Raw genomic sequence first — 55,199 nt, forward strand, 5'->3', positions numbered from 1 at the left:
GCTACCGCTCGCAGACGGCGATGGACCCGTAGCCCGGGCAAGGCGCTTGCGCCGCCCCCGGGAAAAGCGCGCAGAGGGCTATTTGCGCAGCAGCCGCTGCAGGCGCGCCTGACGCCAGCGATTGATCCATTCGCCAAAAACAAACAGGCGCAACCCTTTAACCGCCAGCAGCGCTCCCCAGACGATCGCCACCCATGCGGACCAGTAGCTCTCTGCGCCGCTCAGCCAGTTCAGCAGCGCCAGCAGAACGCAAACGACGACGGCCACCGTCAATGAACGGTAAAAACGGCTCTCGCGTTCGACGCGCGCTTTGGCTTCCTCAATACGTAAATCCAGCGACGCTTCGTGGCCCGCCGGCGATTCGCCGCTAATCTCGGCGACGTTAACTTCAAATACCGCCGCAAGCGCGCTGAGCGTCTCGAGGCCGGGACGGTCGCCGTTCTCGATGCGCTGAATGGTGCGCACGCTGACGCCGGCCAGTTCGGCAAGCTGCTCCTGCGACCAGGCGCGCTGCAAACGTAATTGTTTAACCTGATGACTACTGTTCATTGTTTCTATCTCCGGGTGAAAACCTGAGATGGAGTATCATCGAGCGGGCTGTCGGGCACCACGATCGAAACCCGACAGGGACGCGACAGCAACCTGACAGCCGCACGGCGCCCGGCATCAGGCGCGGGCGACCGCGCTACCGTTCCACGGACGAACGTTCATGCCGCGGAAAATCATCAGCCATGCGGCGATAATCGCCAGCATCAATATCACAAACAGCGACCAGTGCGGCAGATGGGTCAGAATCGTTCCGGTCAGCATCGGGTTAAACGCCGCCCCCAGCCAGCCCAGCGACTGGGCGGAAAAGTAGCTGGCTTTCATGCCCGGCGGCGCAATGTTATCGATCAGCATATATTCCCCCGGCGCGTAGATAACCTCTCCGAGCGTAAAAATGGCGGCGGAGACGCCCCACAGCAGCAGGCTGTTATCGGAAATAACAAAACCGCCCAGCCCGAGCACAAAACAGACCGTTCCAAAGGTCATCAGCGGGCGAATATTGCGGGCGGTAAGGCGACGACCAACCGCATACTGCAGCGCCACCACCACGGCCGCGTTAACCGGCAGTACCACCGCAACCACTTTTTCGGCAAAATCGCTGTCCGCTACCACCAGCACATACTGGGAAATGCAGGAAGCGAAAGAGCCGCCGACAAAGGAGGCCAGCAGGCCGGAAAGGGTAAACCACAGCAGAGCGCGATCGCGCAGCAGCACCGACGGCGACCACTGGACCGCGTTATCCTGAGCAATCGCGGCGCTGGTGCGCTGCACAAACAGCTGAATAAATACCAGCGGAAGGGCGGCGCAGCCGGCCGCCAGCCAGAACGGCAGGTTAATACTGTGCATGACCAGCAGAGTGCCGATAGGCGGCCCAACGGTCCAGCCAATATTGAGAAAGATGTAATTAAGGGAAAAAATCTGCGCCTTCTTTTCCGGCGACAGCACGTCGGCAAACCACGCTTTCAGCACGGTAGAGAAGACGGAGTAAGCGCAGTTAATCAGCGCGAAGAAAAACACCACCAGCGCGACGCTATTGACCAGAGGAATAGCGATAAAGCCGCCAATAAACGCCAGCACGGCGAGCGTCATATAGCGCTTTTTGTCGAACTTATCGGCGAGAATGCCAAAACCCATGCTGAACAGCACCCCGACGATCAGCGCGCTCGACAGCGCGTAGCCGATTTTATCCACCTCCAGCTGGTACTGGCGGGTGAGGTAGATCGTCATAAAAGGTAACGTTGCGCCGCGGCCAATGGTTAACAGCAACGACGAAGCCAGCAGCGCTGCGGTTGAGCGCCTGAGAGTCGGTATCATTTTTTCCTTGCCTGATGTGATGTTATTTTTGTTGTCACGATCACAAATAGCACGCTAACCGGGGCTTGTATAGTTCCCGGGGGGGATGAAAAGCACGCCAGCGCCCTACCGAAAATAATGATCTATGCGGCGGACGAATTATTCGGTAGTTTGATTTTGTTCGCAAAAATTCCAATAACAACCGAGGCGGGTATGACGCGTAAAGACGGGCTGCTGGCATTGCTGGTGGTGGTGGTATGGGGGCTGAATTTCGTGGTGATCAAGGTGGGGCTGCATAATATGCCGCCGCTGATGCTCGCCGGACTGCGCTTTTTGCTGGTGGCTTTCCCGGCGCTGCTCTTCGTCGCGCGGCCAAAAATTCCGCTGAGCCTGCTGCTGGGCTACGGCCTGACGATTAGCTTCGGTCAGTTTGCGTTTTTGTTCTGCGCGATTAGCCTCGGCATGCCTGCCGGACTGGCATCGCTGGTGCTGCAGGCGCAGGCCTTTTTCACCATCATTCTCGGGGCGTTTATTTTCGGCGAACGTTTACAGGGGAAACAGCTGGCGGGGATCGCGCTGGCGATTTTCGGCGTACTGGTGCTGGTCGAAGCCAGCCTCGGCGGCCAGCATGTCCCGCTGGTGGGCTTTATGCTGACGCTGGCCGCGGCGCTGAGCTGGGCCTGCGGTAATATCTTCAACAAGAAAATTATGTCGCATTCGAGCCGGCCGCCGATTATGTCTTTGGTGGTGTGGAGCGCGCTGATCCCGGTGCTGCCGTTTATGCTGGCGTCGTGGATCCTCGACGGCCCGCAGGTCATGGCGGAAAGCCTGCTGCATATCGACCTGCTGACGATCCTGTCGCTGCTCTATCTGGCGTTTATTGCCACTATCGTCGGCTATGGTATTTGGGGGGCGCTGCTCGGCCGCTATGAAACCTGGCGCGTGGCGCCGCTGTCGCTGCTGGTGCCGGTGGTCGGGATGGCCAGCGCGGCCTTATTGCTCGGCGAGACGCTGAATAGCCTGCAGCTGCTGGGCGCGGTACTGATTATGGCCGGGCTGTATATCAACGTATTTGGCCTGCGGATCGTGCGTCCGGGCATGGCGCGGGGGTAAAAAAAAGCCCCGGTCACGGGGCTAAAGGGATTTTACAGGCTTTGCTGGTTGTAATAGGGCACGCCAAGTTCATCTGATTTATCACTGCCAGAGGCCATGTGATTGAAATCAAAAGGCGAATCATTATGTTCGGAAGGAATAATCATCGCATCCCGGTTGTTGTGGCGAACCGGGGTGCTGGTTTGCTCCGCATAACTTTGGCTCGAGACCAGCGCCAATAGCACGATGGCGGCGGAAGCGAATAGTTTCATGATTTCCTCAATACGTCTTTTTGCAGGCGGTTAACAACAGTTATTTAATGGGAGCAGGTAGCGCGACTCGCCCGGCACGTTGGTAATACGATACTGGTGCGGCGGAACATCGAAATAGTTCTTAAAAGTTCGCGTCAGCGTTTGCTGCGATTCAAAACCATAGCGTTCGGCCAGGTATAAGATAGGCTCGTTGCTCTGCTTCAGCTTCTGCGCGATCTCGGTCAGCTTACGGCTGCGGATATACTGTCCCAGCGAGTGACCGGTCTCTTTCTTGAACATTCTTTGCAGGTGCCACTTGGAGTAACCTGAGCGCTCTGAAACCTTCTCCAGCGACAGGGGCGATTCCAGGTTATCCTCGATCCACGACAAAATACTATGGATAGTGATGGCGTCGTTATTGCGTCTGGACATCATCTTACCTCTTCTTATTACGACAGAACTTTTTTGAGTAAACACTCAAGAGTGGCCACTTCATCCGTCGACAGATTTTTTGTTAGTTCCTGGTGCAATTTCTGACCCACAACCTGATGACATTGCTCACAAAGGGCTGCGCCGTCTGGCGTTAACTGTACCAGCACGCCACGCTTGTCAGTCGGGTTGGGTAACCGTTCAATCCAGCCTTTACAGACCAGGCGGTCGAGCATGCGCGTCATTGCGCCTGGGTCGACCGAAAGCACGGTTTTCAGCTCAACGGGGGTAATACACACTTCGCAACGAATGGAACAGAGCACCCGGAACTGGGTGGAAGTAATATCCATCGGCGAGAGATAGTCGTTGAGCAGGCGATCTTTTTTCTGGTTAACCATCTGGATCAAGCGGCCAAGAGGGATCATTTCGTTAAACAGGTCGCTTGTACTTTTCACAATGGTTGCCCAGGCAATGACTTAGTTGCGGGAGATATTATTGCCTAGGCAAATATAAGTCAACCTGATGAATTACCCGATGCCACGATTTGCTAAAACGAATTGTTGTGAGGCAGGTCACTCTATTTCACGTTGTTATCTTATGATTTGAAGGAAGGGTGAATGCATCCTGAGGAGAACGGGTACAATCTGGCAACAGACGATATACTCAGCACGCGTCATTTTTTTGATAATCCAATATTGACAGGACCTTAATTCACTATGATGGATCTTTTTAAAGCGATAGGCCTGGGACTGGTAGTGATTCTACCGCTGGCGAACCCGCTGACTACCGTGGCGCTGTTCCTTGGCCTGGCCGGGAATATGAACAACGCCGAGCGTAACCGTCAGTCGCTGATGGCCTCGGTTTATGTGTTCGCCATCCTGATGGTCGCCTGGTATGCCGGCCAGGTGGTGATGAACACCTTCGGAATATCGATTCCCGGTCTGCGTATTGCCGGCGGCCTGATCGTCGCCTTTATCGGCTTCCGCATGCTCTTTCCCCAGCAAAAAGCCCATGACTCGATGGAAGCTAAGCTGAAATCGGAAGAGCTCGAGGATGAACCGACGGCGAATATCGCCTTCGTTCCGCTGGCGATGCCAAGCACCGCAGGGCCGGGGACAATCGCGATGATTATCAGCTCAGCGTCTACGGTAAAGCACGGGGCGAGCTTCCCGGACTGGGTTGTTCTGGTCGCGCCGCCGATTATTTTTGCCCTGGTCGGGATTATCCTGTGGGGCTGTCTCCGCAGCTCCGGGGCAATCATGCGTCTGGTCGGGAAGGGCGGCATTGAGGCGATTTCCCGCCTGATGGGCTTCCTGCTGGTCTGTATGGGCGTGCAGTTTATTATTAACGGCGTGCTGGAGATTATTTCCACTTATCACGCCTGACGGTCATCGCCGTCCTGATACCAGACGTAAAAAAACCTGCCGATCTCACGACCGGCAGGTTTTTTTAGCAGCACGATCAGGAGTGATGCGGCTGCTGATCTTCCAGCGACACCGGCCAGCGGCGGAAAATCATCACCGCCCACACTAACGCGACGACCGCAGGGATCGCCCCGACATAGCCAATGGACGCCATTGACAGATGGGTACTGACCTGGCTGCCCACCAGCGCGCCCGCGCCGATGCCGATATTAAAGATCCCCGAAAATAACGACATCGCCACGTCGGTCGCGTCCGGCGCCAGCGCCAGCACTTTGACCTGCATACCGAGACCGATAATCATGATCGCCACGCCCCAGAAGACGCTCAGCAGCATCAGGTGGTTGGCGTTGTGCGAGGCGGGCAGCAGCAGCAGCAGGCACGCCAGCAGCAGGCCAATCGCCGCGTTAATTAACCCGGACGCATGCAGGTTGCCGAGCTTACCAAAGAGGATGCTGCCGACGATGCCCGCGCCGCCCAGGGTCAACAGCAGCACGGTAGCGAAGTTGCCGCTCAGGCCGGCGACCGTCTGAACGAACGGTTCAATGTAGCTGTAGGCGGTATAGTGCGCGGTCACCACAATCACCGTCAGCAAATAGATGCTCAGCAGCGCAGGGCGACGGAACAGCACCGGCAGGCTTTTCAGCGACCCTGAGTGCTCGCTCGGCAGCTTAGGCAGCAGCTTGATCAGGCAAACCATGGTAATCAGCGCGCCGAGGCCGATGACCAGGAACGTGGTGCGCCAGCCAAAGTATTGCCCGACGATACGGCCAATCGGGATACCGAAGACCATTGCCAGCGCGGTACCGGTGGCAATCAGGCTCAGCGCCTGCGCGCGTTTACCCGCAGGCGCCATTCGTATAGCCAGCGCCGAGGTGATTGACCAGAACACCGCGTGGGCAAAGGCGATACCGATACGGCTGATCACCAGCACGTTGAAGTTCCAGGCCAGGAATGACAGCACGTGGCTGGCGATAAACAGGATAAACAGGCCAACCAGCAGGCGACGGCGCTCCATCTTGCTGGTCAGCAGCATAAAGGGCAGCGACATCAGGGCGACAACCCAGGCGTAGATCGTCAGCATAATCCCAACCTGCGCCGTTTCCATGCCAAAGCTGTCGGCGATATCCGACAGCAGGCCCACGGGCGCAAATTCGGTGGTATTAAAGATAAATGCCGCAATCGCAAGCGTGACTACGCGCAGCCACGCGACCTTGCGTGAAACCGTATTTGTCATCATAAGTTCAGGGCTGGTTACAAAGAGGAAAGAAGTGGGACGATCTTAAAACGATTGCTGCTGAAAATACAACCATTTTGTGATCTACATCTCATTTTCGCTTCAGCCAGATTTTCGGCACTAACGGATTAATTTTTCTATTAAACGTGTGGATTTCTCACGTTTATGTCATGTTATCGATAAGTAAAAAAAATAGAGGGACAGAACAATGCAGGAAATTAGCTTTTATCTGGTGGATGCCTTCAGCGATCGGAGCTTTGGCGGCAACGCGGCGGCCGTTTGCCCGCTGACCGAATGGCTGCCGGACGAAACGCTGTTGAAAATGGCGCAGCAGCACAATCAGTCGGAGACCGCGTTTTTTGTGCGTACGGATGAGGGGTATGAGCTGCGTTGGTTTACCACGCTGGATGAGATCAACCTCTGCGGCCACGCGACCCTGGCGGCCTCGCACGTCATTTTTGAATATTTTGACCACCCCTCATCGACAATCGTATTTAGTACCCGCTTTGTCGGCGAGCTTCGCGTCACGCGCAGCGGCGACTGGCTGACCCTGGATTTCCCGGCCTGGGCGACGACCGCCGTTGAGCAGCCGCCTGCGGAGCTGCTGGCCGGGCTGGGGCTGAGCGACGCGGTGGAAGTCCGCGTGGCGCGTGATTACCTGGTGGTTTTAGCCGACCGCCAGCAGGTGGAGGCGGTGCGTCCGGATATGCAGCTGCTTGAGCGCCTCGGCAAAATGATCTGTATCAGCGCCCCGGACGAAGAGTATGACTTTGTCAGCCGTTTCTTCTGTCCGGGCGAGGCGGTGGCGGAAGACCCGGTCACCGGCTCGGCGCACAGTATGCTGATTCCCTACTGGGGCGAGAAGCTCGGTAAAACGGACATGCAGGCGCGGCAGGTGTCGGCCCGCGGCGGCGACCTGCGCTGCCAGTGGCGGGGCGACCGGGTTCTGATCGGCGGTCAGGCGACCACCTACTTAATCGGCACGATTACGCTTCGTTAAGGAGGGACGGTGACGGAAATTCCTTTTTATCTGGTGGCGGCGTTCAGCGACCAGCCTTTCGCCGGCAACCCGGCTGCGGTATGCCTGCTTAAAAAGTGGCTGCCGGATGAGCTGCTGCACAAAATGGCGCAGCAGCACAACCAGTCGGAAACCGCGTTTGTGGTACCTGAGAGCGATGGTTTTGCGCTGCGCTGGTTTACCACCCGCAATGAGGTCAATCTCTGCGGCCACGCCACGCTTGCCAGCGCGCACGTGATATTTCATCACCTGGATTATCCTGACGCGGTCATTCACTTCGCGACCGCTTCCGGTCGGCTGACCGTGAGCCGCGAGGGCGACTGGCTGACCCTGGACTTCCCGGCGGGAGAAACGGAAGAGCGCGAGCCGCCCGCGGAGATGCTCTCCGCGCTGGGGATTGAGCGCTACCTGCATGCCCGCAAGGGGCGCGCATGGCTTATCGAACTGGCCTCCCGTGAGCAGGTCGAAGCCCTGCGGCCGAATATTGCTGCGATGACGCCCGGCGAACATAAAGTGACCGTGACCGCCGCGGGCAGCGGGGAATATGACTTCGTTAGCCGCTTTTTCTCACCCGGTGAAGCGGTGTGGGAAGATCCGGTAACCGGTTCGGCGCATACTATGCTGATCCCCTACTGGAGCGCAAAGCGGGGTAAAACTCAGCTGCTGGCGCGTCAGGTTTCCGCGCGCGGCGGCGATATGCGCTGCGAGCTGAAAGGAAAACGCGTATTGATGAGCGGCCAGGCGGTGACCTATTTAAATGGCGTAATAACGCTACGTGAAATAACGTCAGACGAGTAAGCAAAATAAAAAGGGATCGGCAATAAACCCGCCGATCCATTAACCATCCCCGCGTTTTGGGCAAAAGTCGCCTGCGTACTCGACCAAAAGCCAGAGCCACTATCGGGTCACACCAGAACGGACTGAAGAGAGAATTACATCGGGAAGATCGCAATCGCGCCGACGCACAATGCCAGAATACGAATTAAGTACATCGGCACCGAGAATATCCAGAATTCCGGTAATTTATATTTTCCCATTCCCAGAATCATCGCCGGCATACCGTCAATCGGCATATAGCCGCCGTTCCAGCCTGAAATGACTACCGCAATCGCGGCTGCGGTAGGGTTGAGGCCGAGGCTGGTACAGGCGGCGATCGCGATCGGTGCGAAGATATACACCGAGCCCATGTTCGACCCGGTAAAGGTTGAGCAGGTACTGGTCAGTAGCGCAAAGATAAAAATAAACACGAACGGCGATACGTTTGCGCCGAGCACGCCCGCTACCGCATCGCCGACCATTGCCGTGAAGCCCGTGCCTGCCAGCGCATCGGCGACGCCGATAACTCCTGCCATCATCAGGATAACCGGCGCGCCCATATGATCGCGCACCTCTTTGAAGTCGACGACGTTAATCATCATCACGAAGGCGGCGGCGAGACCCGGTACGACATAGGCGATATTGCCTAACTGGTTCATCAGCATCATCCCCACGACGCTGAACGCAAAGGCTCCGACGGTGCAGTACTCTTTCCAGGCGGGCAGCGCAACGGCTTCCTCTTCGCGTACCGCTATCGCCTCCTCGGAGGCATCGGCAATCGGGTGATCGGGTAAAAAACGATACGCAACCAGGCACCAGGCCAAAAAGGCCAGCGACATCACCAGATTGACCAGAGCAAATTTCACCATCGAAATCTCCTCGTTGAAACCGGCGGTTTGCAGCACTGTGGCGGTGACGCCAAACAGCAGCGCCACGTTAACCGGGAATAGCGGGTGGTTGGTGGCGAATCCCAGCGGCATCATCAGCTTTGAGGTCGGCAGCTTCTTGCTGTAGGGGATGGTCGAAACCAGCGACAGAATCAATACGTAGTAGCCGGTTGAACCGGTACCCGCCAGGCTGGCACCAATCATGACAATCACCAGCAGCAGCGCGTAGCTTTTATAGCTGCCTTTATTTACCAGGTTTACCATCGCCGATTTTACGTTGCCTATCAGCCGCGTCTTTTGCAGCGCCGCCATCACCACCATAAACCCGGCGATCATAATGACGCTTGAGTTAACAAACCCGGCAAAGGCCTGCTGAACGTTGGAGAGCCCTGTCACAACCAATAGCAGACAGGCGAGCAGCGGCGGTGCGCCAAACGCCATTTTGTCTGACATAATAAGAACTATCATTAGCACCAGAATGCCCAGCGCCAGAATCATTTCCATTGTCATTGTTATTTCTCCTTCTTATTTACCCTTTCAGCATGTCGCTCGGTACTTTAAAAACGGCTTTGCGTACCATTGCCGGTACGTCTACCGCGCACAGCGCCTGATGGGGTTCGCCGGGCAGAAATATCGCGAAATCACCGGCATGCAGGGTGATGGATACCGGCAGCGGGCAATCGCGGGCGATAAACAGATCCGGTTTGCGCTCTTCATCACCATCCTGCGCGACGCAGAGCATTCCGGCGTTAATCACCTCGCAGCCCGCCAGCATCACCTGAATATCGGCCCACTGATGGTGATATTCGGTGTGCCGCCGGGCGGTCGGCTGGGTATGCGCTTCGCCGATAGTGCAATACCAGCGACAGTTTTCCGGCTGCCAGCGACCGTCCTGCCTGCCGCTCAGCGCCGCTAGCGTGGCTTGCGGAAGGGAGAGGATCTGCCGCAGCGCCGGGGGAAGCCCTGCCAGCGGCAGGGCGTTAAGGTTGCCGACGATCATCGTGCGGACTCCTTCACCCACTCGGGCGAAACGTGCACGTATTTAATCGCCTGGCGGAACCAGGTGTAGGCAATGTGCAGCGTGCCGTCAGCCCCTTGTTTAATGCTCGGGTAGGAGAACTCACGATTGCGCTTATCCAGCGAGTTGTTGGTCATGCAGTAGCCGTCGCCCTCATCAAGATTGCGCTGCCATGGCCAAGTTTTACCGCCGTCGGCGGAGATGGCCACGGTCATCGGCGCGCGCGGCGCTCCCCAGAAGGCCGAACGCCCGCTGATCACTTCCGGCTCTTTACGGCTGTTATCGCCATCGTCGATTTCGTCGTAAAGCGATGCCCGGCGTTCCAGCGCGCCGGCGGCGCTCATGTGGTTAAAGACCAGAGCCAGTTCGCCGCTGGTGAGGGTGGTCACCTGAATAGATGAGTTGTTATTGGGCAGTTCAGTTGGTTCCGGCACTGACCAGCTTTCGCCGTTATCCACGGACTGGCTGTAGTAGATATTGTCGGCCCAACGGCTGCGGAACAGCGCAACCAGCGTGCCGTTCGATAGCGCGGTGATGTTCATATGCACGCAGCCCAGGCTTTGCGGGACTTCGACGTCGCGCCAGGTTTTGCCGCAATCGGAGGAGATTTTGACGGCGCTGATATCGTCGTTACCAACCCATTTTTCACCCGGCTGAGTGCGGCAGTAGAAGACCGGTAGCAGCCAGTTGCCGTTGTTGAGGACGGTGATCGGCTGGCGAATAAAGGTGCCGGGCTTATCGAGCAGGGTGGCAATTGCGCCCCAGGTTTGACCCAGATCTGTTGACTGGCGATAGCGCACGATGGCGGTATCCTGGTTACCGGAGACCTGTGCGGTCCACAGTAGCCACAGTACATTATCCGGCGCCAGAAACAGCACCGGATTTTGCTCGGAGCGGCTGGCGTCATCAGACAATTTGACCGCTTCGCTCCACTGGCGACTCCCGGGCAGCAGACGCGATCCCCAAACGGAGATATCGGCAACGCCTTCCTGGGTGCCGCCGAACCAGACGCACATCAGGGAGCCGTCCGGCAGTGGCAGCAGGTTTGCTGCATGGTTTTGCGGGCAGGATGACGGTAGCATCGCGGTTTCGACACCCGCGTCTTGTTCATGCTGTTTAATGATTCCATCACGAATTGCGGTTACAGACATATTTATACTCCGTTATTTTGAGTAGGGTTTTATTTATTTAGCGGTAATGAGTCGTAAGCTTCTTCTGAATCCGAAGCTTTAATGATTTTTTTATTACGAATAATATTGAGCGTTTCCACTGCTAGCGAAAAGAAAATGGCAAAATAGAGGTAACCTTTTGCAATGTGTATCTCCAGACTATCAGCGACCAGTAATATCCCCACCAGCAACAGAAAGGTTAAAGCGAGCATCTTCATCGTCGGCGTGTTATTGACAAAATCGCCGATGGTTTTTGCCGCGAACATCATAATGCCAACAGCAATAATGACAGCCGTAATCATAATGAAGATATGTTGTGACAAACCGACTGCAGTAATAACTGAATCCAGACTAAAGACAATATCCAGTAGCATGATCTGGACGACCGCGCCTGCCAGTGAAAGCTGACGCTGGCCGCCGCTGTGCAACTCTTCTTCCAGCTGGAGTTCACCGCGTATCTCCTGCAGTGATTTGTAAATAAGGAAACAACCACCGACAAATAAAATAATGGTGCGTACCGATATAACAAAATGCGCAATAGTAAACAGCGGCACCGTTATATGCGCCAGCCAGGCAATAGATACCAGCAATAGCACGCGCATAATCATTGCGCCGCTTAATCCCAACTTACGCGCAACATTTTGCTGATGCGGTGGAAGCTTGGCCACCACCAGCGAGAGAAAGATAATATTATCGACCCCGAGAATAATCTCCAGAAAGGTGAGCGTTACCAGCGTCAACCATATTTCAGGGTCAAGCATCCATATGAACATTGAAACATCCCTTACGCTACGTAAGACGTTATATAAAGAATATTAAATATTGCCGGCACTGTTTTTTGTGTAAACCAGTACCGGAAATTTAATTAAATATTTACGCTATCCTCAGGAAATATATTTGGCAATAATGTGATTAATTTCTTCACACTGCGCCGAGGTGAAGCTCACCGCATAGCGGCTGTCGCCAACATCGTGGCCCATCAGCTGCAGCGCCTTTTTTACCGCCGCCGGCGAGAACGCAACTTTATAAAGATCGGTGCGCAGACCGGTGACGCTCTCCTGAGCCTGGCGGGAGCCATCAATATTGCCCGCTTTAAAATTTGCCCAGATGGCGTTGATCTCTTTCGGTGCAACGTTTGCCAGCCCGGAAATGCAGGCGGAGCAGCCATCAACAAAACCCTGGTGTATCAGCGAATCCGGGCCGTTCAGCACGTTAAAATCGGCGATATCCCGTACCGCATCAAGGAAACCCTTCAGGCTTTCGTAGCTGCCGGCGCTGTCTTTAACGCCGATAATGTTCGGATGCTGCGCCAGCGCGCGCGCGGTTTGCGGTTCAATGGTGTTGCCAGTGCGCGCCGGGATGTTGTAGAGAAATACCGGTACGCTGAGGGCGTCAGCAATGGTGGTATAGTGGGCGATCAGCTCATCCTGTTTTAGCGGTACAAACCAGGGGGTAATCACGGAGACCGCGTCAACGCCCAGTTGTTCGATCTGTTTACCCAGGCGGATCGTTTCGCGAGTCGACACTTCGCCGATATGCGCCACCACCGGCGCCCGACCGGCAACTTCTTCTACGCAAGCTTTAGCGACGGCGACTTTTTCCGCTTCATTCAGCACAAAGAATTCGCCGTTGGTACCGCCGCAAAAAATGCCGTTACCCGCGGCGAGCTGGCGCTGCACCTGCTGCTTTAGCGGCGGGATATTCACGGCTCCCTCTGCGGTAAAAGGCGTGACAATGGCGGTCAGAACGCCGGTAATTGAATTGCTCATTTCATCTCTTCCCTGGTGTTATTGTGCTGGGAACAGGGTGCGGTAAACCGCCTCAACCTGGTCCTGGTTAACGCTGCATGGCGCATTATTCAGTAAACGTTTGACGTTCAGCGCCGCTTCGCTCAGTTCGCTGATGCTCTCTGACGGTACGCCCAGCGCGGCAAGGTTATCGGGCAGCTGCAGGCGTTTCACCAGCGCGGCAAGCCAGTCGACAAGCGCATGAGATTTTTCTTCTTCGCTGAGCGTCAGATCGGCTTCAGGGAGCAGATCCCAAACCTGAGCAAATTTTGCCACCGCGTGCGGACGCACCACCTTCATACAAGGCGCCAGCAAAATGGCGTTAGCCACGCCGTGAGGCAGGTGATATTTGCCGCCTAACGGATAAGAAAGGGCATGAACAAGATGGGTGCCCGCATGGTTAATGGCCACCCCGCCATAATAAGAGGCCCACAGCATCTCCAGCTTTGCCGCCAGATTCTGCGGCTCGTTCATCGACAGCTCAATGTTGCGCACCAGCTTATGCAGGCCAATCAGCGCTGCGTTATCGCTAACCGGATTAGCAACGGTCGAGGTAAAGCACTCAATCAGATGGCACAGCGCGTCAATGCCGGTAGAGGAGGCGATATGCGCAGGCATGCTGGTGGTCAATTCCGGCAGCAGGGCAACGTAGTCCGGCAGCAGAACCGGGGAGATAATGCCCACCTTCGTATTCTGTTCCGGGATCGCCAGGATCGCGTTTGGCGTGGCTTCAGAACCGGTGCCGGCGGTGGCGGGAATTAATAACGAGGTCACTTTTTGCTGCGGCTTTTCGCCCGCCAGCAGCGCGTCCAACCCCGGCGAGCCGGGATGCAGCAGAACCGAGAGCAGCTTGGCCACATCCAGAACGCTGCCGCCGCCAATCCCGACGATAAGCGCCGGCTGGTTACCGCTGACGAGGCGCAGAATTTGCCTCATATCATGCTGGCTCGGCTCTGCGGGCACGGAATCGACGATCTGAACCTGACGCCCTTCATCTTCCAGAAGCGTACGGATCTGCCGTGCGGCATCGAGTTTGCCAACGTTGGCATCGGTGACCAGCAAAATGCGCTGTTTTCCGATCAGCAGCGGTAGTAGGGCGGTAAACGCGCCCGCGCCGCTAATCAGGGTGCTGTTAATGGTTGCCACTTCTTTTCTCCTGTCTTATTAATGATTAAACTTAATCATTTATTGTTCGGGTCACTCACATTGTGGGATGAATTTATAATTTATACTGAGATTTAATAACTTGAGGTTGCTCACATTTAATCAATCATGATTAAATATAATCATTGTCGATTTGGAATAGCTTGAAAAGGGAAAATGATGGGCAGCGGTGATAACAAAGTGCTGGTTCTGGCTGATGACTTTACCGGCGCAAATGATGCGGGAGTCAGCCTGGCGGAAACGGGGATGCGGGCGGAAGTGGCGTTTACCGCCTGCTACCAGGGGGAGGCGCAAGCGCTGATCCTCAATAGCGACAGCCGCGCGCAGCCCGCCTCAGAGGCGGCAAGTCACATCACGCATCTTTTGCAGGCGGTGTTGCCGTATTTTCATCCTCGCTGGACGGTGAAAAAAATCGACTCCACGCTGCGCGGCAATCTCGGCGCCGAGCTGGAGGCGACGATGCGCGCGCTAAATTGCGCCGTAGCGGTTCTGGCACCTGCCTTTCCAGCGGCTGGCCGCGTGACACGCAGGGGGCAGTGCTATGTACACGGTTTGCCAGTGAATGAAACCGAGTTCGCGACAGACCCGAAAACGCCGGTCGGCAGTGCGGATATCGCCACGGTGGTCGCCCAACAAAGCGATTTACTCTGCCACGGGACGACGGTCTCCGGGCTGGCGACTGAGCTGGGGAAAGCGGTTGAGACACCAAGAGTGCTGATCGTGGATGCTGAAGATAATCAGCAACTAGATACCATTATCGCCAGGGTAGCCATGTGCGAGCAGCGGGTGCTGCTGGTGGGGTCTGCAGGGCTGTGCGATGCCCTGGCGCGTCGGCTGGCTGCTATGCCGCACGGCCCGCTGCTGGCGATTGTTGGCTCAATGAGCGAAATCGCGCAACAGCAGGTTGCACGTCTTAATGAACATCCGCGCGTCCGGCGGGTAGACATTGATGTGGCTATGGCCTTTGGCGGCGATGCCGCCCTTGATGCCCGGCGTATCGTGGCGGTATTGAGCGAAAACCATCATTGCGTTGTCACCACCCGTCCCGACAGCGTGGCGCGGAAGGGGGTTGAAGCCTTGTGTCGTCGGCATGGGGTCGATCGCACCGCCCTTGGCGAGCGCATCTGCGCATACCTGGCGCGAGTCAGCGCGCTGGCCATCGCGCAGAGCCAGCCGGGAGCGCTCTATTTATCCGGCGGCGACGTGGCGATCGCCGTGGCGCAGGCGCTGGGCGCCAGCGGATTTCATATTACAGGCCGGGTGGCGCAATGCGTGCCATTCGGCAATTTTCTGGGTAGTAGCTGGCAGCGGCCGGTAATGACCAAGGCTGGCGGATTCGGAACGGAAACCACCCTGCTGGAGGTCGTGAACTTTATTGAGGAGAAAATGAGTGACTAACATCATTGCGGTAACGATGGGAGACCCGGCAGGCATTGGCCCGGAAATTATTATCAAATCGCTGGTTGAGGGGAAACTCAACGGCGCGCCGGTCGTGGTGGTGGGCTGTGCGCAGACGCTGCGGCGGATCCTGGCGATGGGGATAACCCCGCCCGCAGAACTGCGTATCATTGATAATCCGGGACAGGCGCAGTTCAGCGCGGGCACGATTAACGTTATCGACGAACCGCTGGCCGATCCGCAAGGACTACGCGCAGGGGAAGTGCAGGCGCAGGCGGGAGATTTAGCTTACCGCTGCATCAAGCGGGCGACCGCGCTGGCGATGGCGGGTGAGGTGTTTGCGATCGCTACCGCGCCGCTAAATAAAGAAGCGCTGCATCTGGCCGGGCACAACTTCCCGGGGCATACCGAAATGCTCGCCCATCTGACGCAAACCAAAGATTTTGCGATGGTGCTGTATACCGATAAGCTCAAAGTGATCCATATCTCTACCCATGTGGCGCTGCGTAAATTCCTTGATAATCTGAACCAGCCGCGAGTTGAAACAGTGATCGGTATAGCCGATAGCTTCCTGCGCCGGGTGGGGTTCAGTAACCCGCGTATTGCCGTCGCCGGAGTGAATCCTCACGCCGGAGAAAACGGTCTGTTTGGCGATGAAGAGATCCGCATCGTGGGGCCGGCCGTTGAAGCGATGAAGGCCAGAGGGCTCAACGTGACCGGGCCATGCCCGCCGGACACGGTGTTTATGCAGTGCCACGAAGGACAGTTTGATATGGTGGTCGCGATGTATCACGATCAGGGGCATATTCCGCTAAAATTGCTTGGGTTTTATGATGGGGTAAATATTACCGCCGGACTGCCGTTTATCCGCACTTCCGCAGACCATGGCACGGCGTTTGATATTGCCTGGACAGGTAAAGCTAAGTCTGACAGCATGGCTACCTCTATTGAGCTCGCCATGCAAATTGCACAGGAATAACATGAAGGGATATAACCGGTTAGAGCAGATTATGGATTTTCTAAAGGGTCATAATCTGGTGACAGTAGACCAGCTGGTGGCGGCGACTAACGCCTCGCCCGCGACGATACGCCGCGACCTTATTAAACTCGATCAGGAGGGCGTTATCAGCCGTGCGCATGGCGGTGTCACGCTCAATCGGTTTATTCCTTCACAGCCCACCACGCAGGAGAAGTCCCAGCGTAGTCTGCGTGAAAAATACGCCATCGCCAGCGCGGCGGCGGCGTTAGTCAAGGCCGGGGACGCCATCGTCCTCGATGCCGGAACGACGATGATTGAACTTGCCCGGCAGATAACCCATCTGCCGCTGCGGGTAATCACCAGCGATCTGCGTATCGCCCTGTTCCTGTCCGAGTTTAAGCAAATTGAAGTCACGATCATCGGAGGACGCATCGACGACAGCAGCCAGTCCTGTATCGGCGATCATGGACGCCGCCTGCTGCAAAATATCTGGCCCGATCTGGCCTTCGTCAGCTGTAACGGCTGGGATCTGGAAAAGGGCGTGACCTCGCCAACGGAAGAGAAAGCGGCGCTGAAGCGGGATTTAATCGCTAACGCCAGGAGGCGCATTCTGCTGGCGGACAGCTCAAAATACGGCGCCTGGTCGCTGTTTAACATCACGCATCTCGACTCACTCACCGATATCATCACTGATAACCATCTGCCGGAAGAGACGCGTGAAGTCCTGGCGCATATCCATCCCCGACTGGTCATTACCGACTAGCCGGCAAGGCGGATCACGGTAGACGGGCGATATTGGCTTTAATCACTTCGATAGAGTGGCGGAATTTCTCCGCTTCATCATCGGCCAGCTGCAGCTCAATAATCTGCTGCACGCCGCTTTGCGTCAGCACCGCGGGAACGCCAGCCGCCGCGCCGGTTACGCCATATTCCCCGTCAAGAATGCACGACACCGCCAGCGCGCGATGGCTGCCGGTGAAAATATTGCGGCAGATTTCGGCGATGGTTCCGGCGACGCCGTACTCCGTGCAGCCTTTGCCGGCGTAAATCTCAAACCCCAGCTTGCGCACCTTTTCGGCAATCAGCTCCCGGTCGAGAGCCTGGCCGGTATGTTTTTGGTAAACATCGGCGATGGCGGAGCCGTAAACCGCCGAGTGTGACCACACCGGAAACTGGGTATCGCCATGCTCGCCAAGAATAAAGGCGTCGATGCTTTGCGCGCCGATATCCAGCGCCTGGGCCAGTACCCGGCGTAAGCGCGTCGTGTCCAGCCAGACGCCGGTACCCAGCACCTGACCACGCGGCAGGCCCGAAAGCTGCCACACCTGCCAGGTGATGATGTCGCAGGGGTTGGTGGCAACCAAAAAGATGCCGTTGAAGCCGCCGCGCATCATCTGCGGGACGATGCTTTTGACGATTTTTGCCGTGTTGGTCAGTTCGTCCAGCCGGGTTTGACCCGGCTTGAGCGCGCCGCCGGAAACGGTGATGACCGCGATATCGACATCGGCGCAGTCGCTGGCTTCCCGGGTGGAAATGGTCATCATGCCCGGCATGTAGGCGGCCGCGTCGCTCAGGTCCTGAGCGTGCGCTTCGGCGCGAGAGGTATTGAGATCGACAAGGATCAGTTCCTCGCAAATATTCTGGTTTAACAGGGCGTAGGCCGCTGAGGCGCCGACGTTTCCGGCCCCGATAATCATCACCTTGCGCGCTTTGGTATTCATCGTATTTTCCTGATAAAAGACGTTATGTCGCAAAATTACTGCCTCTCAAGGGGGGAGCGCAAGTCGGGTCAGAAGCTATAAGTTAATGCTATGGCGGCTCCGCGGACGCCCCGCGCTACAGTACGCTCAAAAAAGGAGCTTCTTTATGTACACTATCGCCGCGACCCCGCTAAACCACCCGGATCTGACCGCCTTAATTGCCGAGCTGGACGCATACCAGCAGACGCTCTACCCGGCGGAAAGCAATCATCTTATCGACCTGAGCGCGCTACCGGCGGCGTCGGTCATCGCGCTCATTATCCGCGATGGGCAGCACCGGGCCGTCGGCTGTGGGGCCATCGTGCTCGGCGAAGAGGGGATTGGCGAGATGAAAAGGGTGTTTATTCACCCGGCCCATCGCGGCCAGCAGCTGGGGGAAAAACTGCTTGCGGCGCTGGAGAAAGAGGCGATAAATCGCGAATGCCATACCGTACGCCTGGAAACGGGCATCCATCAGCACGCCGCCGTCGCGTTATACATGCGCAATGGCTACCAGACCCGCAGCGCCTTTGCGCCGTATCAGCCGGATCCGTTAAGCATTTTTATGGAGAAGCTGCTGCTTGTCGATCTTCGTTCAGCAGCGCTATAAACGCCTCGAGCTGGCGAGTTTTCGCCCCGCGCCGCCAGACCAGCCAGGTCGTCAGCCAGCGCCACTCTTCGGCCAGCGGCCAGGCGGATACCTGCTGATGGCCCGGCATACTCTCCAGCATGCTACGCGGCATCAGCGCCAGTCCGGCGCCGGCAATGACGCAGGCCAGCATCCCGTGGTAGGACTCCATCTCATGGATCCGCCCCGGGGTGGCGCGATCGGCGTGGAACCAGCTCTCAAAATGACGGCGATAGGAGCAGTTGGCGCGAAACGCGTAGACGCTGGCGCCGTTCACTTCGCTGGCGCGGGCAATGGGCGGGTGGCCAAAGGGCGCGACGATCATCATCTCTTCCGGGAACACCGGTAACCCTTCCAGCCCCGGGTGCACCAGCGGACCGTCAACGAACGCCGCGCTCAGATTTCCCTCAAGTACGCCGTCGATCATGGTGCCGGAAGGACCGGTGGAGAGGGCCAGGTGAATCTTGGGATAGCGCTGATTAAAGTGCGCCAGAGTAGGGGAAATGCGCACGGCGGCGGTACTCTCCAGCGAGCCGAGCGAAAACAGCCCCTGAGGTTCATCTCCGGCGACCACCATCCTCGCTTCATCAACAAGGGCGAGGATCTGCTGGCTATAGCGTAAAAAGCTGTGCCCGGCGGGGGATAACCGCAGCCGCTGATTTTCGCGAATAAACAGTTCGACGCCGAGATCCGCCTCCAGCTGGCGGATGCGTGTGGTCAGGTTTGACGGCACGCGATGCACCTTCTGCGCGGCCTGGGTAATGCTGCCGGTGCTGGCGACGGCGTTGAACATCTCAAGCTGGGTCAGATCCATAGTGTTCTTCTTTTGTGAATGGGTTGCTTAATATTATTCATTTTTAATGAAAGGAAGGGTAAGACAGAATAAGGTCACTTCGCAATCAACACAGAGAGAAAAACGATGAATTTATCTGCTACTCATGCGATTTCCGTGAGTCCGACCACCGGTGAAACTTTGTCGTCTGTGCCCTGGGCCAGCGAACAGCAGGTCGATGCGGCCATTGCCCTTGCGGAACAGGGGTATCGTCAGTGGCGCAACGTCAGCGTGGCGGAGCGCGCTGCGACGCTGCGTAACGTCGGTAGCGCGATGCGCGCCCGTGGCGAAGCGCTGGCGCAAATGATTAGCCGCGAAATGGGTAAACCGATTGCCCAGGCGCGCGGCGAAGTGGCTAAATCCGCCAATCTTTGTGACTGGTATGCTGAACACGGCCCGGCGATGCTCAATACCGAGGCGACGCTGGTTGAAGACAATAAAGCGGTGATTGAGTACCGCCCGATGGGGGCTATCCTCGCTGTCATGCCGTGGAACTTCCCAGTGTGGCAGGTGCTGCGCGGCGCGGTGCCCATTCTGCTGGCGGGCAACAGCTATCTGCTTAAGCATGCGCCAAACGTGCTGGGCAGCGCGGCGATGATCGGCGAAATTTTTGCCGCTGCGGGCGTGCCGGACGGCGTCTTTGGCTGGGTGAACGCCACCAACGATGGCGTTTCGCAAATGATTAACGATCCGCGCATCGCCGCGGTAACCGTCACCGGCAGCGTGCGCGCCGGGAAGGCCATTGGCGCACAGGCCGGCGCGGCGTTGAAAAAATGCGTGCTGGAGCTGGGCGGCTCCGATCCCTTTATCGTGCTTAAAGATGCCGACCTTGACGAGGCGGTGAAAGCGGCGGTGATAGGTCGCTACCAGAATACCGGTCAGGTCTGCGCCGCGGCGAAGCGTTTTATCGTCGAAGCGGGCATCGCCGAGGCCTTTACGCAGAAATTTGTCGCCGCCGCTGCCGCGCTGAAAATGGGCGACCCGCGCGATGAGCAGAACTATATTGGGCCGATGGCGCGGTTCGATCTGCGCGATGAGCTGCACGAGCAGGTGCGCGCGACCTTAAAAGAGGGGGCGACCCTGCTGCTGGGGGCGGAAAAAATCGAAGGCGCCGGCAACTACTACGCGCCGACGGTGCTCGGAAACGTTACCGCGGAGATGACCGGTTTCCGCGAGGAGCTGTTTGGCCCGGTGGCGACGATTACCGAAGCCCGCGATGCCGATCACGCGCTGGCGCTGGCTAATGATAGCGAATTTGGCCTTTCAGCAACGGTTTACACCACCAGTGAAGCGCAGGCCCAGCGTTTTGCCGATGAGCTGGAGTGCGGCGGAGTGTTTATCAACGGCTACTGTGCCAGCGATGCCCGCGTGGCGTTCGGCGGCGTGAAGAAAAGCGGATTTGGCCGCGAGCTCTCCCATTTTGGTCTGCATGAATTCTGCAACGTGCAGACCGTCTGGAGAGATCGCCGCTAGCCTGCGGAAAAATCCCCGGGTTGCGGCTAACGCCTTTCCCGGGCTACCGATTCGTGCGATTTGCGGGTTTGGTAGCCCGGGCAGGCGCCCCGCTGACGAGCGAACCATCCCCCTGGCGACGCGAGGGCGAGAAAGAGGCTGTTTCTTCGCGTCCCGTGCGCCTATAATTACCGCCCGAATTTTGTTGTTGGCAAGGAGCCGCGCGTGGCGACGGTAATGAATAACGCAATGCTCGATGCCATTTTGGCTGAAGTCAGGCCGCTGATTGGTCGCGGTAAAGTGGCGGACTATATTCCGGCGCTGGCCAGCGTCAGCGGCGATAAGCTCGGCGTGGCTATCTGTACGGTCGACGGTCAGCACTACAGCGCCGGCGACGCGCACGAGCGCTTCTCTATCCAATCTATCTCGAAAGTCCTGAGCCTGGTGGTCGCGATGAACCACTATCAGGAAGAGGAGATCTGGCAGCGGGTGGGTAAAGATCCCTCAGGCCAGCCTTTCAACTCGCTGTTGCAGCTGGAAATTGAACAAGGCAAACCGCGTAACCCGTTTATTAATGCCGGGGCGCTGGTGGTCTGCGATATGCTGCAAAGTCGTCTCAGCGCGCCTCGCCAGCGGATGCTGGAAATCGTGCGTCGTCTGAGCGGTGTGGGCGATATCGCCTATGACCCGGTGGTTGCCCGCTCGGAGTTCGACCATTCGGCGCGCAATGCCGCGATAGCCTGGCTGATGAAATCGTTCGGTAATTTCCATAACGATGTCGCCACGGTGCTGCAAAACTATTTCCACTACTGTTCGCTGGAGATGAGCTGCGTAGAGCTGGCGCGCACCTTTCTGTTTCTTGCCGACCGAGGTATCGCTCCGCACCTTGAGACGCCGGTTATCGCCCCCATTCAGTCGCGGCAGGTCAACGCGCTGATGATGACCAGCGGCATGTATCAGAACGCCGGTGAGTTTGCGTGGCGCGTCGGTTTACCGGCGAAATCCGGCGTCGGCGGCGGGATTGTGGCCATCGTTCCGCAGGAGATGGCGATTGCGGTCTGGAGCCCGGAGCTCGATGACGCCGGGAACTCGCTGGCCGGGATCGCTTTACTGGAAAAACTCACTCAAAAACTGGGGAGGTCGGTATTCTGATGGTGCCCATAGAAAACCTGTTTGCCCGCCTGCAGCGCTCCACTTTTCGCTCCCGTTTTCGCCTCGGCGTGAAAGAACGGCAGTATTGTTATGATAAGGGCGCGGAGGTTATCGACCAGCACGCGGCGGACTTTATCGCCAATCGGCTGGCCCCTGCGCAAATTCCTAACGACGGTAAGCAGACCCCGATGCGCGGACATCCGGTGTTTATCGCCCAGCATGCCACCGCGACCTGCTGTCGCGGCTGTCTGGAAAAGTGGCACGCGATCCCGCGGGGGCGCGGCCTCAGCGACGAAGAGCAGCGCTACGTGGTGCAGGTGATTCACCGCTGGCTGGTGATCCAGATGAATTCGCCGGACCGCAGCAGACTGTAATTCATCGGGCGGCGGTATATGCCTGATAATTATTCTCATGATATGATGAACCGCTTACTAATTATTAACATAATAATTGCCTGAAACAATTAGACGGATAATCATGAATGTCTCCACTGTCGATTCGGTCATTCACGCTGTTTCGTGAGGAACAGCCCGTGCGTGATGCGCTGGTGTTGTTCACTTTAACGCTACTACTGCATTTCTTTGGCGCGATGCTGCGTCTGGTACAAGAATTGTCGTTCTTCTGGCCGCTGAACGCGGTAATGGCGGGGATTTTTGCGCGTTATATCTGGCTAAATCGCAGCTATTTTTACGCCGTTTGTTTTGCCGCCATGCTGGTATATGACGGTTTAACATCTCGTTGGGGAATGGGGTTCGCCTCCTTTCTGATCAACTTCTCCAATATCGTTTTTATCGTCACCCTGGCGCAGCTCATTTTGTGGGATAAGCGCCGGGCTGATTCGATGCCGGGACCGATAAATGCGCTAAGCCTGTTTTGCTACTGTCTGCTGGCGGCGCTGCTCTGCGCGGCGGTCGGGGCTCTGGGTTCGGTAGATGTGGAACGCGCCACGTTTATTCCCCAACTGGCGGACTGGTTTAGCGAACAGTTTTCGACTGCCGTGCTGATCCTGCCGTTCATTTTAACCCTCACGCTCCCTTCGGCGTTCGGGCGTTTTCGCCTGCGTCAGCTGTTACCGGCGATTGCGCTGGTGCTGTCGATTGTGCTCGGCGTGGCGGTGGGCGGGGCCGGGAGCATAACCTTCCCGTTACCGGCGCTGATTTGGTGCGCGATTCGCTATCCGCTGCCGTTAACCTGCCTGTTGACCTTTATTACCGGGATTAGCGAAATTCTGCTGGTGGCGAACTCGCTTATCCATCTCTCCCCCGATACCCGGATGCAGCCGTGGCAGCTGTTCTCAACGCGCCTGGGGATTGCTGCGATGCTGATCAGCCCCATCATCGTCGCTTCCAGCGTTGAGGCGATTAATAACCTGGTCAAACAGCTGGCCCTGCGCGCTGATTTCGACTTCCAGACCCGGGTCTATTCTCGCTCCGGGTTAAGCGAAGCGTTGAAACGTCAGCCGATCGCGGAAAACGAGCTGCTCACCGTGATGGTGCTCGACATCGACGGCTTCAAGCAGGTTAACGATCGCTGGGGCCACGAGTGCGGCGATTGTATGCTGGCCCAGTTTGCGCAGCAGGTGCGGCAGCTGGTGGGTGAAGAGGGCATGGTGGCGCGTATTGGTGGGGAAGAGTTTGCCGTCGCGGCGCTGACCTCATCCGCGCGAGACGGAGTGCTGCTGGCGGAAAAAATTCGCCAGGGCATCGAGTCGCAAACCTTCACCTGGGGGCAAAACAGGATCCAGCTGACCATCAGCATGGGGCTGGAGAGCCGGGCGCCGGGTTCAGCCAGAGTAACGGATCTGTTCAACCAGCTGCTCATGGTCGCCGATGATTCTATGATTCGGGCAAAAAAAGCCGGACGCAATCGTATTTTTACGCAAGAAATGGTCTGAATCGTACATAAGAAAATACGATGGTAATTCCGCTTGTGTTAAATATAAGTTAAAAACATAGTGATGTGGTCAATTTCAAGGAGTTACCTATGACCACATCCTTTTCTCTGCGCACGCTGTCGCGTGACGATATTCTTGAACACCTTCCTGAATTAACCGACATCCTCGTCAGCTGCGTCAACGGCGGGGCCTCGGTGAGCTTTATGCTGCCTTTTTCCCCGGAAACCGCGACGGCGTTCTGGCTGCGAATGGCGCAGAGCGTCGCCGCCGGTGAGCGCATTGTTCTCGCCGCAGCGGATGCGCAGCAGCGGCTTGTTGGTACGGTACAGCTGATTACTGACCAGCCGGAAAACCAGCCGCACCGCGCCGATGTCGCCAAACTTCTGGTTCACCAAAATGCGCGGCGTCAGGGGCTGGCGAATGCGCTCATGTCCCGGCTGGAAGCCATCGCGCGCGAGCAGGGTAAGAGCGTTCTGGTGCTGGATACGGCGACGGGCAGCGGAGCAGAAAACTTTTATGTACAGTGTGGTTGGGAAAAAGCCGGGGAAATTCCACGCTATGCGCTGATGCCCGACGGCGAGCTGACGGCAACATCGCTGTTCTATAAATTTCTGTCATAAATTTTATATTGCATACAGCTTTGATCAAAACAGGGTTTCACTTGCGTAAAAACCTGATAACTTATTGGACCAATTACTCAGGTTGTATGACTACTCTATGAGGGAACCCTTGTGAAAACACTAAACCGTCGCGATTTCCCGGGCGCGCAGTACCCTGAACGTATCATTCAGTTTGGCGAAGGTAACTTCCTGCGCGCGTTTATCGACTGGCAGATCGATCTGCTGAACGAGTATACCGACCTGAATGCCGGGGTGGTGATCGTGCGTCCGATTGAGAGCTCATTCCCGCCGTCGCTCAGCACCCAGGATGGCCTCTACACCACGATTATTCGTGGCCTGAACGAGAAAGGGGAAGCGGTCAGCGATGCGCGTCTGATTCGCTCGGTAAACCGCGAAATCAGCGCCTATGCGGATTACGATGAACTGCTGCGGCTGGCGCACAACCCGGATATGCGGTTTGTGTTTTCCAATACCACCGAAGCGGGTATTAGCTACCACGCGGGGGACCGCTTCGAGGATGCGCCTGCGGTGAGCTATCCGGCAAAACTGACCCGCCTGCTGTTTGAACGCTACAGCCATTTCTCCGGCGCGGCGGATAAAGGCTGGGTCATCGTTCCCTGCGAGCTGATTGATTATAACGGTGAAGCGCTGCGGGAACTGGTGCTGCGCTATGCGCAGGAGTGGGCGCTGCCGGAAGCGTTTGTGGCATGGCTGGATGAAGCCAACGCTTTTTGCTCCACCCTGGTAGACCGTATTGTGACCGGCTATCCGCGCGATGAAGCCGCGCAGATTGAAGAGCAGCTGGGGTATAAAGACGGTTTCCTCGATACCGCCGAACATTTCTACCTGTTTGTCATTCAGGGGCCGAAATCCCTGGCCGCCGAGCTGCGCCTCGATAAGCTACCGCTTAATGTGCTGATTGTTGACGATATTAAACCGTACAAAGAGCGTAAAGTGGCCATTCTTAACGGCGCGCACACCGCGCTGGTGCCGGTCGCCTTCCAGGCAGGCCTGGATACCGTGGGCGAAGCGATGAACGATGCGGAAATCTGCTCATTCGTCGAGAAGGCGATTTATCAGGAGATTATTCCGGTTCTCGATCTGCCGCGCGATGAGCTGGCGTCCTTCGCCAGCGCGGTAACCGGTCGTTTCCGTAACCCGTACATCAAGCATCAGCTGCTGTCTATCGCGCTGAACGGCATGACTAAATATCGTACCCGCATTCTGCCGCAGCTGCTGGCGGGCCAGAAGAAAGAGGGGGTTCTCCCGACGCGCCTGACCTTTGCGCTGGCTGCGCTGATCGCCTTTTATCGCGGCGAGCGTAACGGTGAGAACTATCCGGTTCAGGATGATGCCGAATGGATGGAGAGCTATAAGGCGCTATGGGCCCAGCATCGGGATGCGCAAATCACTACCGGCGAGCTGGTAAAAGCCGTACTGTCCGTTGAATCCCACTGGGAGCAGGACCTGACGAAAGTGCCGGGTCTGGTTGATCGGGTCACGCAGGATCTGGATGCTATTCTGCGCGACGGCATGCGCGCCGCCGTTAAGCCATTATGCTGATACTCTGAAGCCCGCTGACGGACGACCTGAATAGCGTCGATCGTGTCGGCCGGGTAAGGCGTAAGCCGCCGCCCGGCACTCATCCGGGCACATTGCTAAAGCGATGGAGCATTAATCTCAACCCGGCAGCTGCCGGGTTAGTTTGGCATTCGAATTAGTTACAACATACTTCTGTGTTTTTTTATAAACGCAGGTCTGAAAGATTGTGCCCATTTCGTCCGGCAGCGGAAACAGGGGCAATTAAGAGAAAAAGATGAATTGTGCCCCCGGCGGTTGAACTAATTATCTGACTGGAAAATAATGGCTTATCCAAACGAGGGATGAGACCCATGGTCATTGAAATTCGTGAAGTGAGCCAGCAGGACAAAGCGCAGTGGCTACAGCTATGGGAAGGCTATACCCGTTTCTACGGTAGCCCGCAGCCGTCCGACGTCACGGAATATACCTGGCAGCGGATGCTTGATTCCGCTTCTCCCATGCTGGGCCGGGTTGCCCTGGCGGATGGCAACGTCGCTGGATTTGCGATTTGTGTCCTTCACGAAGGCACCTGGGTAAAGACGCCTGTTTGCTATCTGGAAGATCTGTTCGTTGCCCCGCCGATGCGCGGAAAAGGCATCGCCAGGGCGTTGATGCAGGCGCTGCAAGCGGAAGGGAAAGAGAAAGGGTGGTCGCGGCTGTACTGGCACACTCGTACTGATAATCCGGCCCGGCGTCTGTATGATGAGTTTACGCCCGCCGATGACTATGTTCGTTACCGCGTGACGCTCTGAAAATCTGAGATTAAGAAGTTATTAAGATTTCCCCTGTAAAACAGGGGAAACGACTCAGGAGTAACAAAATGGAAAAACGCATAGAGACGGTTGTGAACCTCATCATGTTTCTTTCGCTGCTGGCCACCGCATGGGATCTCTCTCTGGTCCATCATCTGTCCTGGTAAACCTGGCCTACGGCGCCTGCTTCCTGCGCCGTAGCGTTCTCTCCCTCTTTTTACACTCCGATGGCGCTAGCGGCGCGCGACGATAAACAGGCGTGGAAATCGCAGTAGCACCTTTCCGTTACACTGTAACGGATAGTGCTGTTTCAGCCGCTCCAGATAGCGTTCGAGAAACGCCTGGCGCTGCTGTTCATCAAGCGGTTGTAAAAACGGTCGCAGGCCCGTGGACTGTAGCCATTCAATAATGGCCTGGTGCGATGCCAGCGGGTGATGGTAGGTGGTGCGCCAGATATCTACCTCGCAGCCGCTGGGGGTCAGCATATCGTAATACTCCGACACATCCGGCAGCGGCTGCCGCCCACTGGCCGGATGCCCCATCTCTTCAGCAACCTGACGCATCAGCGCGTGCGAGGGCTCTTGCCAGTTCACCGGCATTTGCACCGCCAGTACGCCGTTTTTCGCAAGATTGCTGACCAGATATGGGAAAAGGCGCTGATGATCCGTGAGCCACTGCAGCGAAGCATTGGCATAAATGACGTCCGCCGGCCGCTCGGGGCGAAACGCAGTGATATCCGCCTCGACGAACCGGCAGTCCGGTAGCTGCCGGGAGGCCTCTTCCAGCATGGCCGGAGAATTATCAACGCCGATAATCGTGGCATCTGGCCAGGCATCGCGCAGCAGAGCGGTACTGTTGCCAGGTCCGCAGCCCAGATCAACGGCCAGCGTGGCGGGATGGTGGGCGATGCGGGCGAGAAGCTCGGCGGCGGGCCGCGTACGCTCAGCGCCGAATTGCAAATAAAGTGAAGGATTCCAGTCTGCCATAGCGCGCTCCGGTTAAGAGAAACTCGTTCATCAGCATAGACGGCAATGCTTATCTGGCAACTAAACAGAATCAATATGTTACTTTATTGTGACGCCGTCACTTTTCCTTATGCAGGGTTCATCACGGCATCCCCGCCAGCGGTTGGCTACAGTAGGCGTCGTAAACCAGGGGGGATGGTCATTAAATGGCGTTAATCATTAAGGTGTTACTCGAAAACCGGCTTGGCAAGGGGCAGGACAGCCTGCTGCAGGCGAAACCCGGATTAAGCCTGCTTGTGGAGGATGAAACCAGCCGGGTGCTGTTTGATACCGGGCCAGACGGCACGTTTCTTCATAATGCGCAGCGTATGGGCGTCTCTTTATCTGACCTGACCGCCACGGTGCTCTCCCACGGACATTACGATCACTGCGGCGGGGTGCCGTGGCTGCCGGACAACAGCCGTATTATTTGTCATCCGCAGATTGGACTCACCCGCTACTCGGCGTTATCTCTCGCAGGACGCAACTGGAAAGTCAAAAAGCTGTCGCGAGATATCGACTACTCCCGCCACCGCATGGAGTACAGCCGCGAGCCGGTGGCGATCGGCGAACGACTGCTGTGGTCCGGTGAGATTACGGTCGCTCACCCGCGTGCCTATGGCCTCCTGACGGGTCAATCCCAGGGTGAGGACTATATTGTCGATGAAGGCGTCCTGATCTACCGCTCGACGCGAGGGTTAGTCATTATCTGCGGCTGCGGACATCGCGGATTGATCAATACCGTTCGCCACTGCCAGAAGATCACCGGCATCCAGCAGGTATACGCCATCATCGGCGGTCTTCATCTGCGCAGCGCGCCGCCGTGGGCAATTCGTCAGCTTAGACAATTCTTGCGCCAGCAGAAGGTCGAGGAGGTGATGGCCTGCCACTGCACCGGTTCATGGGGGCGCTGGTGGCTAGCGGAGGGTGCAGATTCACCATATTGTCGATGGCATGATGAACATGCCCGGCATGGAAAACGTCGGCCAGAAAGTTATCTGTGAGAAGCACTGCGACCCCGATACCGCGCAGCCTAACTCCTTAACCTCTCTACAGCTGAACGCGCTCCCCTCCGAAACCGCGCTACTCGTGGTTTCCCCGCAGCAGGAGACCTGCGCTGAACGTATGGACTGGCGCACGCCGCCGGTCACCGGTCCGCCGGTTGAGATACGCTTCTGCCGTTTCAGGGAATAACGCACCGTTAAAAACATCCATCAGATCTGCCCGGTCTGCGGGCGACTTTATGTTTTTTTCGGAGACTTTATTATGCGTTCGACCTCTATTTTTCTGCTTATTACCAGCGTACTGACCTTTTCCTTCAGCGCATTTACCGCCAGCGCGGAAGACGCCGCGATGCACCATCACACCATGTCCTCCATGGCGGATATGCCGGAGATGAAGAAGGCGGATGATTCCGCCACGCTTTATTCGGCCAGCGGGGTCATTAAAGCCTGGCGCGACGATGCCGTCGTGATTGCCCACTCTCCGGTTACCGAGCTGAACTGGCCGGCGATGACCATGAGCTTTGCGCTCGCTGATAACCACGATAAAAAGCTGGCGGTGGGAGAGCAGGTCGATTTCACCTTCCGCCAGACCGACTCCGGCTACGCGATCGTTTCAATTACCGCGCGATAATTCCGGAGTCATTATGCACATCTTCAATAAGGCGGCCTGCGGGCTGCCGCTTTTACTGTCGCTGATGTCCACCAACGGCTGGGCAACGACGCTTTCTGAGGCCCTGTCGGCGGCGGAAAACTACTCCGCCGAGCTCTCCGCCAACGATCATCAGGTTAACGCTTTGAAGAATATGGCGGATTCCGCGATGCAGCTCCCCGATCCGAAGCTGAAATTTGGTATTGAAAACGTCCCGCTGGGCGGCAATAACGCCGGCCGCCTCACCCGCGAGGGGATGACCATGCAAAGAGTTGGCGTGATGCAGGACTACGTCAGCAGTACCAAGCGTGAACGGAAAGCCGACTCCATTACCGCCGAGGCGCGCCAGACCGCCGCTAATGCCGATGTTATTCGTGCCCGGCTGCAGCGGGAAACCGCCCAGGCGTGGCTGGCGCTGGCGGTGGCGCAGAAGTCGCTGCGCTCGGTGCAGACGTTGATTAGCGAAACGTCCCGGCAAATCGACGTACAAAAGGCCGGCGTCAGCAGCGCCAGCGCCAGTCCCAGCAGCGTGCTGGACGTTCAGCTGGCGCTGAATGCGATGAAAAATGAGCAGGATAACGCCCGCCGCGATGTCCAGATCGCCCAGGCGCGCCTGTTGCAGCTCACCGGGAAGGAGGTCCGCGATATCTCCGGCCCGCTGCCGCGCATTGAACGTCTGCCTGCCGACGAAGCCGACCTAATGGCCGGGATTAAACTTCACCCGGAAGTGATCCAGGCCGCCAGAGAAGCCGATCTGGCGAAAGCGAAATCAGGTCAGTCGGAAGTCGCGGCGATCCCCGACGTGGGCGTTGAGGTTTATTACGCCCGACGCGGTGATGATTATGACGACATGGTGGGGGTCATGTTTACCGTCGATATGCCTATTTTTCAGGGCAAACGTCAGGACAAAGACCACGCAGCGGACGTCTCCCGTACCTATGAAGCCAACGATCGGCTGACGTTATTGATGCGCGAACATCAGGCGCAGCAGTATCAGCTGATTTCGCAATATAACGCCGCGAAAGCCATTTACGATCGCCAGCAAAGCGAGGTGATGCCGCTGCTGCGCAAGAAGGTGAGTCTCGTCAATGCCCAGTATCGGGGCGGCAGCTCCGCGCTGCCTGATCTGCTCGCCGCTCGTCGCGATCTCCTGAGCGGAGAAATTGCCAGCAACAATGCGGAGAAAGCGCTTGCCGATGCGTGGGCCGCTATTCGCTACCTTATTCCACAGGATGTTAAATAATGAAGCTTAAATCTGCTCTTACCCTTGTGGCGCTGGCCGTCGCCCTTGCCGCCGCGGGCGGCTACTGGCTGGGTTCGCGAAGCGCGCCGATGCCCGCCGCTGGCGGCGGCCAGGCGGAAACGGGCCGCAAAGTGCTGTACTGGTACGATCCAATGGCCCCCGCTACGCGCTTTGATAAACCGGGTAAATCGCCGTTTATGGATATGGATCTGGTGCCGCGTTACGCCGATGAAGGCGCGGGAGAAGACGCCGGGGGCGTGCAGATTAGCGCCCGCCAGCAGCAAAACCTTGGCGTCCGTACGGCGAACGTCTCCCGCCAGACGCTGGCGATGAAGCTCAATGCTTTTGCTACCGTGGCCATTGATGAGCGGGGCGTTGAAACGGTACCGGCGCTGGCCAGCGGTCTGATTGAGAAACTTTACGTCAACGCCTCCCAGCAGTTTGTGAAAAAGAACGAGCCGCTGGCGGAGCTGTGGATCCCGCAGTGGGCGGCGGCGCAGCAGGAGTATCTGGCGGTGAGGCGGCTGGGCGATAGCGGGCTGACCGCCGCGGCCCGCGACCGCCTGCGGCTGCAGTTTATGCCGGAAGCGGTTATCCGTAGCGTTGAGCGCAGCGGTCAACCGCAAACCCGCATGACGGTGCGCGCGCCGCACGATGGCTACGTCAGCAAGCTGGATGTGCGCACCGGCGCGCAGGTCACGACAGCCCAACCGCTGTTCGAGCTGGCCAGCCTCGATCCGGTCTGGATCGTGATTGATTACCCGCAAAGCCAGGCCAGCCTGCTGCGCGAAGGCAGTAAGGTGACGGCCACCACCGGCAGCTGGCCCGGTATGGCGTTTCAGGGAACCGTCAGCGAACTGCTTCCCGACCTCGAAGCCACCACCCGTACGTTGAAAGCCCGCGTAGTGCTGAATAATCCGCAGCATCGGCTCAAACCGGGCATGTATTTGAACGTTGAGCTGGCTGAGGCGCAGCAGGAGAGCGCCGTTCTGGCTATTCCGGAAGAGGCATTAATTGCCACCGGCACCAGCAATCGGGTGCTAATCGCCGACGGCGAGGGGCATTTCCGTCCGGTCGAGGTGACCGCAGGGCGAACGCAGAATGGTCTGGTCGAGATTAAATCCGGCCTCGAAGCGGGCCAAAAGGTGGTGACCTCCGGGCAGTTCCTGATTGACTCCGAAGCCAGCCTGCGCAGCGCGCTGCCGCAAATGGCCGGGCAAGAGGAGGAAGCAAAAAGCTACTCAGCGCAGGGCGTTATTAAGGCCGTGAACGATGAGGCGGTAACCATTGCGCACCAGCCGGTACCGGCGCTGAAATGGCCGGCGATGATCATGGATTTTGCTATTACGCCGCAGCTGCGGGAACAGATGCGGCCCGGCGAGTCGGTGATGTTTCATTTCGTCCTGACCGATGAAGGGGCGCGAGTCACCTCAATGATGCCGCTGAACGGCGCTAAGGAGCAGCCATGATTGCCGCCGTTATCCGCTGGTCATTGCGCAACCGCCTGCTGGTATTGCTGGCGACGCTGATTATGGCTGCCTGGGGCGTCTGGTCGGTACAGCAGGCGCCGCTGGACGCGCTGCCGGATCTCTCCGATACCCAGGTGATCATTCGCGTGAGCTATCCGGGGAAAGCGCCGCAGATTGTCGAAGATCAGGTGACCTACCCGCTGACCACCACCATGCTGTCGGTGCCGGGAGCGAAAACCGTGCGCGGCTTTTCGATGTTCGGCGATGCTTATGTCTATGTGCTGTTTGATGATGGAACGGACCCGTACTGGGCGCGCTCCCGCGTGCTGGAGTACCTGAGCCAGGTCCAGAGCAGCCTGCCGCCGGAAGCGAAAGCGTCGCTGGGGCCGGATGCCACCGGCGTCGGCTGGGTGTTTGAATATGTGCTTACCGACAAAAGCGGCCAGCATAGCCTCGGCGACCTGCGGGCGATTCAGGACTGGATCCTCAAATATGAACTGAAAACCGTGCCGGATGTTTCGGAGGTGGCCAGCGTCGGCGGAATGGTCAAAGAGTATCAGGTGATCCTTAATCCTGACCGGCTGCGGGCGCTGAACGTCACCCACGAGCAGGTGATTAGCGCGATCCAGAGCGCCAACCAGGAAGGGGGCGGTTCGGTGCTCGAGCTGGGCGAAGCCGAATATATGGTACGCACCACCGGCTACCTGAAATCCATCGACGACTTTAACCAGGTGGTTATCGCTGCGCGCAGCGGCGTGCCGGTACTGCTCTCCGACGTCGCCAGCGTGCGCCGGGGACCGGCGATCCGGCGCGGCGTCGCCGAGCTCAACGGCCAGGGCGAGGTGGCAGGCGGGATAATCATTATGCGCTCGGGTAAAAACGCGCTCAGCACCATTAACGCGGTAAAGGCCAAACTGGCGGAAGTGCAAAAAAGCCTGCCCGCAGGCGTGGAGATTGTTCCGGTCTACGATCGTTCGCAGCTGATTAAAAACTCCGTCGAGACCCTGACCCATAAGCTCATTGAGGAATTTATCGTCGTGGCGGTGGTCTGCTCGCTGTTTCTGTTCCACTTCCGCAGCGCGCTGGTGGCGATGATCACGCTGCCGCTGGGGATCCTTGGCGCGTTTATTGTGATGCACTATCAGGGCGTCAGCGCCAATATGATGTCGCTCGGCGGGATTGCGATCGCCATCGGGGCCATGGTCGATGCGGCAATCGTGATGATAGAAAATATGCATAAGGTTCTGGAGCAGTGGCGGCACGAGCACCCTGAACGCCAGCCGTCCTCCGCCGACTACTGGCAGATTGCCCAGCACGCGGCGTCGGAAGTGGGGCCGGCGCTGTTTTGCAGCCTGCTGATTATCACCCTGTCGTTTATTCCGGTGTTCACCCTCGAGGCTCAGGAGGGCAAGATGTTCTCGCCGCTGGCCTTCACCAAAACGTATTCGATGGCGGTGGCCGCCGGACTCGGGATCACCCTGGTGCCGGTGCTGATGGGCTACTTTATTCGCGGCAAAATTCCTGATGAAACCGCCAATCCGCTCAACCGCTGGCTGATTCGCGCCTATGAGCCGCTGCTGGATAAAGTTTTGCAGTGGCCGAAGGCGACGCTGGCGGCGGCGGGCCTGCTGCTGGTTGCCACGCTGTGGCCGCTGGCGCAGCTCGGCAGCGAATTTCTGCCGCAAATTGACGAGGGTGACCTGTTGTATATGCCCTCCACGCTGCCGGGGATCTCCAGCCGCGAAGCCGGACGCTTACTGCAGCAGACCGACCGTCTGATCAAGACCATTCCTGAAGTGCAAAGCGTATTCGGCAAGGCCGGGCGGGCGGACAGCGCTACCGACCCGGCGCCGCTGACCATGCTGGAAACCACGATTCAGTTCAAGCCGAAAAGCGAATGGCGGCCCGGCATGACCATGGATAAGCTGATCGAGGAGCTCGACAATACGGTGAAGGTACCGGGGATAGCCAACGTCTGGGTACCGCCGATCCGTAATCGCCTGGACATGCTGGCGACCGGCATCAAAAGCCCGGTCGGCATCAAAGTGAACGGTAACAATCTGGCGGAGATCGAAAAGACCGCCGAAGAGATTGAGCGCATCGTGCGTAGCGTACCGGGGGTGACGTCGGCGCTGGCGGAACGCCTCGACGGCGGCCGCTATATCGATATCGCTATCGACCGGGTGAAAGCCGCCCGCTACGGCGTGTCGGTGAAGGAGCTGCAGTCAATCGTCGCCAGCGTCGTCGGCGGCGATAACATCGGCGAAACCATCGAGGGGCGAGAACGTTACCCGATCGGCGTCCGCTACCCGCGCGAAATGCGCGACTCGCTGCAAAAGCTGCGCGATCTGCCGGTAGTGACCAGCGGCGGGGCGCAGGTCGCGCTCTCGGAACTGGCGGACATCACCATTACCGACGGCCCGCCGATGCTGAAAAGCGAAAACGCCCGCCTGTCGGACTGGATCTACGTGGATATTCGCGGGCGCGACTTAAAATCCGCAGTTGATGAAATGCAGAGCGAGGTCGGCAAACGGGTCAGGCTGCCGGAAGGCATCTCGCTGACCTGGTCCGGGCAGTATGAGTACCTTGAGCGCGCCACCGCGAAGCTGAAAATCGTGCTGCCGTTTACCCTGATGATTATCTTTATCCTGCTTTACGTCACTTTCAGCCGCGTTAAAGACGCTCTGCTGATTATGGGAACTTTGCCGTTTTCGCTGATCGGCGGCGTCTGGCTGCTCTGGCTGCTGGGCTACAACCTGTCGGTAGCCGCCGCCGTGGGCTTTATTGCGCTTGCCGGCGTGGCGGCGGAGTTCGGGGTGATTATGGTGCTCTATTTGAACCAGGCGATCGCGAAACGCCGCTCCGAGCTGAACGATCGCGCGCTCAACGAGGCGATTCATGAAGGGGCCGTGCTGCGCGTGCGCCCGAAGGTGATGACCGTGGCGACAATCATGGCCGGACTGCTGCCGATTATGTGGGGAGGGGGCACCGGTTCGGAGGTGATGCAGCGTATCGCCGCGCCGATGATCGGCGGGATGATCACCGCGCCGCTGCTCTCGATGCTGGTGATCCCGGCAGTCTATCTCCTGACGCACCGTAACAAACGCTAAAGTACAACGCCCGGGCCAGGCGGCTCGGGCGTGAATCAGTCGGCGTTCTTAAGATCTTCCGCGCGTTTGGCGGTGGCGTAGACAAAATCGAGCATGGGTTCAAGGTCGGTATCGTAGCCGGCCTGAATGATTTTGCCGCGCAGCCATTCGATCTCGCTGGTAATATCCGGGTGGAATATATTGTTGTCCTGCGCTTTGCGCAGCCACTTGAGCAGGAAATTATTTTTCCCGCGGATACCGCCTGATTTCTTCGATTTTGCGTGTATTTTCAGCGCCACCAGAATGCAGTAATAGAAATGAACGCGCTGATTAAAACTTTGGTGCATGTCTTTATTCCCGCCAGAATCAGGTTGCGGACGGGCATGGACCTTAAACATGCGGTCTCTGATATTCACCCGTACCACCATCGCGCCGCTTGCCGGACGCTGAGGCGATGGTGGCACGGAAGCCGAATTGCCGTCAATTATTGATTAATTTTTTACCCATATTTGCGCCGGTTATCTTTCGACGATGCTTCCTCAGGTTCGCGGTAAAGCAGCGCGTTGTTGCAGGTAAATGCGCAAAATCAAGATAAATGCCAGCGCGACCACCGCCGCCGCCAACAAATAAATAGTCTCCAGATCGTAATAACCGGCCACCCAGCCGGCGACCGGGCCGGTTAATCCCAACGCCAGATCGAGAAAGGCCGAATAGGTGCCCAGCGCGGTGCCCTGATTCTGTTCTTCAACCTGTTTCACCGCTTCCACGCCAAGCGCCGGGAAGACCAGCGAAAAGCCCGAGCCGGTGAGAAAGGCGCCCATTCCGGCCATCCACGCCGAGGAGGCCGACCAGATGATCAGCAGGCCGATACATTCGATCGCAAAACAGATTAACGATACCGGCACGCCGCCGTAGCGGGTAATGGTGTTGCCCAGGATCAGGCGGATGCAGATAAAACCGATGCTGAACAGGGAGAGGGTAAACGCCGCGCCTTGCCAGCTATGGGCGGAGAAGTAGAGGGTAATAAAGGTTGCGATAACCCCAAAACCGACGGTACCCAGCGCCAGCCCCAGCCCGTAGGGCCAGATTTTGCGCGCCACCACATGAAACGGCGCTCTGATCCCCGCCGTCACGCTGACGTCCTGCCGCGTACGGGCATAGAGCAGGCCAGCCGCCGCCGCCAGGATCACCACGGCGGCAAATCCGCTGATGCCAAAATAGCCGTTAAGCATGACACCCAGCGGGGCGCCGACCGCCATGGCGACGTAGGTCGCCACGCCGTTCCACGAGATCACCCGCGAAGTGTGAATCGCACCGACGGTTTTGATCCCCCAAAGGGTCGCGCCGGTGGCGGTAAAACTTTCCCCGACGCCGAGGAAAATGCGCCCCACCAACAGCGCGGCAACGGCCAGCGGCGGCGAGGATTGCAGCAAGACCGCGAGCAGCGTGAAGAGACCGCTGAGCAGGCAGCAAACAATCCCCCGACTGACGACTTTTTTCGGCCCCCAGATGTCGGTGTAGCGGCCCGCATGCGGGCGGCTGATCAGGGTTGAGATGTACTGAAGGCTGATGACCACGCCGGCGATAAAGGGGCTATAGCCCAGCTGATAGTGGATATAGCCCGGCAGTACGGCGAGCGGCAGGCCAATAGAGAGATAGCAGATACAGGTAAAAACAACGATAGAAATAATACGCAGATTAAGCTGAGTGGTGCTGGCGGAAGTGGTCATAACGCGAAGTATTGCAAACCAAAGGGAGGCTAAGCATAGCGCAGCGCCGTCGGCCGCAACGAGCAGAGCATGCGTTTTCTCAATGATTCAGGTAAACGCACTAAAAATAGTCATGAGAAAAGAGGATTCTGGGAAAGTCGTGCGCGGCAGAGTATAAAATCTGTTAACGCATCACGGATAATGACAGGAGAGAGTATGGAATACGATTTAGACGGTATGGATGTGCTTTTTGTCGCCGGCTTTGGGCCGATAACGCAATCGACGCCGGCCAGCAGGGAGTTTTATGTGGCTGCGCTGGGCCTGCCGCTAAAACCGATGCCCGGTAACGAAGAGTATCTGCTGACCGAACATGACGCCATCGGCGGGGTAAAACATTTTGCCCTGTGGCCGCTGGCGCAGGCGGCGCGCTCCTGCTTTGACGCCGATCTCTGGCCTGACTATCTGCCGGTGCCGCAGGCGTGGGTCGAGTTTGAAGTGCGCGATATCAACACCGCCACCGACGCGCTGAAGGCCAGAGGCTATCGTCTGCTGGTGGACAACCGCATTGAGCCGTGGGGGCAAACCGTCACGCGGCTGCTGAGCCCGGAAGGGCTGCTGACAGGGATTACCGTGACCCCGTGGCTGCGCGAGGGCAAAGCATAATGGCATGCATGAGCCGCCCATCATCCCCTGCGATCGGCAGGGTGATGGAATGCTGATTTATGACGTATTCGGGCGCCATATTGGCGTCCAGCGCCAGGGCGAACGCTGGCTACTTTTCCGCGTCGATCTGAACGAGCGTAAATGCTCGCCGCTGCGTGGGATCATCATCCCGGACGATTTCCCGGAGGCGGAAATTCCCTGCTGGCTGGGCGATATTTTTCACGAGGCGGCAAGCCCGCGCCATCCTGACGTCCGGCTTATGGAGTAGCGCCTACGGCCAGCTTCTGTTCTGCAGCACCACGCGATAACCGTCGCCTTCGACAAAGGTTTTACCGTTCACATTCCAGTACGGATTGAACGCGCTGACCGGCGCAAAACCGGCGGTCAGCATTTTCGCACACTGTTCCCGCCATTCTGCGGCTTCCGGGTAATAAAGCACCAGCAAATCTTCCTCGCCCGGAGAGGGCTTCACCGGATGATGATGGCAGAGGGTGAATTCAAGATGCCAGCCGAGATCGCGGCGTCCGACCATCACGCCGCTAAAGCCGTCATGATCGGCAAACTGCGCGATCTGCTCCAGCCCAAGGCCTGTGCAGTACATGTGGCTACTGAGTGAAAGGTCGGTGACCGGCCTGGCGATGCGGATAGCGTTAAGCGTCATAACAGCCTGTATCAATAAAGGTTTGGTCGATTGACTGTATCCGCTTTTGCGGCGGCCATTTGTCACAAAGAGCTTTTAACGCGCCCGGCAAAGCGAATTTATTCGATTGTCTCTGCGGCGGGTTTTATCTAGAATCTTCGCTTTCGGAGAGAGAAAATGTCCGTTGCTGATTCCCTTCTTGCTTACTCTTTTGCTGCGCTGTTGCTCACCCTTACCCCAGGCCTGGATACCGCTTTAATTCTGCGAACCGCTACCGTTGAAGGCGGAAAAAAAGCCTTTCAGGCGGCGCTGGGCATTGATACGGGATGTTTTATCTGGGGGGCGGCGGTCGCCTTCGGTCTTGGGGCGCTGCTGGCGGCATCGGAGCTGGCGTATGACCTGCTCAAATGGTGCGGGGCCGCCTATTTATGCTGGCTGGGCATTCAGTTAATTCTCAAGCCGCGCGGTCATTTTGTTCATCAGGACAGGGCGGCGGCGCCGGCAAGTAACTGGTTTTTAAAAGGGATGATGGGCAATGTGCTCAATCCGAAAATGGGGATCTTTTACGTCTCTTTCCTGCCGCAGTTTATTCCGACCGGCCACTCGCCCATCGTCTGGACGTTCCTGCTGGTCGCCATCCACGTGGCGATCGGGACGCTCTGGTCGTTAACGCTAATCCTGACCAGCCGCTCTGCCGCTCGGCTATTAAAGACGCCGCTATTTATTCGGTGGATGGACCGCGCAACCGGCGGCCTCTTTATGTTATTTGCTGCCAAACTGGCTTTTAGCCACCGTTAAATCCCTCTGGACAAGGATGTCCAGCGCCTCACTCCACATTTCGTTACTCGCCGAAGCATCCCCCGGCCGTTGCCGTAAAGTTTCTCCCCGCAGGCCGGGCGCTGCCGCATGGCGCTGCTTGCGCATCGTGGCAAGCGAAATCATAATAAATAAAGAATTATTATTATTTATGATTCTTTATTTGAGAATAATAATGGAGGGGTGTGGGTGAACGTTTTTGCAACCAGGCCGGAATGGAAGGCCTTTCTGCTGGCGCTGGCCGGTTCGGTCGTGCTGATCGTTGGCATGGGCTATGGCCGATTTGCCTATACCGGGATCCTGCCGCTGATGCTCAATGAGCAGCTGCTGACGCTGCGTGAAGGTAATCTTGCCGCTTCGGCGAACTATGCCGGCTATCTGGCCGGCGCGCTGCTGCTGGCGAAAGCCAGGCCCGCGGACGCCAGGTGGCTAAGCCTGCTTTCCGCACTGTTGACGCTGGTGTGCCTGGCCTTACTGGCGTTCCTGGTTTCCCCCCTGGCGATTATTGTGGTGCGCGGAATTGCCGGATTACTCAGCGCGGTGACGCTGATCGCCGCCTCCCTCTGGCTACTGCAGCATATGAAGCACCCTAACGGCGCGCCGGTGCTTTTTTCTGGCGTCGGAATGGGGATATTCTTGTCGGCGGAATTTATCTCCCTGGGGAAGGCGCTGGCGCTCTCCAGCCAGCAGATATGGCTGATATGTGCGATAAGCTCTGGCGTGCTTTTTGTTCTCGCGCTGCGTCTGCTGCTGAGCCCCGCCGACTACCTTATCGCTTATCAACCCGCCGCGACCGCACACCGCGAGGAGGGCGAGGGGCGGGTGCGGGAGGCGTGGAAACTGCTGCTGATTTATGGCCTGGCCGGCTTCGGCTACATTATTACCGCCACCTATCTTCCGCTGTTTCTCAGCGGTTCGCTGAACGTTATCGATCCGGTGCAGATCTGGGCTATTTTCGGCCTCGCCGCCGTTCCCTCCTGCTTTATCTGGCACCGGCTGGTCATCAAGCTCGGCTACCGCCGCGCGTTTACCCTTAATTTGCTGATTCAGGCAATCGGCGTCATTCTCCCGGCGTGGAGCCATGCGTTACCGTTTTGCATATTAAGCGCGCTGCTGGTGGGTTGCACCTTTTTGGGCACCGTGACCATCGCGCTGTCCGAGGGGCGGCGGCTTAATCATCTGGTTTCGTTCAATATGATTGCCGCCATGACCGCGACCTACGGCATCGGGCAAATCGTCGGCCCGCTGGTTGCCGGAACGCTGTATGACCGCAGCGGGTCGTTTAATCCTTCGCTGAGCGCGGCCGCCATTGCGCTGCTGGCTGCCGCCGCGCTGGTGGCGGCAGGGGCGGGGCGAGCGTCAAAGGTCGGAGGCTGACTCCAGAAGCTGGCGCATTTTCTCGAGGGCGGGGGACGCGTAGCCTTTGCGCCAGATAAGCTGGGTGATCGCCTGGCCAACCGGCCGCAGCTGGCTGGCTTCGGGCAGCGTCAGGGTATCGAGCACGCTCTGCGGCACGATACCGGCATAGCCGCCGGAGGCGACGCAGGCGAGCATCGCGTGATAGGAGCCGACGTCCTGGATCTCGCTCTCCACCTCCTCTGATTGCGCCAGAAACGCTTCGCCCATCGCCCGGTAGGTACAGCCCTGCGCAAAGGCGGCAAAGCGAAAGCGCTGTGGATTGGCAGGAAGCACCAGCAGCAGCTGTTCTTTAAAGATGGATACGTACTCCAGATCATCGGGCGGAGGCGTTCCCTGCGGCAGGCTCACCAGCGCGCAATCCAGCGCGGCGTCCAGCACCTGTTGGGTCAGCTGACGGGTGGGCTGGGTTTTGAGGGTGAGCGTCACCTCCGGGCACAGCGCGCGAAACCGGGGAAGCAGCGGCGGCAGGCGGCTGGCGGCGGTGGCGTCCATCGCCCCCATGCGTAAATTGCCGCCCGGCGTCGCCGGATGCAGCGCCTGTCTGGCCTCTTCGGCCAGGTTGAGGATCTTCAGCGCGTAGCCCAAAAAATGTTCACCGGCGGGGGACAGCAGCATCCTTTTATTGCCGCGGGCAAACAGCTCCACGCCCAGCTCCTCTTCCAGCTGGTGAATGCGGGTGGTGATATTGGACTGGGCGCGCCCCAGCCGCTTTGCCGCGCGGGTGACGCTGCGCTCTTGCGCCACCGTTTTAAAAATCTCTAATGTGGTGTGGTTCATATTTTTATTCTTAATTTGAAAATAATGTTGATCTTATCATCTCTAAAAGAGATTTTAATGGCCCGAACGCACAAATTTAAACAGGGCAAACCATGAGCAACAGGCTTACGCAGCAGCTTGATATTGATTACCCCATTATTCAGGCACCGATGGCCGGCGTGTCGACGCCGGAACTGGCGGCAGCGGTCAGCGGGGCCGGCGCGCTCGGCTCGCTGGGGCTGGGCTCGTCAACCGTAGAGCAGGCTGAAACGCTGATTAACCGGACCCGGCGCTTAACCACCCGTCCGTTTAACGTCAATCTGTTTTGCCACGCCCCGGCGGTAAGGGATCCGCAGCGTGAAGCCCGGTGGCTGGCGCGGCTGCGCCCGGAATTTGCGCGCTTTGGCAGCTTGCCGCCGGAGACGCTGGCGGAAATTTATCTCAGTTTTCAGCAGCAGCCGCGGATGGCCGAGCTGCTGCTCGACCTGACTCCGGCGGCGGTGAGCTTTCATTTTGGCGTGCCGGATCGTGAAACCCTTCGCCGACTGCGGGAAAAGGGGATCGTCACTCTGGCGAGCGCGACCAGCGTGGCAGAGGCGCTGCTGGCCGTAGAGCAGGGAATCGATATGGTGGTGGCGCAGGGCTACGAGGCCGGCGGCCATCGCGGCTTCTTTGATCCGCTGGCGCCCGACGGGCAGATGAGCACCTTTACTCTGGTTCAGACGATAAGACGGCATACCGATATTCCGCTTATCGCCGCTGGCGGCGTGATGGACGGCGCGGGAATTAACAGCGTAATGAACCTGGGCGCAGACGGGGCGCAGCTAGGGACGGCGTTTCTGCTGTGCCCTGAATCGTCCACGGATGGCGGATACCGTGAGGCCCTTAAAAGCGCATCTGACGGGCAAACGGTTTTAACCTCAGCCATTTCCGGACGCCCGGCGAGATGTCTGGTTAACGGCTGGCATGAAATAAACGATCCGCCGCTGATTCCGGCTTATCCCGTGGCTTACGACGCCGGAAAGGCGCTGGCATCGGCGGCGAAAGCGCAGGGAGATCGTCAGTACGGTGCGCACTGGGCCGGGCAGGGAGTGAGCCTGATTCGCGAGCTGCCGGCAGCGGAGCTGATACGCACCCTGGTGCGCGAAAGCGGGTTTTAATCGCGGATGGCGCGCGGCCACCCGCTTATTGTTAACGACGGTGGGCGAGGCCGCGGACCAGACGGTCGCCGGCCATCTGCACGCCCTGCACCAGCGCGACCAGAATGAGCACGGTACCGAACATCACCTCGTTATTGAAGCGCTGATAGCCGTAGCGAATAGCCAGATCGCCCAGTCCGCCGCCGCCAATCACGCCCGCCATCGAAGAGAAGCCGATCAGCATAACGATGGTCAGCGTGATGCCGGCCAGCAGCGTCGGCAGCGCTTCCGGCAGCAGCGATTTAAAGATCACGTGCCAGATATTGCCGCCCATCGATAAAATCGCCTCGATACGCCCGTAATCCACTTCATCCAGCGCGTTCTCCGTCAGCCGCGCAAAGAACGGAAAGGCGCCAATGGTGACCGGAACCACCGCGGCGGTACTGCCGAGGGTGGTGCCAATAATCAGCCGGGTGAATGGGATCAGCGCGATCAGCAGCACGATAAACGGCAGCGAACGACCAAAGTTGATAATCGCGCCCAGCACGGCGTTGAGCTTCGGCATCGGCGCCAGGCCGTTGCGGCGTGAAACAAACAGCAGCACGCCGGTCGGCAGCCCGAGCAGCACGGTAAACAGCGCCGCCAGGCCGACCATATAAACGGTATCTACCGTGCCCTGAAGCAGCAGCGGCCAGAGATCTTCCCAACTCATGCTACTCCGCATAATGGCCTCCCGTGAAAACCGTGGCGAGCGAGGAAATCCCGCTCTGCCTGAGGATCGTGCAGCAGCGACTGCCGTAGCCGCGACCATGGCGCCACCAGCAAATCGGCAATTCTGCCGCTTTCAATAATCTCCCCGTGCTCCAGCAGCGCCGCGTGGTCGCAGAGGGTTTTCACCACTTCCAGCTCATGGGTGATCAGCACGATGGTGAGGTTCAGCTTTTGGTTGATATCCGCCAGCAGGCTGAGCACCGAGGCCGTGGTCTCGGGGTCGAGGGCGCTGGTGGCCTCATCGCACAGCAGCACATCCGGCCGCGCGGCCAGCGCGCGGGCGATCCCCACGCGCTGTTTTTGCCCGCCGGAAAGCTGTGACGGAAAGGCGGCGGCTTTATCCGCCAGCCCGACCAGTTCCAGCAGCTCCGCCACCCGCGCCTGACGGGCGGCTTTCGGCACTTTGGCTATCTCCAGCGGCACCGCGACATTGTCGGCGACGCTGCGGGCGTGAAGTAAATTAAAGTGCTGGAAGATCATGCCGGTACGCAGCCGGTACTCGCGCAGCGCGGTTTTATCCATCCGGGTAATATCGTTCCCGTTCACAATAATGCGGCCCGACGTGGGCCGCTCCAGCAGATTCAGGCAGCGTATCAGCGTACTTTTGCCTGCACCGCTGCGGCCGAGGATGCCGTAAACGGCTCCTCTCGGCACCTGCAGAGAGACATCGTTTAGCGCCGGTCGGCCTGTTCCGGCATAGGTTTTACTCAGCCCGACAATCTCAATCATGACTGAGGAGCAACCGGGATCACCGAGCCGTTATACTGCTTACGAATAAATTCGGCGACCTGCGGCGAGGTGAGGTCTTTGGCCAGCGCCTTGATGCGCGGATCGTTCGCCAGCGCCGGCGTTGTCACCAGAATGTTGGCGTACGGGTTGTTGGTCGCGCTCTCCAGACCCAGCGCGTCTTTGGCCGGCACCAGCCCGGCTTCCAGCGCGTAGTTGCCGTTTATCACCGCCAGGTCAACGTCATCCAGCGACCGCGGGATCTGCGGTGATTCAATCTCAAGGATTTTCAGGTGCTTCGGGTTTTCCACGATATCTTTCGGCGTCGCCAGGGTTGTCGCCGGGTCGGTAAATTTTGCCGCCAGCTTAATCAAACCCTGATTTTGCAGCAGGAACAGCGCGCGGCTCAGGTTAGTGGTGTTATTCGGTACCGCCACGGTGGCGTTCTCGGGCAGCGATTTAAAATCTTTATGCTTGCGCGAATAGATCCCCAGCGGCTCAATATGGACGGTCGCAGCGACGGCGAAGGTTTTGCCCAGCGCTTTCTCCTGATCTTTCAGATAGGGGACGTGCTGGAAGTAGTTGGCATCGACATCGCCGTTGGCCAGCAGTTCGTTGGCGTTAACGCCGCTGGTGAGTTCGACGATTTTCAGGTCGAGGCTGGGATCGATCTTCTTAATGTAGTTAAGGATCTCGGCGTGCGGCACCGGGTCCGCGGCGACGCGCAGCGCGGCGGCCTGGGCGGAACTCCATGCCAGAGAGAGAGACAGTGCAACCCCTGCCAGTTTAAATGCGGCATATTTCATCATTTTATTCCTTGTATTGTTGTTATGTTTATACCCGTCATACTTCAAATTGCATGCGCGTTGGCTGCGCGCGCTCACCCGAATCACTTACCAGAGTAAGCTCATTGGGATTCACTGACTTGCCGCCTGCCTGCAACCCGAATTATTTAGGGTCTACACGATCAATTGCTCGGCGCGTTCGCGAAAAACATCCTGGTAGTAGCGCTCGGCGACATCAGGATGCGAACGCAGACGCCCTTTCAGGTAATTCCAGCCCACCTCGCGCAGCAGCGGGTTTTGCGGGTCGCTATCCGGTCCGAGGGCTTCGCGGGCCAGCTCGTCGGGCAGCGTGTAGACGGGGACCACGGCATCCAGTTGGGCGCCGAGGAAGAAAGCGATCGACAGCCGCTGCTGGTCGGCAGGCGGCGAAACGACCCGGTGCACCGTTGCCCGCAGATAGCCGTTGGTTGCCAGCTCCAGCAGCTCGCCGATATTCACCACAAAGCTGCCCGCCAGCGGGGTCGCGTCAATCCAGCGGTCAGGGGAGACTTCGACCTGCAATCCTTTCTGCTCATCCTGCAGCAGGAAGCTGAGGAAGCCGGAATCCTTATGCGCGCCAACGCCCTGGGCGCTCTGGGTCTCCTGCCGGCCGGGATAGCGGATCAGCTTGATATGTTCATTGGGCTTATCGCCATACAGGCCATCGAAGGCATCCAGCGGCAGGCGCAGCGCTTCGGCGAAGGCGCGCAGCAGGGTGATCCCAACCTGGGTCATTTCCCGTTGCCAGGTCAGTAATGTGGGTTTGAGCGAGGGCAACGCCTCTGGCCAGAGATTCGGCCCCTGCAGGCGCTGCCAGCGCGGCGCGCGTTCGCTAAGCTGCAGGGCCGGGCGCTCGGCGCCGATATCGAACTGCTCGCGCCAGTCGGGTTGACCGCGGGTTAATTCAGAAGCGGCGCGGTTGTAGCCGCGAAAATGCGGAGAGTGAATCATTGCCACCCTCTGCTTTTGATCGTCGGGCAGGGCAAAAAAGGCGCGTGATTGCTGCTGCACGGCCTGCTGCAGCGACTCATCGACGCCGTGGTTGATCAGATAAAAGAAACCGATATCGCGGGCGGCGTGGCGCAGGTCGGCGAGAAACGCCGCTTTTTCAGCGGGGTCCGCGTAGCGGGCCAGATCCAGTATCGGTAAGGTTGTCGCGTTCATTGTGTTCTCCGAAGGCGGTATTCAGGTGTTTTCGTCGATGCAGATTCAGGGTTCGGGGACAACAACAGCGCATGATCGATTCCTCAGTCGGGTGGTTGAAGCCAGCTTGCCTTAAGCGAAAATAATCAACCAATAACGTTCTTTTCTAATTTATGACCGTGGAGGGTTCTGTGCTTTTGCGAATTTTGGATAAGGGGGAGGCGGGGCTGTTGCGATTGGCGTCGGGAGCCAGTATGGTGAGCGAAATTTTTAATTCAGGTAAAGAGACGCAATGCAGCACCCAAACGATCCTCTGCACGGCATCACGCTGGAAGCGCTGTTAAACGCGCTGGTCGCGCGATATGGCTGGGCCGAACTGGCGAAACGCATCAACATCAACTGCTTTAAAAGCGAGCCGAGTATTAAGTCGAGCCTGAAGTTTTTACGCCGCACGCCTTGGGCGCGTAAAGAAGTGGAAGCGTTGTATATCGATTCGTTGTCCGATACCGATACGGCAAAAGCGGAAGCGCCGGCGGATAATCCGTGGGCACACTGGCAGAAAAAGTAGGGCGCGCAGCGGATAATTCCGCGCGCGCCCTGGGCTGTGCGTTACTGAAGATTGCCTGCGGTCAGGCTCTCTTTATCAAAGGCATGGCTGACATCAATATGATTCTGATGCACGGACGTGTCGATATTTGAACCTGCCTCCGGACGCGCAAAGCTATTCTCTGCGGCCATCGCCCCGGACGAAAGTGTAGCGGCTAACAGCAGTGCGGTGACTACGCCGATATTTTTCATATTCTGTTCCTTATTTCATCGTGTTGTCGCTGTCGCCTGTGTCTTCCGGCGGCCCGGCAATATTGTTATATACCCTAAATAATTCGGGTTGCAGGAAGGCGGCAAGTCAGTGAATCCCGATGAGCTTACTCTGGTAAGTGATTCGGGTGAGCGCGCGCAGCCAACGCACATGCAACTTGAAGTATGACGGGTGAGTTTATTTCGTCAGTTCTGCGGTCATATGCACGCGGTTATTGAACTGAGCGCTGGTGATTTTGTAAGACGCGCCTTGCTCTGCGGCCTGAGCGGCAATTTTGGCTTCTGCGCGGTCCAGTGTGGAAGCGCTGGCGCTGATGCTCTGCGCAAAAGTACCGAAAGAGATCGTAGAGAGTGCGGCAACTGCAACGAAAGTTTTGATGGATTTCATGGTCGTATTCCTTAAGCGTTTTGTCAGTGTTGGAGCGTTGTTGCCCCGATGTGATAAATAATAGGCCGACGACGCGATGATTAAAATCGAAACAATTTGCTCTCATTGTTCAGTAAATTTGAATAAAAAATATCGATTACCGCAATCCTGTTTTGCAAATAAGGTTTGATTACAATCAAGCCTCATTGTCATAACAAATATATAAAAAGTTATTTTTTGACTTTCGATAGATGATTTTCTTGTTTGCTATCATCTGAACGGCGGCAATATAGTTTTTGTACAGAAATAAATGCCGGTGTGCGGCAAATAATCATTATTCACGAATATCTCATTATGATAACGCTCAATAAGATCAGTAAAAGCTTCTCCGGTGAAAGAGTGCTAAAAGAGGTATCGCTCAGCATTCATTCCGGCGAGATTATTTGCATTATTGGCCCCAGCGGCTCGGGGAAAACCACGCTATTACGTACGCTTAATTTCTTAGAGCCTGCCGATAGCGGGCAAATAAGAATAGATGATGTGGCGCTGGATTGCGCAAAAGCGGGAAAAAAGGAGATTGAAAAACTACGATCAAAAACCGCTATGGTTTTTCAATCGTGGAATCTTTTTCATAACCTCACCGCACTGCAAAATATTACCGAAGGACTGATATACGCTAAAAAGCGTCCGCGGCAGGAGGCGCTGGCTATTGCTGAACGACTCTTAAAGCAGGTGGGGTTGCTGCATAAAAAAGACCACTATCCGCACAGTCTCTCCGGCGGCCAAAAGCAGCGTATCGGTATTGCGCGGGCGCTGGCCATTAACCCCGCCGTTCTGCTGCTGGATGAGCCGACCTCAGCCCTGGATCCGGAAAAAGTCGGTGAAGTGCTGGAGCTTATTCAGACCATTGCCGCCGCGGGCCAGACGATGATCATCGTGACCCACGAAATGGCGTTCGCCCGTCAGGTCGCTTCCCGGGTGGTATTTATGGAAAACGGCGAAATCGTTGAACAGGGCCCGGCGGAACAGATATTTGGCGCGGCGCAGCAGGGCCGAACCCGGGCGTTTCTTGCACAACTGCACTATCATGCCTGAGGCTGATGATGAACAATAACCCGCTGTTTAGCTGGCAGGATATCGCCGGAATAGTGCCGAAGCTGCTGGAAAATTTACCCGTGACCCTCGGTATAACGCTGGCGTCGCTGCTGCTTGGTTTAACGATCGCGCTGCTGATTGTGCTGCTGCAGTTTAGCCGCTTTAAGCCGCTCAGCGCGGCGGCAAATGGGTATACCGACATTCTGCGCGGCGCGCCTCTGGCGCTGCTGATCCTGCTGTTTTTCTTCGGCGGCAAATTAATTTTGACCGCGCTGGCGCTGCCGCCGCTGTGGATTAGCGATACCACCTTTGCGGTGCTGTCTATTTCGGTCAGTATCAGTCCCTACTTTGCAGAAATGATGCGTTCAGCGTGGCGCGCGGTGGATAGTGGCCAGAAAGAGGCCATTATCAGCCTGAATATTCCCTGGCATCAGGGAATACGGCGGATTATTTTCCCCCAGGGGCTTATTATTGCTATTCCCGTCTTTGGCAATCTTTTAATTAATCTCGTGAAAATGACCTCGCTGGTCAATATTATTGGTATTGTGGATGTTTTTGGGCGGGCACAAAAGATTTCGCAAAATAGCTACGGGGCGAAACAAGTCGCGGCATTTATTAGCGTTATTATCGTCTACTGGGTGCTGAATAGTATTATTCTCTATTTTACCACTCGTATTGAAAAGAAATATCAGTTCCTGCTGGAGTGATAAATTAACATGTTTAGCCTGGCGTTCATTCGCGACAATTTTACGTTTATTTTAAGCGCGCTGCCGGTCACCCTGACGATAACGTTATTATCCTTACTGTTTTCCACTTTGCTGGGCGCAGCGCTGGCGTGGGCGATTATTCGTCAGGTACCCGGCGTTCAATGGCTGGCGAGGGTATTCCTCTCCTTCGGCCGTTCGGTCCCGGTCCTGGTGATGCTGTATTTCTTTTTTTACGTCTGGCCGTGGATTGCCGCCGGGCTGTTCGGCGGCCCGCAGGATACGATGTACCGCTATAAACTCTCGCCGCTGGCGGCGGCGGTCACCGTGCTGTCGCTGATCTTCAGCGCTTATTTCGCCGAAACCTTTCGCGCGGGATGGAATGCGGTTGATAAGGGGCAGCGCGAGGCCGCATGGTCAATCGGGCTAAGCGGATTCACGCAGTTCCGACGCATTATTTTTCCACAGGCGGCGGTATCCGCGCTGCCGAACTTTACCAGCGTGCTGATCGATCTGATTAAAGACACCTCGCTGGTTTACACCATCACCGTTGTTGATCTGATGGCGAAAGCCAATATCGCCGCCGCGCGCGGGTTTCATTTTGTCGAAGCCTACTGCGTCGTGCTGGTGATTTATATCGTGCTGTGCCTGGCGATTGCCAGAGCATTGCGCAGTGCAGAAAGGTTTCTGAGCGCCCGCTGGCAAGGAAACGCAGAAAAGAGTGTTTCACGGTTATCATTTTGGGGAAGGTATTTTGAAAAATAAAATTTTACTGGTGAGTGCGCTGGCGTTGGCAATGGGAATGAACGCCGCGCAGGCTGTTGAAAAAAGCGCAAACGCGAAAACGGTTGAGGTTGTCGTCAATGCTAACGGTTTTCCCTTTAGCTTTGTTGACGATAACAACAATATTACCGGTTACGATGGCGACCTGTTAAAGGTGCTGGACCAGCGTTTAACCGACTATACGTTTCATTTTAATGCGGTCTCGCGCGATGCGATGATCGTCGGCCTATCGACCGGCGCCTATACCCTCGCGGCGGATCACTTTTATCTCACCAAAGAGCGGGCGGAAAAATACGACCACTCCGGCGAGCCGACCGGGATCAGCGATTTGCGCCTGATTGTGCGTAACGATGAGAACGATATACATAATCTCGGCGATCTCGCCAGCGGGAAGAAAAAGCTGGTGCCGATTCATACCTCCGACGCCCGTTATACGGTGATTGAAAACTACAATAAAAAACATCCAGGCCAACAAATTAACCTGCAGCCCAACGGCGAGCAGTCCGCCGCCGATATCTTTAAAGCGGTAGCCTCCGGGGAGTACGATGCGGCGATTTACCCCATTGGCGCGCTGCTGGCGTTAAATAAGGCGCTAAATCTTAATCTGAAAGCTTCGGATTCCGTTGGCCTGTTTCCTAACGTCTATTTGTATAAAAAAAATACCGATCCGCAGCTAATCAAAGCGATTGACGCGCAGCTGGTTGCCCTGAAAAAGGACGGCACGCTCGCTGAGCTCTCGCGGAAATGGTACGCCGAAGATGTGTATGCCCTGCCGGGCGCCAGCGACGTGAAAGTGAATACCGACTGGGAATAAGCGCATGACGCAAATAAGCTCGGAACCGGCGCATAACGCTGCCACCATAAACGATGAGGTGACCCTGGCGCTGCGCGCCATTACTGAAAAACGCGCGGCAACGATCGGTTACCTGTTGGACGAAAGCCGACAACGCCATATCGCGGATGATTCTGTCCGTGAAGCAATACGCCACTATGGCCGCGATATCGGGCATAAGCTGCGCGCGCAAATTCGCGATCGAAAAGATTTGCAGGAGTTTGCCGGGCTGTTTACCCGCGGACTGGAATCTCAGGTTTATGAGATGGAGCCCGTTAGCGCCAGCCGGGCCGAATTTATCGTCCTGTTTCACTACTGTCCCTATGTCAACTGCTGGCGGCAGCAGGGGCGAGGCGCCAGCGAAATTGAGACGCTGTGCGATATCTGCATGGAAGGCGATCGTGCGCTAACCGACGCGTTTCCGGGGCTGCATTTAGAGGTGCAGACCGCGCTGGCTCGCGGCGATGCCGCCTGTCGGCTGCGTTTTTATCAGGCAGAGGAGCGGGAGGGCGAATGGCAACCTTAACGTGGGACCACGCGGTCCAGTTTGTTAATCAGCCGGAAGCGGCGATTCAGGCGCTGAGCGGGCAAAAGCTCAACGCGGTGGCCGGTGGGCGCCACCCGGGCTGGGGGACCAGGAATGCGCTGAGCTATTTCGGCCTGACCTATATCGAATTTCTGGCGATTGCCGATGATGCAGAGCTGCTTTCCGCCGCGGAGACGTTTTTACTCTCCCAGGATGCGTCGCGGCTGCTGCCGGATAATGAAGCGCTGTATCGGGTGGCGCTGCGTAGCGACGATATTGAGCGCACGCATGCGGAGTTGCACGAGCAGGGCCTGCGGGTTTCGCCGATCGTCAACGGCCAGCGCGACGATCCGCAGGGCAACGTTATCCGCTGGCGGATCTTCACCATTGACGGCGATTTTGACGGCCTGGTCTATCCCTTCATTCTGCAATGGGGGGAAGAGGATGACGCCCGGCTGAGCCGCCTGCAGGCACAAGGTCTCGCTGCGCCGCATCCGCTGGGGGAGATTGAACTGCAGCGCGCGGTTTTCACGGTACAGCATCCTCAGGCGTTGCGCGACCGCTGGCAGCTGCTGTTTGGCTTTGCCCCGCAAGGCGAGCAGGGGCTGGCGGTGGGCGGTCGAGAGTTTCTTTTCCGTCAGGGCGCGGCGAACCAACTGACTGAAGTGGTGTTTCGCGTTGCTGACCCGGCGCTCAAAGGCCGACGCTTTCGCGTTGGCAACGGCGAATATCTTTTTGAATAAGGAGTAAGACTCATGACCAGGGTCCATTTTATTGGCGCCGGACAGATGGCGGAGGCGATTATTCGCGCGTCATTAAGCCACGGTGCGCTGCGGGCGGACGCGATCTCGCTGGAGGATATCGACAGCGCGCGAGTCGAGGCTCTGCGCGCCCGTTATCGGCTGTCGGGCGACGGTGGCGTAAACGAGGCCGCTTTGCTGGTGCTGGGGATCCGTCCGCAGGACGATCTGGCGGGGGTGGCGAACCGCGTGCGCCCGCAGCTAAACGGCTCGACGACGGTGGTTTCTCTGATCGCGGGGGTGACCCTGGAAAAGCTGGCCTCCCTGTTTGGTGCGGCAACGCCGATTGCCAGGGCGATCCCCAATACCCTGACCGATACCGGATTTGGCTATAGCGGCGTGACCTTAAACCCCCACGCCAGCGCGGCTGAGATCGAGCCGTTTCTGCGCGGCTTTGGCAAAGTGCTGTATCTGCCTGAGCGGTTGATCGATATCTTTACCGGCTTTGGCGTCGCGGGCCCTAACTATATTTACTACTTTATTGAGTCCCTTACCGATGCCGGCGTACTGGCGGGGCTGCCGCGGCCCCAGGCAACGGAGGTGGTGCTGGAAAACCTGCTCGGCGCGGTCGAGATGCTGCGCCAAAGCCAGAAGCATCCGCGCCAGCTTCTGGATATCAACAATTCCCCGGCGGGCGTCGGGATCCACGGTCTGTATGAGCTGAACAACAGCGATTTTGCCGCTGGGCTTCAGCGCAGCGTACTGGCGGCGGTCAGGCGCACCCGTGAACTGGGACAGTGCTAAAATCCTTCTTCCCGCGACAGATCGCGCAGCGCGCCCGGCGCCTTTCCGATTATGCGTTTAAAGGCGCGGCTGAAGGCGGCATGAGAACTGTACCCCAGCCTGAAGGCCACTTTTTCCAGCGCCTGACCCTCATGGGAAATGTACTGCACCGCGAGGCGCATACGCAGCTCGGTGAGATAGCGGGCGGGCGTGGTGCCGGTGGCGGAGAGGAAGCGTTCAGCAAATACCGAACGCGAAATTCCCGCCTCGCGGGCCAGATCCTCGACTTTCCAGTTAATGCCCGGCTGCTGATGCATAACGTAAATGGCTTTAGCCAGCTTAGGATCGCGCAGCACCTGTACCCAGCCGGTGGCGTTGCCGCAGCCGCACTCCACCCAGCCGCGGACAATCAGCGCGGCGACCACATCGGCCAGCCGCGCCAGAATGCCGGCGTAGCCCGCCTGTCGAGTGAGGCTTTCGCGTTCCATGGCCGCCAGCATCGGCGGGATCTCCGGACGGCTGGTCAGCAGGCTGCTGACCAGCATCACTTCGGGCATCGCTTTGACCAGCGGCTGCATACCGCCCAGCTCAAAGTCCATACAGGCGCTGAAGATAATAGCGCTGTCGCTTTTCGCGTCGTCGCAGGCGTTTTTGACGCAGCTTACCGAGCCGCAAACCGGTTCGCTGGGCAGTCTGGACACGTTAACCACCGTTGCCTGGTCATCGGAGAGCAGCACGTGACCATCGCCGTTCGGAATAAACAGCGCATCGCCGCTCTGCAGCATCAGGCGCTGGCCGCTGACCATGCGCAGCAGTACCGGTCCCCGGCTGATAAAGTGGAACTGCGCTTTACCGGGTACGAAGCCGAATTCGACGCCAAAAGGGCGGGAGGTTTCGATGCGGCGGTAGTTGACGCCGGAAAGGCGCATGCCGCGCAGAAGTTCGCTGGTGAGATCGAGGGCGTGCTGAGTCATAACATCATTCCCGGACGAATTATCAATAATCAAGGAGTATGCATCATAGATCGTCCGAACAGAACCGCCTAACCTTAACGAAATGTTAATTGTTCTGGAGAGATGTTTATGAGTTCCTGCATTGCAGCTGAAGAGAGCCAGGCCAACGCCAGGCCCGCGTGGCGCGCCGTCTATGCGCTGGCGCTGGGGGTGTTTGGCCTGATTGTCGCCGAGTTTCTTCCTGCCAGTTTGTTGACGCCGATGGCGGCAAGCCTGGGCGTTAGCGAAGGCATGGCGGGGCAGGCGGTCACCGCGACGGCGCTGGTGGCGTTAGTGACCGGGCTGCTGATCACCACCGCGACGCGAAATATTGACCGCCGCTGGGTGCTGATGTTCTTCTCCGTTTTGCAAATTATCTCCAGCATGATGGTGGCCTTCGCCGGTTCGCTGGAGTTTTTGCTGCTTGGACGCCTGCTGCTGGGGATTGCCATCGGCGGTTTCTGGTCGATGTCGACCGCGACCACCATGCGTCTGGTTCCGGCGGCGATGGTGCCGAAAGCGCTGGCGATTATCTTTTCCGCCGTTTCCATCGCGACGGTGGTTGCCGCGCCGCTGGGCAGCTATTTCGGCGCGCTGATCGGCTGGCGCAACGTATTCCTTATCTGTGCGCTGCCGAGCGTGGTTGCGCTGCTCTGGCAGCTGTGGGTTCTTCCTTCCATGCGTCCGGAGAGCGTCGGCAGCTTCGCTACCCTGTTTAAGGTGCTGCGTCGGCCAGGTATGATTGGCGGCATGCTCGCGACAATCCTGATTTTCAGCGGCCACTTCGCCTTCTTTACCTATCTGCGTCCGTTCCTCGAAACCGTGGCGCAGGCCAGCGTCGAAGGGGTTTCTCTGATCCTGCTCGGTTTTGGGGTAGCGAACTTTATCGGCACCTCGATTGCCGGACATCTGTTGGCCCGAAGCCTGCGCCTGACGCTGGCGCTGGTGCCGCTGGCAATGAGCGTGCTGGCGCTGATGATGGTGACGTTCGGCCACGTCGCGCTGCTGGACGGTCTGCTGGTGGCGATGTGGGGCTTTGCTTTTGGTCTGGTGCCGGTGGGCTGGTCGACCTGGCTTGCCACCACGGTGCCGGATGAAGCTGAAAGCGCGGGCGGCCTGCTGGTGGCCTCTATTCAGCTGGCGATTAGCGCCGGTGCGGCTGGCGGCGGTGCGGTATTCGATCTCAACGGCGCGAGCGGCGTTTTTGTCGGCAGCGGCGTGCTGCTGGTCAGCGCCATGGTGATAGTGCTGTTTGCGGTAAGAGTTAAGCCTGTCGTGAGTGAGGAGTAGGGCTGCAGCACCGCAGATTGCCGATAGCCCGGGGAATATGCCGTGACGTGGT

At 57.6% G+C, this 55,199-nt stretch carries 61 protein-coding genes; 35 read left to right on the plus strand and 26 right to left on the minus strand.

Annotated features, from left to right (window positions below; all coding sequences use genetic code 11):
• Positions 1-78: 78 nt before the first annotated feature.
• Positions 79-549: a helix-turn-helix domain-containing protein gene (locus F8562_RS05545; protein ID WP_014838594.1), complete on the minus strand. Its 471-nt coding sequence runs from the start codon at positions 547-549 to the stop codon at positions 79-81.
• Positions 550-666: 117 nt separating this feature from the next.
• Positions 667-1,860, minus strand: coding sequence for an efflux MFS transporter YdeE (gene ydeE / locus F8562_RS05550; RefSeq protein ID WP_094909308.1), 1,194 nt, complete (start codon positions 1,858-1,860; stop codon positions 667-669).
• 192 nt (positions 1,861-2,052) lie between these two features.
• Between ydeE and eamA the strand changes: the two genes are divergently transcribed.
• The gene (eamA, locus tag F8562_RS05555) at positions 2,053-2,952 is read left to right on the plus strand and encodes an O-acetylserine/cysteine exporter (protein ID WP_042934357.1); all 900 of its coding nucleotides are present in this window, start codon (positions 2,053-2,055) and stop codon (positions 2,950-2,952) included.
• A gap of 32 nt (positions 2,953-2,984) precedes the next feature.
• Here eamA and marB read toward each other — a convergent pair whose 3' ends face one another.
• Genes marB through marR form a run of 3 tightly spaced genes read right to left on the minus strand, consistent with a single transcriptional unit; the run spans position 2,985 to position 4,066 of the window.
• Positions 2,985-3,203 (minus strand): multiple antibiotic resistance protein MarB, encoded by a 219-nt coding sequence (marB, locus tag F8562_RS05560; RefSeq protein ID WP_004851184.1) that lies wholly within the window; start codon positions 3,201-3,203, stop codon positions 2,985-2,987.
• A 30-nt stretch (positions 3,204-3,233) separates the two neighbouring features.
• A complete protein-coding gene (marA, locus tag F8562_RS05565; protein ID WP_004102351.1) occupies positions 3,234-3,614 on the minus strand; it encodes an MDR efflux pump AcrAB transcriptional activator MarA in 381 nt (126 codons plus the stop codon).
• A 17-nt stretch (positions 3,615-3,631) separates the two neighbouring features.
• A complete protein-coding gene (marR, locus tag F8562_RS05570; protein ID WP_004102349.1) occupies positions 3,632-4,066 on the minus strand; it encodes a multiple antibiotic resistance transcriptional regulator MarR in 435 nt (144 codons plus the stop codon).
• A 261-nt stretch (positions 4,067-4,327) separates the two neighbouring features.
• Between marR and F8562_RS05575 the strand changes: the two genes are divergently transcribed.
• Positions 4,328-4,996 (plus strand): MarC family NAAT transporter, encoded by a 669-nt coding sequence (locus tag F8562_RS05575; protein WP_004119839.1) that lies wholly within the window; start codon positions 4,328-4,330, stop codon positions 4,994-4,996.
• Between the two features lie 76 nt (positions 4,997-5,072).
• On the opposite strand, the gene F8562_RS05580 is transcribed toward F8562_RS05575, so the two are convergent.
• Positions 5,073-6,272, minus strand: coding sequence for a sugar transporter (locus F8562_RS05580; protein ID WP_014838591.1), 1,200 nt, complete (start codon positions 6,270-6,272; stop codon positions 5,073-5,075).
• 205 nt (positions 6,273-6,477) lie between these two features.
• Between F8562_RS05580 and F8562_RS05585 the strand changes: the two genes are divergently transcribed.
• Both F8562_RS05585 and F8562_RS05590 read left to right on the plus strand, forming a co-directional pair.
• Positions 6,478-7,269: a PhzF family phenazine biosynthesis protein gene (locus tag F8562_RS05585; protein WP_025105753.1), complete on the plus strand. Its 792-nt coding sequence runs from the start codon at positions 6,478-6,480 to the stop codon at positions 7,267-7,269.
• A gap of 9 nt (positions 7,270-7,278) precedes the next feature.
• Positions 7,279-8,085 (plus strand): PhzF family phenazine biosynthesis protein, encoded by an 807-nt coding sequence (locus F8562_RS05590; protein WP_014838589.1) that lies wholly within the window; start codon positions 7,279-7,281, stop codon positions 8,083-8,085.
• Positions 8,086-8,219: 134 nt separating this feature from the next.
• Here F8562_RS05590 and F8562_RS05595 read toward each other — a convergent pair whose 3' ends face one another.
• From F8562_RS05595 to F8562_RS05620, 6 genes are all read right to left on the minus strand, one after another.
• Entirely contained in the window at positions 8,220-9,500 is a 1,281-nt protein-coding gene (locus F8562_RS05595) for an SLC13 family permease (RefSeq protein ID WP_014838588.1), read from the minus strand.
• Between the two features lie 19 nt (positions 9,501-9,519).
• Entirely contained in the window at positions 9,520-9,990 is a 471-nt protein-coding gene (locus F8562_RS05600; protein ID WP_014838587.1) for a YhcH/YjgK/YiaL family protein, read from the minus strand.
• A complete protein-coding gene (locus F8562_RS05605) occupies positions 9,987-11,159 on the minus strand; it encodes a sialidase family protein (RefSeq protein ID WP_014838586.1) in 1,173 nt (390 codons plus the stop codon). Before F8562_RS05605 ends, F8562_RS05600 begins: the two co-directional genes overlap by 4 nt.
• A 29-nt stretch (positions 11,160-11,188) precedes the next feature.
• Entirely contained in the window at positions 11,189-11,950 is a 762-nt protein-coding gene (locus tag F8562_RS05610) for a TerC family protein (RefSeq protein ID WP_014838585.1), read from the minus strand.
• A gap of 111 nt (positions 11,951-12,061) precedes the next feature.
• Complete coding sequence (locus F8562_RS05615; RefSeq protein ID WP_014838584.1) at positions 12,062-12,946, minus strand: dihydrodipicolinate synthase family protein; 885 nt, start codon at positions 12,944-12,946, stop codon at positions 12,062-12,064.
• An 18-nt stretch (positions 12,947-12,964) separates the two neighbouring features.
• Positions 12,965-14,110: an iron-containing alcohol dehydrogenase gene (locus F8562_RS05620; protein ID WP_014838583.1), complete on the minus strand. Its 1,146-nt coding sequence runs from the start codon at positions 14,108-14,110 to the stop codon at positions 12,965-12,967.
• A 177-nt stretch (positions 14,111-14,287) separates the two neighbouring features.
• Between F8562_RS05620 and dtnK the strand changes: the two genes are divergently transcribed.
• From dtnK to F8562_RS05635, 3 genes are read left to right on the plus strand one after another with little or no spacing between them, the layout of a single operon-like run.
• On the plus strand, positions 14,288-15,526 hold the full coding sequence (gene dtnK, locus F8562_RS05625) for a D-threonate kinase (RefSeq protein WP_151891892.1): 1,239 nt from the start codon (positions 14,288-14,290) through the stop codon (positions 15,524-15,526).
• A complete protein-coding gene (locus F8562_RS05630; RefSeq protein WP_014838581.1) occupies positions 15,519-16,505 on the plus strand; it encodes a D-threonate 4-phosphate dehydrogenase in 987 nt (328 codons plus the stop codon). Before dtnK ends, F8562_RS05630 begins: the two co-directional genes overlap by 8 nt.
• A gap of 1 nt (position 16,506) precedes the next feature.
• A complete protein-coding gene (locus F8562_RS05635) occupies positions 16,507-17,268 on the plus strand; it encodes a DeoR/GlpR family DNA-binding transcription regulator (protein ID WP_014838580.1) in 762 nt (253 codons plus the stop codon).
• Between the two features lie 13 nt (positions 17,269-17,281).
• Here the strand turns inward: F8562_RS05635 and F8562_RS05640 are convergent, their stop codons facing one another.
• On the minus strand, positions 17,282-18,226 hold the full coding sequence (locus tag F8562_RS05640) for an L-lactate dehydrogenase (protein ID WP_014229489.1): 945 nt from the start codon (positions 18,224-18,226) through the stop codon (positions 17,282-17,284).
• 145 nt (positions 18,227-18,371) lie between these two features.
• Here F8562_RS05640 and F8562_RS05645 point away from each other — a divergent pair, with 145 nt between their 5' ends.
• Positions 18,372-18,854 carry a GNAT family N-acetyltransferase gene (locus F8562_RS05645; RefSeq protein WP_014838578.1) on the plus strand — a complete coding sequence of 161 codons (483 nt, stop codon included), beginning with the start codon at positions 18,372-18,374 and terminating at the stop codon, positions 18,852-18,854.
• On the opposite strand, the gene ptrR is transcribed toward F8562_RS05645, so the two are convergent.
• Positions 18,808-19,686 carry a putrescine utilization regulator PtrR gene (gene ptrR / locus F8562_RS05650; RefSeq protein ID WP_004851166.1) on the minus strand — a complete coding sequence of 293 codons (879 nt, stop codon included), beginning with the start codon at positions 19,684-19,686 and terminating at the stop codon, positions 18,808-18,810. The genes F8562_RS05645 and ptrR overlap by 47 nt on opposite strands.
• Positions 19,687-19,791: 105 nt before the next feature.
• Between ptrR and sad the strand changes: the two genes are divergently transcribed.
• From sad to F8562_RS05685, 7 genes are all read left to right on the plus strand, one after another.
• Complete coding sequence (gene sad, locus F8562_RS05655; RefSeq protein ID WP_014229487.1) at positions 19,792-21,177, plus strand: succinate-semialdehyde dehydrogenase; 1,386 nt, start codon at positions 19,792-19,794, stop codon at positions 21,175-21,177.
• Between the two features lie 204 nt (positions 21,178-21,381).
• Positions 21,382-22,308 (plus strand): glutaminase B, encoded by a 927-nt coding sequence (glsB, locus tag F8562_RS05660; protein WP_014229486.1) that lies wholly within the window; start codon positions 21,382-21,384, stop codon positions 22,306-22,308.
• A complete protein-coding gene (locus F8562_RS05665) occupies positions 22,308-22,682 on the plus strand; it encodes a DUF4186 domain-containing protein (protein WP_014838577.1) in 375 nt (124 codons plus the stop codon). The genes glsB and F8562_RS05665 overlap by 1 nt, the downstream gene beginning before the upstream one ends.
• A gap of 107 nt (positions 22,683-22,789) precedes the next feature.
• Positions 22,790-24,202, plus strand: coding sequence for a GGDEF domain-containing protein (locus F8562_RS05670; protein ID WP_032694368.1), 1,413 nt, complete (start codon positions 22,790-22,792; stop codon positions 24,200-24,202).
• 89 nt (positions 24,203-24,291) lie between these two features.
• Positions 24,292-24,822 carry a GNAT family N-acetyltransferase gene (locus F8562_RS05675; RefSeq protein ID WP_004851153.1) on the plus strand — a complete coding sequence of 177 codons (531 nt, stop codon included), beginning with the start codon at positions 24,292-24,294 and terminating at the stop codon, positions 24,820-24,822.
• 111 nt (positions 24,823-24,933) lie between these two features.
• On the plus strand, positions 24,934-26,385 hold the full coding sequence (locus F8562_RS05680) for a tagaturonate reductase (protein ID WP_014838575.1): 1,452 nt from the start codon (positions 24,934-24,936) through the stop codon (positions 26,383-26,385).
• Positions 26,386-26,714: 329 nt separating this feature from the next.
• Positions 26,715-27,155 carry a GNAT family N-acetyltransferase gene (locus F8562_RS05685; RefSeq protein WP_014838574.1) on the plus strand — a complete coding sequence of 147 codons (441 nt, stop codon included), beginning with the start codon at positions 26,715-26,717 and terminating at the stop codon, positions 27,153-27,155.
• Between the two features lie 233 nt (positions 27,156-27,388).
• On the opposite strand, the gene tam is transcribed toward F8562_RS05685, so the two are convergent.
• On the minus strand, positions 27,389-28,141 hold the full coding sequence (gene tam / locus F8562_RS05695; protein WP_014838573.1) for a trans-aconitate 2-methyltransferase: 753 nt from the start codon (positions 28,139-28,141) through the stop codon (positions 27,389-27,391).
• A 185-nt stretch (positions 28,142-28,326) separates the two neighbouring features.
• Between tam and F8562_RS05700 the strand changes: the two genes are divergently transcribed.
• From F8562_RS05700 to F8562_RS05725, 6 genes are all read left to right on the plus strand, one after another.
• On the plus strand, positions 28,327-29,163 hold the full coding sequence (locus tag F8562_RS05700; RefSeq protein WP_224256587.1) for an MBL fold metallo-hydrolase: 837 nt from the start codon (positions 28,327-28,329) through the stop codon (positions 29,161-29,163).
• Entirely contained in the window at positions 29,123-29,353 is a 231-nt protein-coding gene (locus F8562_RS05705) for a hypothetical protein (protein ID WP_224256588.1), read from the plus strand. The genes F8562_RS05700 and F8562_RS05705 overlap by 41 nt, the downstream gene beginning before the upstream one ends.
• 72 nt (positions 29,354-29,425) lie before the next feature.
• The gene (locus F8562_RS05710; RefSeq protein WP_014229479.1) at positions 29,426-29,794 is read left to right on the plus strand and encodes a copper-binding protein; all 369 of its coding nucleotides are present in this window, start codon (positions 29,426-29,428) and stop codon (positions 29,792-29,794) included.
• Positions 29,795-29,807: 13 nt separating this feature from the next.
• The gene (locus F8562_RS05715; RefSeq protein ID WP_014838571.1) at positions 29,808-31,055 is read left to right on the plus strand and encodes a TolC family protein; all 1,248 of its coding nucleotides are present in this window, start codon (positions 29,808-29,810) and stop codon (positions 31,053-31,055) included.
• Positions 31,055-32,524: an efflux RND transporter periplasmic adaptor subunit gene (locus tag F8562_RS05720; protein ID WP_038424552.1), complete on the plus strand. Its 1,470-nt coding sequence runs from the start codon at positions 31,055-31,057 to the stop codon at positions 32,522-32,524. Before F8562_RS05715 ends, F8562_RS05720 begins: the two co-directional genes overlap by 1 nt.
• Positions 32,521-35,634, plus strand: coding sequence for an efflux RND transporter permease subunit (locus F8562_RS05725; RefSeq protein WP_014229476.1), 3,114 nt, complete (start codon positions 32,521-32,523; stop codon positions 35,632-35,634). Before F8562_RS05720 ends, F8562_RS05725 begins: the two co-directional genes overlap by 4 nt.
• A gap of 35 nt (positions 35,635-35,669) precedes the next feature.
• Here F8562_RS05725 and F8562_RS05730 read toward each other — a convergent pair whose 3' ends face one another.
• Together F8562_RS05730 and F8562_RS05735 are read right to left on the minus strand one after the other, a co-directional pair.
• Positions 35,670-35,960, minus strand: coding sequence for a hypothetical protein (locus F8562_RS05730; RefSeq protein WP_009654750.1), 291 nt, complete (start codon positions 35,958-35,960; stop codon positions 35,670-35,672).
• A gap of 192 nt (positions 35,961-36,152) precedes the next feature.
• Positions 36,153-37,343: an MFS transporter gene (locus tag F8562_RS05735; protein ID WP_014838569.1), complete on the minus strand. Its 1,191-nt coding sequence runs from the start codon at positions 37,341-37,343 to the stop codon at positions 36,153-36,155.
• Positions 37,344-37,538: 195 nt separating this feature from the next.
• Between F8562_RS05735 and F8562_RS05740 the strand changes: the two genes are divergently transcribed.
• The gene (locus tag F8562_RS05740) at positions 37,539-37,985 is read left to right on the plus strand and encodes a glyoxalase/bleomycin resistance/dioxygenase family protein (RefSeq protein ID WP_009654757.1); all 447 of its coding nucleotides are present in this window, start codon (positions 37,539-37,541) and stop codon (positions 37,983-37,985) included.
• A 49-nt stretch (positions 37,986-38,034) separates the two neighbouring features.
• Positions 38,035-38,253 (plus strand): hypothetical protein, encoded by a 219-nt coding sequence (locus F8562_RS05745; RefSeq protein WP_014838568.1) that lies wholly within the window; start codon positions 38,035-38,037, stop codon positions 38,251-38,253.
• A gap of 3 nt (positions 38,254-38,256) precedes the next feature.
• On the opposite strand, the gene F8562_RS05750 is transcribed toward F8562_RS05745, so the two are convergent.
• A complete protein-coding gene (locus F8562_RS05750; RefSeq protein WP_014838567.1) occupies positions 38,257-38,646 on the minus strand; it encodes a prolyl endopeptidase in 390 nt (129 codons plus the stop codon).
• Between the two features lie 156 nt (positions 38,647-38,802).
• Here F8562_RS05750 and F8562_RS05755 point away from each other — a divergent pair, with 156 nt between their 5' ends.
• Entirely contained in the window at positions 38,803-39,423 is a 621-nt protein-coding gene (locus F8562_RS05755) for a LysE family translocator (RefSeq protein ID WP_014229472.1), read from the plus strand.
• Between the two features lie 207 nt (positions 39,424-39,630).
• Entirely contained in the window at positions 39,631-40,818 is a 1,188-nt protein-coding gene (locus F8562_RS05765) for a YbfB/YjiJ family MFS transporter (RefSeq protein WP_014838565.1), read from the plus strand.
• Here the strand turns inward: F8562_RS05765 and F8562_RS05770 are convergent.
• On the minus strand, positions 40,801-41,637 hold the full coding sequence (locus F8562_RS05770) for a LysR family transcriptional regulator (RefSeq protein WP_014838564.1): 837 nt from the start codon (positions 41,635-41,637) through the stop codon (positions 40,801-40,803). The genes F8562_RS05765 and F8562_RS05770 overlap by 18 nt on opposite strands.
• A gap of 92 nt (positions 41,638-41,729) precedes the next feature.
• Here F8562_RS05770 and F8562_RS05775 point away from each other — a divergent pair, with 92 nt between their 5' ends.
• Entirely contained in the window at positions 41,730-42,776 is a 1,047-nt protein-coding gene (locus F8562_RS05775; RefSeq protein ID WP_014838563.1) for an NAD(P)H-dependent flavin oxidoreductase, read from the plus strand.
• A 31-nt stretch (positions 42,777-42,807) separates the two neighbouring features.
• Here F8562_RS05775 and F8562_RS05780 read toward each other — a convergent pair whose 3' ends face one another.
• The 4 genes from F8562_RS05780 to F8562_RS05795 form a co-directional block, all read right to left on the minus strand.
• The gene (locus tag F8562_RS05780; RefSeq protein WP_009654800.1) at positions 42,808-43,467 is read right to left on the minus strand and encodes a methionine ABC transporter permease; all 660 of its coding nucleotides are present in this window, start codon (positions 43,465-43,467) and stop codon (positions 42,808-42,810) included.
• Positions 43,464-44,255, minus strand: coding sequence for a methionine ABC transporter ATP-binding protein (locus tag F8562_RS05785; protein ID WP_014229467.1), 792 nt, complete (start codon positions 44,253-44,255; stop codon positions 43,464-43,466). The genes F8562_RS05780 and F8562_RS05785 overlap by 4 nt, the downstream gene beginning before the upstream one ends.
• Positions 44,252-45,058, minus strand: coding sequence for a MetQ/NlpA family ABC transporter substrate-binding protein (locus F8562_RS05790; RefSeq protein ID WP_032719155.1), 807 nt, complete (start codon positions 45,056-45,058; stop codon positions 44,252-44,254). The genes F8562_RS05785 and F8562_RS05790 overlap by 4 nt, the downstream gene beginning before the upstream one ends.
• A 153-nt stretch (positions 45,059-45,211) precedes the next feature.
• The gene (locus F8562_RS05795) at positions 45,212-46,240 is read right to left on the minus strand and encodes an isopenicillin N synthase family dioxygenase (protein WP_014838561.1); all 1,029 of its coding nucleotides are present in this window, start codon (positions 46,238-46,240) and stop codon (positions 45,212-45,214) included.
• 271 nt (positions 46,241-46,511) lie between these two features.
• Here F8562_RS05795 and F8562_RS05800 point away from each other — a divergent pair, with 271 nt between their 5' ends.
• On the plus strand, positions 46,512-46,787 hold the full coding sequence (locus F8562_RS05800; protein WP_014229464.1) for a VF530 family DNA-binding protein: 276 nt from the start codon (positions 46,512-46,514) through the stop codon (positions 46,785-46,787).
• Positions 46,788-46,828: 41 nt separating this feature from the next.
• On the opposite strand, the gene F8562_RS05805 is transcribed toward F8562_RS05800, so the two are convergent.
• Positions 46,829-47,017 carry a hypothetical protein gene (locus F8562_RS05805; RefSeq protein WP_004134116.1) on the minus strand — a complete coding sequence of 63 codons (189 nt, stop codon included), beginning with the start codon at positions 47,015-47,017 and terminating at the stop codon, positions 46,829-46,831.
• Positions 47,018-47,213: 196 nt separating this feature from the next.
• On the minus strand, positions 47,214-47,423 hold the full coding sequence (locus F8562_RS05810) for a YdgH/BhsA/McbA-like domain containing protein (RefSeq protein ID WP_014229463.1): 210 nt from the start codon (positions 47,421-47,423) through the stop codon (positions 47,214-47,216).
• A gap of 333 nt (positions 47,424-47,756) precedes the next feature.
• Here F8562_RS05810 and F8562_RS05815 point away from each other — a divergent pair, with 333 nt between their 5' ends.
• From F8562_RS05815 to F8562_RS05845, 7 genes are read left to right on the plus strand one after another with little or no spacing between them, the layout of a single operon-like run.
• Positions 47,757-48,497, plus strand: coding sequence for an amino acid ABC transporter ATP-binding protein (locus F8562_RS05815; RefSeq protein ID WP_004102264.1), 741 nt, complete (start codon positions 47,757-47,759; stop codon positions 48,495-48,497).
• Between the two features lie 8 nt (positions 48,498-48,505).
• Entirely contained in the window at positions 48,506-49,204 is a 699-nt protein-coding gene (locus tag F8562_RS05820) for an amino acid ABC transporter permease (RefSeq protein WP_014838559.1), read from the plus strand.
• Positions 49,205-49,213: 9 nt separating this feature from the next.
• Entirely contained in the window at positions 49,214-49,966 is a 753-nt protein-coding gene (locus F8562_RS05825; RefSeq protein WP_014838558.1) for an amino acid ABC transporter permease, read from the plus strand.
• On the plus strand, positions 49,956-50,798 hold the full coding sequence (locus F8562_RS05830; RefSeq protein ID WP_014229459.1) for a transporter substrate-binding domain-containing protein: 843 nt from the start codon (positions 49,956-49,958) through the stop codon (positions 50,796-50,798). The genes F8562_RS05825 and F8562_RS05830 overlap by 11 nt, the downstream gene beginning before the upstream one ends.
• Positions 50,799-50,802: 4 nt before the next feature.
• Entirely contained in the window at positions 50,803-51,342 is a 540-nt protein-coding gene (locus F8562_RS05835; protein ID WP_014838556.1) for an L-2-amino-thiazoline-4-carboxylic acid hydrolase, read from the plus strand.
• Positions 51,330-52,085 carry a VOC family protein gene (locus F8562_RS05840; RefSeq protein WP_094909310.1) on the plus strand — a complete coding sequence of 252 codons (756 nt, stop codon included), beginning with the start codon at positions 51,330-51,332 and terminating at the stop codon, positions 52,083-52,085. Before F8562_RS05835 ends, F8562_RS05840 begins: the two co-directional genes overlap by 13 nt.
• 12 nt (positions 52,086-52,097) lie before the next feature.
• Entirely contained in the window at positions 52,098-52,886 is a 789-nt protein-coding gene (locus tag F8562_RS05845; protein WP_014838554.1) for a pyrroline-5-carboxylate reductase family protein, read from the plus strand.
• Here the strand turns inward: F8562_RS05845 and F8562_RS05850 are convergent.
• Positions 52,883-53,839 carry an AraC family transcriptional regulator gene (locus tag F8562_RS05850; protein ID WP_014229455.1) on the minus strand — a complete coding sequence of 319 codons (957 nt, stop codon included), beginning with the start codon at positions 53,837-53,839 and terminating at the stop codon, positions 52,883-52,885. The genes F8562_RS05845 and F8562_RS05850 overlap by 4 nt on opposite strands.
• 108 nt (positions 53,840-53,947) lie before the next feature.
• On the opposite strand from F8562_RS05850, the gene F8562_RS05855 reads away from it, so the two are divergent.
• Positions 53,948-55,147, plus strand: coding sequence for an MFS transporter (locus F8562_RS05855; protein ID WP_014838552.1), 1,200 nt, complete (start codon positions 53,948-53,950; stop codon positions 55,145-55,147).
• Positions 55,148-55,199: the final 52 nt, after the last annotated feature.

This window comes from Klebsiella sp. RCJ4, from assembly GCF_009025755.1.
In the GTDB taxonomy this organism is placed as follows: domain Bacteria; phylum Pseudomonadota; class Gammaproteobacteria; order Enterobacterales; family Enterobacteriaceae; genus Klebsiella; species Klebsiella michiganensis.

Excerpts from the sequence above, each read along its gene's own strand:
- F8562_RS05545 (WP_014838594.1), bottom strand. The coding sequence starts at position 549 with ATGAACAGTAGTCATCAGGTTAAACAATTACGTTTGCAGCGCGCCTGG.
- ydeE (WP_094909308.1), bottom strand. The coding sequence starts at position 1,860 with ATGATACCGACTCTCAGGCGCTCAACCGCAGCGCTGCTGGCTTCGTCG.
- eamA (WP_042934357.1), top strand. The coding sequence starts at position 2,053 with ATGACGCGTAAAGACGGGCTGCTGGCATTGCTGGTGGTGGTGGTATGG.
- marB (WP_004851184.1), bottom strand. The coding sequence starts at position 3,203 with ATGAAACTATTCGCTTCCGCCGCCATCGTGCTATTGGCGCTGGTCTCG.
- marA (WP_004102351.1), bottom strand. The coding sequence starts at position 3,614 with ATGTCCAGACGCAATAACGACGCCATCACTATCCATAGTATTTTGTCG.
- F8562_RS05575 (WP_004119839.1), top strand. The coding sequence starts at position 4,328 with ATGATGGATCTTTTTAAAGCGATAGGCCTGGGACTGGTAGTGATTCTA.
- F8562_RS05580 (WP_014838591.1), bottom strand. The coding sequence starts at position 6,272 with ATGATGACAAATACGGTTTCACGCAAGGTCGCGTGGCTGCGCGTAGTC.
- F8562_RS05585 (WP_025105753.1), top strand. The coding sequence starts at position 6,478 with ATGCAGGAAATTAGCTTTTATCTGGTGGATGCCTTCAGCGATCGGAGC.
- F8562_RS05595 (WP_014838588.1), bottom strand. The coding sequence starts at position 9,500 with ATGACAATGGAAATGATTCTGGCGCTGGGCATTCTGGTGCTAATGATA.
- F8562_RS05600 (WP_014838587.1), bottom strand. The coding sequence starts at position 9,990 with ATGATCGTCGGCAACCTTAACGCCCTGCCGCTGGCAGGGCTTCCCCCG.
- F8562_RS05605 (WP_014838586.1), bottom strand. The coding sequence starts at position 11,159 with ATGTCTGTAACCGCAATTCGTGATGGAATCATTAAACAGCATGAACAA.
- F8562_RS05610 (WP_014838585.1), bottom strand. The coding sequence starts at position 11,950 with ATGTTCATATGGATGCTTGACCCTGAAATATGGTTGACGCTGGTAACG.
- F8562_RS05615 (WP_014838584.1), bottom strand. The coding sequence starts at position 12,946 with ATGAGCAATTCAATTACCGGCGTTCTGACCGCCATTGTCACGCCTTTT.
- dtnK (WP_151891892.1), top strand. The coding sequence starts at position 14,288 with ATGGGCAGCGGTGATAACAAAGTGCTGGTTCTGGCTGATGACTTTACC.
- F8562_RS05635 (WP_014838580.1), top strand. The coding sequence starts at position 16,507 with ATGAAGGGATATAACCGGTTAGAGCAGATTATGGATTTTCTAAAGGGT.
- F8562_RS05640 (WP_014229489.1), bottom strand. The coding sequence starts at position 18,226 with ATGAATACCAAAGCGCGCAAGGTGATGATTATCGGGGCCGGAAACGTC.
- F8562_RS05645 (WP_014838578.1), top strand. The coding sequence starts at position 18,372 with ATGTACACTATCGCCGCGACCCCGCTAAACCACCCGGATCTGACCGCC.
- ptrR (WP_004851166.1), bottom strand. The coding sequence starts at position 19,686 with ATGGATCTGACCCAGCTTGAGATGTTCAACGCCGTCGCCAGCACCGGC.
- sad (WP_014229487.1), top strand. The coding sequence starts at position 19,792 with ATGAATTTATCTGCTACTCATGCGATTTCCGTGAGTCCGACCACCGGT.
- F8562_RS05665 (WP_014838577.1), top strand. The coding sequence starts at position 22,308 with ATGGTGCCCATAGAAAACCTGTTTGCCCGCCTGCAGCGCTCCACTTTT.
- F8562_RS05670 (WP_032694368.1), top strand. The coding sequence starts at position 22,790 with ATGTCTCCACTGTCGATTCGGTCATTCACGCTGTTTCGTGAGGAACAG.
- F8562_RS05675 (WP_004851153.1), top strand. The coding sequence starts at position 24,292 with ATGACCACATCCTTTTCTCTGCGCACGCTGTCGCGTGACGATATTCTT.
- F8562_RS05685 (WP_014838574.1), top strand. The coding sequence starts at position 26,715 with ATGGTCATTGAAATTCGTGAAGTGAGCCAGCAGGACAAAGCGCAGTGG.
- tam (WP_014838573.1), bottom strand. The coding sequence starts at position 28,141 with ATGGCAGACTGGAATCCTTCACTTTATTTGCAATTCGGCGCTGAGCGT.
- F8562_RS05700 (WP_224256587.1), top strand. The coding sequence starts at position 28,327 with ATGGCGTTAATCATTAAGGTGTTACTCGAAAACCGGCTTGGCAAGGGG.
- F8562_RS05705 (WP_224256588.1), top strand. The coding sequence starts at position 29,123 with ATGCCCGGCATGGAAAACGTCGGCCAGAAAGTTATCTGTGAGAAGCAC.
- F8562_RS05710 (WP_014229479.1), top strand. The coding sequence starts at position 29,426 with ATGCGTTCGACCTCTATTTTTCTGCTTATTACCAGCGTACTGACCTTT.
- F8562_RS05715 (WP_014838571.1), top strand. The coding sequence starts at position 29,808 with ATGCACATCTTCAATAAGGCGGCCTGCGGGCTGCCGCTTTTACTGTCG.
- F8562_RS05720 (WP_038424552.1), top strand. The coding sequence starts at position 31,055 with ATGAAGCTTAAATCTGCTCTTACCCTTGTGGCGCTGGCCGTCGCCCTT.
- F8562_RS05725 (WP_014229476.1), top strand. The coding sequence starts at position 32,521 with ATGATTGCCGCCGTTATCCGCTGGTCATTGCGCAACCGCCTGCTGGTA.
- F8562_RS05730 (WP_009654750.1), bottom strand. The coding sequence starts at position 35,960 with ATGCACCAAAGTTTTAATCAGCGCGTTCATTTCTATTACTGCATTCTG.
- F8562_RS05735 (WP_014838569.1), bottom strand. The coding sequence starts at position 37,343 with ATGACCACTTCCGCCAGCACCACTCAGCTTAATCTGCGTATTATTTCT.
- F8562_RS05740 (WP_009654757.1), top strand. The coding sequence starts at position 37,539 with ATGGAATACGATTTAGACGGTATGGATGTGCTTTTTGTCGCCGGCTTT.
- F8562_RS05745 (WP_014838568.1), top strand. The coding sequence starts at position 38,035 with ATGCTGATTTATGACGTATTCGGGCGCCATATTGGCGTCCAGCGCCAG.
- F8562_RS05750 (WP_014838567.1), bottom strand. The coding sequence starts at position 38,646 with ATGACGCTTAACGCTATCCGCATCGCCAGGCCGGTCACCGACCTTTCA.
- F8562_RS05755 (WP_014229472.1), top strand. The coding sequence starts at position 38,803 with ATGTCCGTTGCTGATTCCCTTCTTGCTTACTCTTTTGCTGCGCTGTTG.
- F8562_RS05770 (WP_014838564.1), bottom strand. The coding sequence starts at position 41,637 with ATGAACCACACCACATTAGAGATTTTTAAAACGGTGGCGCAAGAGCGC.
- F8562_RS05775 (WP_014838563.1), top strand. The coding sequence starts at position 41,730 with ATGAGCAACAGGCTTACGCAGCAGCTTGATATTGATTACCCCATTATT.
- F8562_RS05780 (WP_009654800.1), bottom strand. The coding sequence starts at position 43,467 with ATGAGTTGGGAAGATCTCTGGCCGCTGCTGCTTCAGGGCACGGTAGAT.
- F8562_RS05785 (WP_014229467.1), bottom strand. The coding sequence starts at position 44,255 with ATGATTGAGATTGTCGGGCTGAGTAAAACCTATGCCGGAACAGGCCGA.
- F8562_RS05790 (WP_032719155.1), bottom strand. The coding sequence starts at position 45,058 with ATGAAATATGCCGCATTTAAACTGGCAGGGGTTGCACTGTCTCTCTCT.
- F8562_RS05795 (WP_014838561.1), bottom strand. The coding sequence starts at position 46,240 with ATGAACGCGACAACCTTACCGATACTGGATCTGGCCCGCTACGCGGAC.
- F8562_RS05800 (WP_014229464.1), top strand. The coding sequence starts at position 46,512 with ATGCAGCACCCAAACGATCCTCTGCACGGCATCACGCTGGAAGCGCTG.
- F8562_RS05805 (WP_004134116.1), bottom strand. The coding sequence starts at position 47,017 with ATGAAAAATATCGGCGTAGTCACCGCACTGCTGTTAGCCGCTACACTT.
- F8562_RS05810 (WP_014229463.1), bottom strand. The coding sequence starts at position 47,423 with ATGAAATCCATCAAAACTTTCGTTGCAGTTGCCGCACTCTCTACGATC.
- F8562_RS05815 (WP_004102264.1), top strand. The coding sequence starts at position 47,757 with ATGATAACGCTCAATAAGATCAGTAAAAGCTTCTCCGGTGAAAGAGTG.
- F8562_RS05820 (WP_014838559.1), top strand. The coding sequence starts at position 48,506 with ATGAACAATAACCCGCTGTTTAGCTGGCAGGATATCGCCGGAATAGTG.
- F8562_RS05825 (WP_014838558.1), top strand. The coding sequence starts at position 49,214 with ATGTTTAGCCTGGCGTTCATTCGCGACAATTTTACGTTTATTTTAAGC.
- F8562_RS05835 (WP_014838556.1), top strand. The coding sequence starts at position 50,803 with ATGACGCAAATAAGCTCGGAACCGGCGCATAACGCTGCCACCATAAAC.
- F8562_RS05840 (WP_094909310.1), top strand. The coding sequence starts at position 51,330 with ATGGCAACCTTAACGTGGGACCACGCGGTCCAGTTTGTTAATCAGCCG.
- F8562_RS05845 (WP_014838554.1), top strand. The coding sequence starts at position 52,098 with ATGACCAGGGTCCATTTTATTGGCGCCGGACAGATGGCGGAGGCGATT.
- F8562_RS05850 (WP_014229455.1), bottom strand. The coding sequence starts at position 53,839 with ATGACTCAGCACGCCCTCGATCTCACCAGCGAACTTCTGCGCGGCATG.
- F8562_RS05855 (WP_014838552.1), top strand. The coding sequence starts at position 53,948 with ATGAGTTCCTGCATTGCAGCTGAAGAGAGCCAGGCCAACGCCAGGCCC.